Source organism: Arthrobacter cavernae (assembly GCF_017368795.1).
Classification (GTDB): domain Bacteria; phylum Actinomycetota; class Actinomycetes; order Actinomycetales; family Micrococcaceae; genus Arthrobacter; species Arthrobacter cavernae.
Window position 1 is genome coordinate 229,179 of record NZ_JAFNLL010000004.1, and the last position, 55,640, is coordinate 284,818.

At 68.0% G+C, this 55,640-nt stretch carries 54 protein-coding genes and 2 pseudogenes (1 of these 56 only partly in view); 38 read left to right on the top strand and 18 right to left on the bottom strand.

The features are described from left to right. Positions 1-37: 37 nt before the first annotated feature. Both J1902_RS02875 and nucS read right to left on the bottom strand, forming a co-directional pair. Complete coding sequence (locus tag J1902_RS02875; protein WP_207614749.1) at positions 38-1,294, bottom strand: N-acetylglucosamine-6-phosphate deacetylase; 1,257 nt, start codon at positions 1,292-1,294, stop codon at positions 38-40. Positions 1,295-1,326: 32 nt separating this feature from the next. After that, positions 1,327-2,022, bottom strand: a complete 696-nt coding sequence (nucS, locus tag J1902_RS02880) for an endonuclease NucS (RefSeq protein WP_207614750.1) — start codon at positions 2,020-2,022, stop codon at positions 1,327-1,329. Between the two features lie 49 nt (positions 2,023-2,071). On the opposite strand from nucS, the gene J1902_RS02885 reads away from it, so the two are divergent. Together J1902_RS02885 and J1902_RS02890 are read left to right on the top strand one after the other, a co-directional pair. Continuing rightward, positions 2,072-2,416 carry an Rv1322 family protein gene (locus J1902_RS02885; RefSeq protein ID WP_207614751.1) on the top strand — a complete coding sequence of 115 codons (345 nt, stop codon included), beginning with the start codon at positions 2,072-2,074 and terminating at the stop codon, positions 2,414-2,416. A gap of 18 nt (positions 2,417-2,434) precedes the next feature. After that, complete coding sequence (locus tag J1902_RS02890; protein WP_207614752.1) at positions 2,435-3,232, top strand: alpha/beta hydrolase; 798 nt, start codon at positions 2,435-2,437, stop codon at positions 3,230-3,232. A 3-nt stretch (positions 3,233-3,235) separates the two neighbouring features. Here the strand turns inward: J1902_RS02890 and J1902_RS02895 are convergent, their stop codons facing one another. Next, the gene (locus tag J1902_RS02895) at positions 3,236-4,417 is read right to left on the bottom strand and encodes an AI-2E family transporter (protein ID WP_242701547.1); all 1,182 of its coding nucleotides are present in this window, start codon (positions 4,415-4,417) and stop codon (positions 3,236-3,238) included. A 296-nt stretch (positions 4,418-4,713) separates the two neighbouring features. Here J1902_RS02895 and J1902_RS02900 point away from each other — a divergent pair, with 296 nt between their 5' ends. The 9 genes from J1902_RS02900 to J1902_RS02940 all read left to right on the top strand — a co-directional run bounded on the left by J1902_RS02900 (position 4,714) and on the right by J1902_RS02940 (position 15,502). Continuing rightward, positions 4,714-6,498 (top strand): DUF8094 domain-containing protein, encoded by a 1,785-nt coding sequence (locus J1902_RS02900; RefSeq protein ID WP_207614754.1) that lies wholly within the window; start codon positions 4,714-4,716, stop codon positions 6,496-6,498. A gap of 38 nt (positions 6,499-6,536) precedes the next feature. Continuing rightward, positions 6,537-7,532, top strand: a complete 996-nt coding sequence (locus tag J1902_RS02905) for a co-chaperone YbbN (RefSeq protein ID WP_207614755.1) — start codon at positions 6,537-6,539, stop codon at positions 7,530-7,532. Further along, complete coding sequence (locus J1902_RS02910) at positions 7,532-8,635, top strand: NADH:flavin oxidoreductase/NADH oxidase (protein ID WP_207614756.1); 1,104 nt, start codon at positions 7,532-7,534, stop codon at positions 8,633-8,635. Before J1902_RS02905 ends, J1902_RS02910 begins: the two co-directional genes overlap by 1 nt. A gap of 23 nt (positions 8,636-8,658) precedes the next feature. Continuing rightward, positions 8,659-9,462, top strand: coding sequence for an ABC transporter ATP-binding protein (locus J1902_RS02915; protein WP_207614757.1), 804 nt, complete (start codon positions 8,659-8,661; stop codon positions 9,460-9,462). Further along, positions 9,444-11,015, top strand: coding sequence for a transporter (locus tag J1902_RS02920; RefSeq protein WP_207614758.1), 1,572 nt, complete (start codon positions 9,444-9,446; stop codon positions 11,013-11,015). Before J1902_RS02915 ends, J1902_RS02920 begins: the two co-directional genes overlap by 19 nt. Positions 11,016-11,168: 153 nt before the next feature. Then, a complete protein-coding gene (nagB, locus tag J1902_RS02925; RefSeq protein ID WP_207614884.1) occupies positions 11,169-11,951 on the top strand; it encodes a glucosamine-6-phosphate deaminase in 783 nt (260 codons plus the stop codon). A gap of 22 nt (positions 11,952-11,973) precedes the next feature. Then, on the top strand, positions 11,974-12,315 hold the full coding sequence (locus tag J1902_RS02930; RefSeq protein WP_207614759.1) for a DUF3039 domain-containing protein: 342 nt from the start codon (positions 11,974-11,976) through the stop codon (positions 12,313-12,315). Next, on the top strand, positions 12,315-13,724 hold the full coding sequence (locus tag J1902_RS02935) for an MFS transporter (RefSeq protein ID WP_207614760.1): 1,410 nt from the start codon (positions 12,315-12,317) through the stop codon (positions 13,722-13,724). Before J1902_RS02930 ends, J1902_RS02935 begins: the two co-directional genes overlap by 1 nt. Further along, a complete protein-coding gene (locus J1902_RS02940; protein WP_207614761.1) occupies positions 13,721-15,502 on the top strand; it encodes a DEAD/DEAH box helicase in 1,782 nt (593 codons plus the stop codon). Before J1902_RS02935 ends, J1902_RS02940 begins: the two co-directional genes overlap by 4 nt. Here J1902_RS02940 and J1902_RS02945 read toward each other — a convergent pair. The 3 genes from J1902_RS02945 to J1902_RS02955 form a co-directional block, all read right to left on the bottom strand. Beyond that, the gene (locus tag J1902_RS02945; RefSeq protein ID WP_207614762.1) at positions 15,486-16,004 is read right to left on the bottom strand and encodes a hypothetical protein; all 519 of its coding nucleotides are present in this window, start codon (positions 16,002-16,004) and stop codon (positions 15,486-15,488) included. The genes J1902_RS02940 and J1902_RS02945 overlap by 17 nt on opposite strands. A gap of 252 nt (positions 16,005-16,256) precedes the next feature. Next, a complete protein-coding gene (locus J1902_RS02950) occupies positions 16,257-16,883 on the bottom strand; it encodes an isochorismatase family protein (protein ID WP_207614763.1) in 627 nt (208 codons plus the stop codon). Then, positions 16,883-18,211 carry a nicotinate phosphoribosyltransferase gene (locus J1902_RS02955; protein ID WP_207614764.1) on the bottom strand — a complete coding sequence of 443 codons (1,329 nt, stop codon included), beginning with the start codon at positions 18,209-18,211 and terminating at the stop codon, positions 16,883-16,885. The genes J1902_RS02950 and J1902_RS02955 overlap by 1 nt, the downstream gene beginning before the upstream one ends. A 37-nt stretch (positions 18,212-18,248) precedes the next feature. On the opposite strand from J1902_RS02955, the gene clpS reads away from it, so the two are divergent. The 6 genes from clpS (at position 18,249) to rdgB (ending at position 22,600) form a co-directional block, all read left to right on the top strand. Continuing rightward, positions 18,249-18,623 carry an ATP-dependent Clp protease adapter ClpS gene (clpS, locus tag J1902_RS02960; protein WP_207614765.1) on the top strand — a complete coding sequence of 125 codons (375 nt, stop codon included), beginning with the start codon at positions 18,249-18,251 and terminating at the stop codon, positions 18,621-18,623. Further along, positions 18,616-19,182 (top strand): DUF2017 domain-containing protein, encoded by a 567-nt coding sequence (locus J1902_RS02965; protein WP_207614766.1) that lies wholly within the window; start codon positions 18,616-18,618, stop codon positions 19,180-19,182. The genes clpS and J1902_RS02965 overlap by 8 nt, the downstream gene beginning before the upstream one ends. Before the next feature lie 93 nt (positions 19,183-19,275). Further along, the gene (gene murI, locus J1902_RS02970; RefSeq protein WP_242701515.1) at positions 19,276-20,319 is read left to right on the top strand and encodes a glutamate racemase; all 1,044 of its coding nucleotides are present in this window, start codon (positions 19,276-19,278) and stop codon (positions 20,317-20,319) included. Further along, positions 20,316-21,113: an MBL fold metallo-hydrolase gene (locus J1902_RS02975; protein ID WP_207614767.1), complete on the top strand. Its 798-nt coding sequence runs from the start codon at positions 20,316-20,318 to the stop codon at positions 21,111-21,113. Before murI ends, J1902_RS02975 begins: the two co-directional genes overlap by 4 nt. Positions 21,114-21,206: 93 nt before the next feature. Further along, positions 21,207-21,965: a ribonuclease PH gene (gene rph, locus J1902_RS02980; RefSeq protein WP_242701516.1), complete on the top strand. Its 759-nt coding sequence runs from the start codon at positions 21,207-21,209 to the stop codon at positions 21,963-21,965. Continuing rightward, positions 21,962-22,600 (top strand): RdgB/HAM1 family non-canonical purine NTP pyrophosphatase, encoded by a 639-nt coding sequence (gene rdgB / locus J1902_RS02985; RefSeq protein ID WP_207614768.1) that lies wholly within the window; start codon positions 21,962-21,964, stop codon positions 22,598-22,600. Before rph ends, rdgB begins: the two co-directional genes overlap by 4 nt. 88 nt (positions 22,601-22,688) lie before the next feature. Here rdgB and J1902_RS02990 read toward each other — a convergent pair whose 3' ends face one another. Further along, entirely contained in the window at positions 22,689-23,450 is a 762-nt protein-coding gene (locus tag J1902_RS02990) for a DedA family protein (RefSeq protein ID WP_207614769.1), read from the bottom strand. Between the two features lie 58 nt (positions 23,451-23,508). Between J1902_RS02990 and J1902_RS02995 the strand changes: the two are divergent. The 5 genes and pseudogenes from J1902_RS02995 to J1902_RS03015 form a co-directional block, all read left to right on the top strand. Then, a pseudogene (locus tag J1902_RS02995) lies at positions 23,509-23,847 on the top strand (GntR family transcriptional regulator); the annotation flags it as partial. Beyond that, positions 23,844-24,632 (top strand): annotated as a pseudogene (locus tag J1902_RS03000) (ABC transporter ATP-binding protein). The pseudogenes J1902_RS02995 and J1902_RS03000, both read left to right, overlap by 4 nt. Beyond that, on the top strand, positions 24,629-25,075 hold the full coding sequence (locus tag J1902_RS03005) for a hypothetical protein (protein WP_207614770.1): 447 nt from the start codon (positions 24,629-24,631) through the stop codon (positions 25,073-25,075). Before J1902_RS03000 ends, J1902_RS03005 begins: the two are co-directional and overlap by 4 nt. 88 nt (positions 25,076-25,163) lie before the next feature. Next, a complete protein-coding gene (locus tag J1902_RS03010; protein WP_207614771.1) occupies positions 25,164-26,180 on the top strand; it encodes a 3'-5' exonuclease in 1,017 nt (338 codons plus the stop codon). Between the two features lie 62 nt (positions 26,181-26,242). Continuing rightward, positions 26,243-26,782 carry a DUF4395 domain-containing protein gene (locus J1902_RS03015; protein WP_207614772.1) on the top strand — a complete coding sequence of 180 codons (540 nt, stop codon included), beginning with the start codon at positions 26,243-26,245 and terminating at the stop codon, positions 26,780-26,782. 12 nt (positions 26,783-26,794) lie between these two features. Here the strand turns inward: J1902_RS03015 and J1902_RS03020 are convergent, their stop codons facing one another. Further along, complete coding sequence (locus tag J1902_RS03020) at positions 26,795-27,865, bottom strand: ADP-ribosylglycohydrolase family protein (RefSeq protein ID WP_207614773.1); 1,071 nt, start codon at positions 27,863-27,865, stop codon at positions 26,795-26,797. A 151-nt stretch (positions 27,866-28,016) separates the two neighbouring features. On the opposite strand from J1902_RS03020, the gene J1902_RS03025 reads away from it, so the two are divergent. The 6 genes from J1902_RS03025 (at position 28,017) to J1902_RS03050 (ending at position 35,799) form a co-directional block, all read left to right on the top strand. Beyond that, a complete protein-coding gene (locus tag J1902_RS03025; protein WP_207614774.1) occupies positions 28,017-28,373 on the top strand; it encodes a YidH family protein in 357 nt (118 codons plus the stop codon). Continuing rightward, positions 28,370-28,720 (top strand): DUF202 domain-containing protein, encoded by a 351-nt coding sequence (locus tag J1902_RS03030; RefSeq protein WP_207614775.1) that lies wholly within the window; start codon positions 28,370-28,372, stop codon positions 28,718-28,720. Before J1902_RS03025 ends, J1902_RS03030 begins: the two co-directional genes overlap by 4 nt. Positions 28,721-28,944: 224 nt before the next feature. After that, complete coding sequence (locus J1902_RS03035) at positions 28,945-29,904, top strand: MIP/aquaporin family protein (protein WP_207614776.1); 960 nt, start codon at positions 28,945-28,947, stop codon at positions 29,902-29,904. A 70-nt stretch (positions 29,905-29,974) separates the two neighbouring features. Next, positions 29,975-31,183: an exonuclease SbcCD subunit D gene (locus J1902_RS03040; protein ID WP_207614777.1), complete on the top strand. Its 1,209-nt coding sequence runs from the start codon at positions 29,975-29,977 to the stop codon at positions 31,181-31,183. Continuing rightward, on the top strand, positions 31,180-34,260 hold the full coding sequence (locus J1902_RS03045; protein WP_207614778.1) for an AAA family ATPase: 3,081 nt from the start codon (positions 31,180-31,182) through the stop codon (positions 34,258-34,260). The genes J1902_RS03040 and J1902_RS03045 overlap by 4 nt, the downstream gene beginning before the upstream one ends. A gap of 129 nt (positions 34,261-34,389) precedes the next feature. After that, positions 34,390-35,799: an MFS transporter gene (locus J1902_RS03050; RefSeq protein ID WP_207614779.1), complete on the top strand. Its 1,410-nt coding sequence runs from the start codon at positions 34,390-34,392 to the stop codon at positions 35,797-35,799. A 79-nt stretch (positions 35,800-35,878) separates the two neighbouring features. Here the strand turns inward: J1902_RS03050 and J1902_RS03055 are convergent, their stop codons facing one another. Beyond that, entirely contained in the window at positions 35,879-36,628 is a 750-nt protein-coding gene (locus J1902_RS03055; RefSeq protein WP_207614887.1) for an IclR family transcriptional regulator, read from the bottom strand. Between the two features lie 134 nt (positions 36,629-36,762). Between J1902_RS03055 and J1902_RS03060 the strand changes: the two genes are divergently transcribed. The 3 genes from J1902_RS03060 to J1902_RS03070 all read left to right on the top strand — a co-directional run bounded on the left by J1902_RS03060 (position 36,763) and on the right by J1902_RS03070 (position 40,337). Then, positions 36,763-37,317 (top strand): flavin reductase family protein, encoded by a 555-nt coding sequence (locus tag J1902_RS03060; protein ID WP_207614780.1) that lies wholly within the window; start codon positions 36,763-36,765, stop codon positions 37,315-37,317. Positions 37,318-37,389: 72 nt separating this feature from the next. Beyond that, positions 37,390-38,844 carry a 4-hydroxyphenylacetate 3-monooxygenase, oxygenase component gene (gene hpaB, locus J1902_RS03065; RefSeq protein WP_207614781.1) on the top strand — a complete coding sequence of 485 codons (1,455 nt, stop codon included), beginning with the start codon at positions 37,390-37,392 and terminating at the stop codon, positions 38,842-38,844. A 161-nt stretch (positions 38,845-39,005) separates the two neighbouring features. Beyond that, entirely contained in the window at positions 39,006-40,337 is a 1,332-nt protein-coding gene (locus J1902_RS03070; RefSeq protein ID WP_207614782.1) for an MFS transporter, read from the top strand. 337 nt (positions 40,338-40,674) lie between these two features. Here the strand turns inward: J1902_RS03070 and J1902_RS03075 are convergent, their stop codons facing one another. Together J1902_RS03075 and J1902_RS03080 are read right to left on the bottom strand one after the other, a co-directional pair. Beyond that, entirely contained in the window at positions 40,675-41,859 is a 1,185-nt protein-coding gene (locus J1902_RS03075) for an RtcB family protein (RefSeq protein ID WP_207614783.1), read from the bottom strand. Between the two features lie 18 nt (positions 41,860-41,877). Beyond that, positions 41,878-42,534, bottom strand: coding sequence for a phosphoribosyltransferase (locus J1902_RS03080; RefSeq protein ID WP_207614784.1), 657 nt, complete (start codon positions 42,532-42,534; stop codon positions 41,878-41,880). 87 nt (positions 42,535-42,621) lie between these two features. Here J1902_RS03080 and J1902_RS03085 point away from each other — a divergent pair, with 87 nt between their 5' ends. Continuing rightward, positions 42,622-43,035, top strand: coding sequence for a winged helix DNA-binding protein (locus tag J1902_RS03085; RefSeq protein ID WP_207614785.1), 414 nt, complete (start codon positions 42,622-42,624; stop codon positions 43,033-43,035). 1 nt (position 43,036) lies between these two features. On the opposite strand, the gene J1902_RS03090 is transcribed toward J1902_RS03085, so the two are convergent. The 5 genes from J1902_RS03090 to J1902_RS03110 form a co-directional block, all read right to left on the bottom strand. After that, positions 43,037-43,861 (bottom strand): alpha/beta fold hydrolase, encoded by an 825-nt coding sequence (locus tag J1902_RS03090; RefSeq protein WP_207614786.1) that lies wholly within the window; start codon positions 43,859-43,861, stop codon positions 43,037-43,039. Positions 43,862-43,865: 4 nt separating this feature from the next. After that, positions 43,866-44,195 carry a biotin/lipoyl-containing protein gene (locus J1902_RS03095; RefSeq protein WP_207614787.1) on the bottom strand — a complete coding sequence of 110 codons (330 nt, stop codon included), beginning with the start codon at positions 44,193-44,195 and terminating at the stop codon, positions 43,866-43,868. Next, complete coding sequence (locus J1902_RS03100) at positions 44,188-45,264, bottom strand: alpha-ketoacid dehydrogenase subunit beta (protein ID WP_207614788.1); 1,077 nt, start codon at positions 45,262-45,264, stop codon at positions 44,188-44,190. Before J1902_RS03100 ends, J1902_RS03095 begins: the two co-directional genes overlap by 8 nt. Next, positions 45,257-46,306, bottom strand: a complete 1,050-nt coding sequence (locus J1902_RS03105) for a thiamine pyrophosphate-dependent enzyme (RefSeq protein WP_207614789.1) — start codon at positions 46,304-46,306, stop codon at positions 45,257-45,259. Before J1902_RS03105 ends, J1902_RS03100 begins: the two co-directional genes overlap by 8 nt. A 137-nt stretch (positions 46,307-46,443) precedes the next feature. Continuing rightward, positions 46,444-47,820: an amino acid permease gene (locus J1902_RS03110; protein ID WP_207614790.1), complete on the bottom strand. Its 1,377-nt coding sequence runs from the start codon at positions 47,818-47,820 to the stop codon at positions 46,444-46,446. A gap of 176 nt (positions 47,821-47,996) precedes the next feature. On the opposite strand from J1902_RS03110, the gene J1902_RS03115 reads away from it, so the two are divergent. From J1902_RS03115 to J1902_RS03140, 6 genes are all read left to right on the top strand, one after another. Continuing rightward, positions 47,997-48,470, top strand: a complete 474-nt coding sequence (locus J1902_RS03115; protein ID WP_207614791.1) for an Lrp/AsnC family transcriptional regulator — start codon at positions 47,997-47,999, stop codon at positions 48,468-48,470. Positions 48,471-48,558: 88 nt separating this feature from the next. After that, positions 48,559-49,278, top strand: a complete 720-nt coding sequence (locus J1902_RS03120; RefSeq protein ID WP_207614792.1) for an NUDIX hydrolase — start codon at positions 48,559-48,561, stop codon at positions 49,276-49,278. After that, entirely contained in the window at positions 49,275-50,582 is a 1,308-nt protein-coding gene (gene nadA, locus J1902_RS03125; RefSeq protein ID WP_207614793.1) for a quinolinate synthase NadA, read from the top strand. Before J1902_RS03120 ends, nadA begins: the two co-directional genes overlap by 4 nt. A gap of 68 nt (positions 50,583-50,650) precedes the next feature. Further along, complete coding sequence (gene nadB / locus J1902_RS03130) at positions 50,651-52,444, top strand: L-aspartate oxidase (protein ID WP_207614794.1); 1,794 nt, start codon at positions 50,651-50,653, stop codon at positions 52,442-52,444. Next, the gene (gene nadC / locus J1902_RS03135; RefSeq protein ID WP_207614795.1) at positions 52,437-53,309 is read left to right on the top strand and encodes a carboxylating nicotinate-nucleotide diphosphorylase; all 873 of its coding nucleotides are present in this window, start codon (positions 52,437-52,439) and stop codon (positions 53,307-53,309) included. Before nadB ends, nadC begins: the two co-directional genes overlap by 8 nt. Before the next feature lie 7 nt (positions 53,310-53,316). Further along, a complete protein-coding gene (locus J1902_RS03140) occupies positions 53,317-54,474 on the top strand; it encodes a cysteine desulfurase family protein (protein WP_207614796.1) in 1,158 nt (385 codons plus the stop codon). A 26-nt stretch (positions 54,475-54,500) separates the two neighbouring features. Here the strand turns inward: J1902_RS03140 and J1902_RS03145 are convergent, their stop codons facing one another. Both J1902_RS03145 and J1902_RS03150 read right to left on the bottom strand, forming a co-directional pair. Continuing rightward, on the bottom strand, positions 54,501-54,983 hold the full coding sequence (locus tag J1902_RS03145; RefSeq protein ID WP_207614797.1) for a GtrA family protein: 483 nt from the start codon (positions 54,981-54,983) through the stop codon (positions 54,501-54,503). A gap of 17 nt (positions 54,984-55,000) precedes the next feature. Next, positions 55,001-55,640, bottom strand: the 3' portion of a protein-coding gene (locus J1902_RS03150) for a fumarylacetoacetate hydrolase family protein (protein ID WP_207614798.1). It continues 209 nt past the right edge of the window; the window shows 640 of its 849 coding nt (coding positions 210-849); the start codon falls outside the window, past its right edge; the stop codon is at positions 55,001-55,003.

A 55,640-nucleotide genomic window follows, 5' to 3' on the forward strand; every position in this document is an offset into this window, starting at 1 on the left:
CGGGCGCAGGAGGGTGGGCACAGCAGGACGGGCTGCGTCAGGCGAGCCAGTTGCCGTTGCGCATGACGGACACCAGGCCCAGGTCCTTGTCCGCCACGACGATGTCGGCGCGCAGTCCGCGGCGGAGCCCGCCCACCTCATCGGCGAGCCCCAGCACGCCTGCAGGCACTGCCGTTGCCGAAAGCACGGCGTCGCTCATGTCCACGCCCGCGGCGACGGTGCGGCGCACCACCTCGAGCATGGTGGCCGTGCCCCCGGCAATGGAACCGGTCGCATCGAGCGTGGCCACACCATCGGTGACCGTCACGGGTGAGGGGCCCAGCATGTAGTTGCCGTCGGAGAGGCCGGCAGCGGCCATTGAGTCGGTGACCAGGAGGATGTTGGCCGCACCCACCAGCTGGAAGACGGTGGCAACGGTGCTGGGGTCCAGGTGGGTATCGTCGGCGATGAGCTCCACGAGCGCCTTCCCCTGCTGGGCAGTACGCAGGCAGGCTGCCACGGGGCCGGGGGAGCGGTGGTGCATGGGCGGCATGCCGTTGAAGAGGTGAGTGACCGTGGGCAGGGCGCTGACGCCGTCGAAGCCTGCGGATTCGAGCCCCTCGCGGGCGGCTGCCAGCGAGGCGGCGGCCGTGGCGTCGTCGCAGTCCGTATGCCCCAGCGACGGTGTGACACCGTGGGAGGTCATGAGGTCCACGAGCGCCGCGGCGCCGGGCAGCTCCGGGGCATAGGTCATGGTGGCCAGCTTGCCCGCGGCGGCCTCGACCAGTTCGTTCATGAAATCGAGGTCCGGTTCCAGCAGGAACGCCGGGTTCTGCGCCCCGCAGCGGGCGTGGGACAGGAAGGGGCCCTCGAGGTGGATGCCGGCGACGAGCCCTTCACCGGCCAGCTTCACATAGAGTTCGATGCCGCGCAGCAGATCCTCGCGCGAGGCCGTGACCATGCTGGCCAGGAACGTGGTGGTGCCGGAACGGTGCAGGAAGTCGGCGGCTGTGCGGGCAGAGGATTCCTCGCCGCCGGGGAAGTCGCCGCCGTTGCCGCCGTGGCAGTGGACATCCACCAGGCCCGGCAGGATGAACCGGTCCTGGGGAAGGTCCAGCCATGCCTCTTCCCCAAGGTCGCTGAAACCTTCGAAGTCGGCGGCGTCAAAATCTGCGGCGGGCCCGGCGAACGCGATGCGGTCGCCGTCGACCGCCACCAGACCGTCCTCGACGATCACGCCGTCGCTGACAAGGGTCCCGGTCAGGATGTGGCGGATGGGCGCAGAAAGAGATGCAGGCTGGTCAAGGGCAGTCATGACACTAATTCTAGTGTCCCGCAGCACACAGGCTAGAAGAGCCGCGACTCGCTGTCATCCACGCCCCGCATGGCGTCATAGTCCAGCGTCACGCAGTCGATGCCGCGGTCATTGGCCAGGACCTTGGCCTGCGGCTTGATCTGCTGGGCAGCGAAGATGCCGCGCACCGGTGCCAGCAGGGGGTCGCGGTTCAGGAGCTCAAGGTAGCGCGTGAGCTGCTCGACGCCGTCAATGTCGCCCCGGCGCTTGAGCTCGACCGCCACAGTGGCGCCGGCGGCATCGCGGGCCAGGATGTCCACCGGGCCGATCGCCGTGAAGTATTCACGGCGGATCAGGGAGTAGCCGGCGCCGAGGGTCTCGATCTGCTCGGCCAGAAGACGCTGCAGATCGGCTTCCACGCCGTCCTTGATAAGGCCGGGATCGGTGCCGAGATCATGGGAGGCATCGTGCAGCTGCTCATGGATGTTGATGATCAGCCGGTCATCGGTCTTGGCGGACTGCACCGTCCACTGCTCCACCACGCCTTCCTCTACCTCCGTCTCCTCGGGCGTGGTCACGCGCAGGGAGGCCGGCGGGCTCATCCAGTTCAGCGGCTTGTAGGAACCGCCGTCGGAGTGCACCAGGACGGAACCATCGGCTTTGACCAGCAGAAGCCGGGTAGCGAGGGGGAGGTGGGCCTTGAGCCGGCCAACATAATCAACAGAACAACGGGCTATGACGAGTCGCACCAGCCCAACTTTACCGTCTGGCAGTCCCGGCCTTTGGCAGAATGGAGGCATGCCCCGTTCCAACCGCCCCCGCCGCCCACTGTCAGCCACCCGGACGCCAAGGGGCGGCAGCAAGAATGCGGGGGAGGTCCCGGAGCTGGATCTTGAGCGCGCGCGGGCCGGGATCGCCCGCCGGGAGAGCGCCCCCGACGGCGACTGGATGGTCCGCAGCATCACCGCCAGGAATGCCGAGAAGCAGTACATCTGCCCCGGCTGCTCGACGCCGATCCTTCCGCGGATCGCGCATCTGGTGGTCTGGTCGGACAGCCACTTGTTCGGCGAAGCCGCCGGCTTGGCCGAACGCCGGCACTGGCACAGCAACTGCTGGACGGGCCGCACGTACCGCTACCGCTGAGCACTTAAGCTTGGAAGCATGACTTTCAATCCCGCCACCTTCGTTTTCAGCCCGCAGGATACAGCCTCCGCCATCCGGGCCGCCACGGTCCTCCCGGCGCACAGGGAAAACGTCGAGTTCACCACCGAGGACGGCAAGGTGCTCCTCGGCGAGCTCGCCGTGCCGGAGTCGGGGGAGATCACCGCCACGCTCATCACGCTCCACCCGCTGCCAACGCACGGCGGCTTCATGGATTCGCACGTCTACCGCAAGGCCTCCTACCGGCTGCCCGCACTCGCCGGCGTCGCCGTCCTGCGTTTCAACACGCGGGGCACGCACTCTCCGCGCGGCACCAGCCAGGGCCAGTTCGAGGAAGGCATCGGTGAGCGCTACGACGTCGAAGCCGCCGTCCGCTTCGCCGTCGAACGCGGACTGCCGAACCGCTGGCTGGTGGGCTGGTCCTTCGGCACCGAACTGGCGCTGATGTACGGCGCCGTGGAGCCCGTGGCGTCGGCGATCGAGGGTGCGGTCCTGCTCTCCCCGCCGCTGCACCGCGCCACGGACGTGCACCTCAAGGAATGGAGCGCCTCCGGCAAGCCGCTCACGGTCCTCGTTCCGGAGCACGACGACTACCTCCAGCCCGCAGAAGCCGCTGAACGCTTCAGCCTGGTACCGCAGGCCAGGGTCCTCGGCGTGGACGGGGCCAAGCACCTCTGGGTGGGCGAGAAGTACGCTGCCCGGGTGCTGGATGAGATCGTCGACGACGTCACTGCGGCCGGTGCCGGTCCTGCGGGTCTTCCCCGGGAATGGGCCGGAGCGGTGGCCACGGCGCACTGAACCCTAGTGCCGGTCCTGGCGGGCGATGAACACCTCTTTGATCAGCAGCATGATGGCAGCCGCCGTCGGGATCGCGATCAAGGCCCCCAGCACGCCCAGCAGGCTGCCGCCGGCAATCACTGAAATCACGGCGACGGCGCCCGGCACGGCAACGGCGCGCTGCATGATGCGCGGGGAGATGAAGTAGGCCTCGAACTGGAGGTAGGCGAAATAGCATATCGCATAGATGATGGCCGTCTGCCAGCCCAGCGTCAGGGCCACCAGGATCACGACGATCGCGGCGATCATGCCGCCCACCAAGGGGATGAAGGCCAGCAGGGCCACCACGAAGGCAAGCAGGACACTGAACGGGACGCCCAGGATGCTCATGACAATGAAGGCGAAGAGCGCGTTGAGCAGGGCGACGCAGGCCTGGCCAATGACGTAGTTGCCCACCGAGCGGGTGATTTCCTCGGACAGGGCTTCGACGCGCGGGCGGCGCGACCTCGGAGCCAGCCGGTAGGCCCACGTCTTCATGGACGGCAGGGCGGCCAGGAAGTAGAGGCTCAGGACCAGCACGATGAGAGTGCCGAAGATCCCGTTGGCCACCGTTGAACCGAAGCCCACCACGCCGCCGAAAATGCCTCCCATGGCCTCGGGGTTCTTGACGAACTTGTCCAGTTCCGCCGTGATGCGCTCGCGGACCCCGAACTGGCTGTCCAGGGAACGGAAGAAATCGGAATCCAGGAATCCGCGGATCCAGTCGGGTGCCTGGCGGACGATCTCCGAGACCTGTTCCACGATGGTGGGGATCAGGGTGGCGAAGAATCCGGCGACGCCGAGCACAAGGGCGGAGACGGCGATGAGGATGCCGGCAGCCCGGGGCAGTTTGCGGCCCTCCAGCCAGCGCACCACGGGGTCCAGCCCCAGGGCGATGAACAGTGCCGCCACGATCCAGAGCAGCAGCTGTGCCGTGTTGATGCCGATGTAGTACAGCAGCAGCGCGGCACCTACGCCGGCCGTTCCCAGGAAGCCCACGTACAAGGGGTGCTGGGCCGAGATCTTCGGCCCGGGGGAGCCAAAGCGCTCCGCAAGGTCCGCGTCCTGGCCGGGCTCTGGCTTTTCCTCTTCGGGAGGCATCTCGAAGCGGACGCGGGTCCTGGCCCCGGGGATCGGCTGCCGCAGTTTGCGTGCGACGGAGGCCAGGCGTGCCTGGACGCCGTCGCCCCTGGTCCCGGAGCCTTCCGTGGACGCCGGCCCGTCAGCCGTGCCGGGCTGTTCGGCGGGGCTCGGGTGCTTGTGCTCGTTCACGGGAATCTGCTGCCTTTTCGCTCCGCGGCCATGCCCTCGGCAGGCCGGATTTCATGATCATCGCCACAGTACCAGCAGCCCCGAACGGCGCTTCCGCAGCGCCCTGGCGCGGCCTGGAATGCCCTTGCGCGCACGCCCGGATCAGGCTCCTTCGTAACAAAACGGTTACCCTAGAACTTCAACGACCGCTGATGATAGGTATTCCTGTGCGATTGAAGACTGCAGCCACACTGGCGCTGCTGGGCCTCCTGGCGCTGCTGGCCGGAATCGGCCAGCTGACCTTCTGGGCCCCCGCCGAGACCGTGACCGTTTCGACTCCCGGCGACATGAAAGCTGCCCCGCTGACCGTAATCGACGAGAAGCTGATTGCCCTTCACGACGGTCCGATGAAGGTCAGCATCAAGGGCGAAGGGAACTTCCTGGTGGCCACGGGCCGCCCGGACGACGTCGACGCCTGGGTTGGCAAGACCGCCCACAATACCGTGACGGGCGTGACCGAGGACCAGACGTCCCTCCAGGTCGCCGCCTCCGAAGGCGAGGCCACCGCGCCGGCCCCGGCAGGTTCGGATCTGTGGGTCACCGTGGAGAACGGCAGCGGCGAGCTGGACTACACCTGGAACCCGCCGGCCGGCGGCGACTGGTCACTGCTGCTGGCCAGCGACGGCACCAAGGCCGCGCCGTCGTCGATCTCCATGACGTTCCCCAACAAGGCGACCATGCCGTGGGCCCTGCCGCTCATCGTGCTGGGCATGCTCGTCATCCTGGCGGGCCTGGCGTTCCCGTTCCTTGCCCGGCTCATCAACGAGCGGCGGGGCAAGGGCAAGGGCCCGGACAATGAAACGCCCGACGGCGGAACCCCGCCCAACTGGTTCGGGCCGGAAAGTGCCGGGACGGCCGCCGAGGAAGGGCCCGGGAGCCGCCGCGGCCGGGCCGCAGGATCCAACGGACAGGCGCTGCGCGTATCCCTCGCCGCCGGTCTGGCAGCCGTGCTTGTTGCCGGCTCCGCCGCAGGCGCACAGGCCACCACGACGCCCGCGCCGAGCCCCGGCACGGCTCAGGCCAGTTCCTTGGCCGCTGCCGAGGAAGCGCCCGCCGTGCCCGTGCTGCTGGACGCCCAGCTCAAGCGGGTCCTGGAGCAGGTAGCCAGCGCAGTCGCCGCGGGAGACGCTGCCCGCGATGCTGCCAAGCTGGCGCCGCGCGTGGACCAGATGGAACTGCAGGTCCGCACCCAGAACTACAAGATCCGTTCGTCGGTATCCGCCTACGAGGCCCGCATGCCCGTCCAAGCGGGCAAGCTGCTCAGCAGCGTGGTCACCACCCAGCGGAGCTGGCCGCGCACCGTGCTGGCCGTGACCCAGGGTGAGGGCAATGTGGTTCCCCAGGTCCTGACGCTCACCCAGGCCTCGCCGCGGGAGAACTACAAGCTCACCGCCAGCGCCCCGCTGCAGCCCGGGACCACCTTCCCGTCCATTCCCCTCGACGGCACCGCTTCCGTTGACCCCGCAGGCAAGGACGGGCTGGCGTACAGCGGAACCGAGGCCCTCGCGGCCCTCGCGGACCGCCTGACGAACGCAGAGTCCGCTTTCAAGGACAAACTGGTCGAAACTGGCTCCTCGCCGTACATCGCAGGCGCCCTGGCCTACCAGGCGGACACGATCACGGCCGGGACCAGCGCAACCTTCAAGGTCACGCACACGCCGGTGCCGGCGTTGACGTCCGTCCTGCGGACCTCCGACGGCGGTGCCCTGGTGATCGGGCGGCTCGACTTTGCGCTTGACGGCACCCCGAAGGCCTCCGGCGACAAACTGTTGCTGGACGATGACTCCGCAGTGTTCGCGGGCGGCAAGGAAACCACCACGGGCATGGTCCTGACCTTTGCCGAGTCCGTGGCGGTCTACATCCCGCCGGCCGGTTCGACCGAACCCATGAAGCTGGTTGCCGCCACGCGCGGCCTGGTGGGTGCCAGCTTCAAGTAGGACATGAAGCTGCCCTGGCAGCGGCTAGAGTTGACCGTATGAGTTCGCCCGGATCCCGTCCCGTCACTCCAGCCGCTGCCAGCCAGCTCAACCTGCGCGGCGCCGTCGACCTCTCGTCGCTGAGGCGCCCGGCGCCCGCCCCACCGGCACCGTCCGCCGCGCCGGTGCCTGCGAGAAACGGCAGTGCCCCCACCGAACCCCCGGCTGCCCGCTCGCCGCTCCGCGTCGATGCCGGCGAAGAGAACTTCCAGGACCTCGTGCAGCTTTCTGCCCAGGTTCCGGTGGTCTTTGTCCTGTACTCGCACTATGCGCCGGAATCGCCGGCACTGCTGGCCACCATGGAGCAGATTGTCGAGGGCTTTGCCGGCAGGCTGGTGCTCGCCGCGGCCGACGTCGACGCCTTCCCCCAGCTGGCCCAAGCCTTCCAGGTCCAGGCAGTCCCCACCGCCGTCGCCGTCCTCAAGGGGCAGCCGGTTCCGCTTTTCCAGGGTGCCGCCGAGGAGGAGCAGGTGCGTCCGCTCCTCGATGAACTCCTCAAGGTTGCCGAAGCCAACGGTGTGACCGGAAGCATCGGCGGAGCCGGTGCGCAGGCCCCTGCCGAGGCGCCCCCGCTCGCGCCGCTTCACCAAGCCGCCTTCGACGCCATCGAGGCCGGCGACTATGCCGCAGCCGCCACCGCCTTCCGGCAGGCACTCGCCGAGTCGCCCGCCGACGCCGAGGCCAAGGCCGGGCTGGCCCAGGTGGAACTCATGGGCCGTCTCGAACGGCTCTCCGCCCCCGAGGCCGAGGCGCTGCGCCAGCTGGCAGCCCAGGAACCCGACAATCCCGAAGCGCAGCTTGGCGTGGCCGATCTGGACATCTCAGGCGGGCATATCGAAGACGCCTTCAACCGGATCATCACGTACATTGGCCGCAACTTCGGCGCCGAGCGGGAAACCGCCCGAGTCCGCCTGCTGGAGCTCTTCGACGTCGTGGGCACCTCCGATGAACGGGTTGCCAAGGCGCGCCAAGGGCTCGCCCGGGTCCTGTTCTAGTGGCCCCATCCGCACTCTTCACGCCGCTCCAGCTGCGTTCGCTCACCCTTCCGCACCGCGGCTGGGTCTCGCCCATGTGCCAGTACAGCTGCCATCCCGAAACCGGCGAGGGCGTGCCGAACGACTGGCACCTGATGCATCTGGGCTCCTTTGCCACCGGCGGTGCCGCGCTGATCCTCACCGAGGCCGCCGCCGTGAACCCTGCCGGGCGGATCAGCCCCCTCGACGCCGGGCTGTACTCGGACGCGCAGGCGGTGGCCTGGGAACGGATGGTGCACTTCGTCCACCGGCACAGTGCCGTGGACGGCAAGATCGGCGTCCAGCTGGCACATGCGGGCCGGAAGGCCTCCACCTACTGGCCGTTCTCCGGGACGTCCGGTTCCGTTGGGGCGTCCGACGGCGGCTGGACCACCGTGGGACCGTCCACTGAAGCTTTCGACGGCTACGCGGTTCCCGAGGCCATGGGCGAGGAAGACATCCAGGGCGTCATCGCCGACTTCGCCGCAGCCGCCACGCGGGCCGTGGACGCGGGCTTCGACACCGTGGAAATCCACGGCGCGCACGGCTACCTCCTGCACCAGTTCCAAAGCCCGCTGATCAACACCCGCACGGACGCCTGGGGCGGCAATGAAGAGGGCCGGAACCGGCTCATGCTTGCCGTGGTGGACGCCGTCCGAGCCGTCATTCCGGACTCCATGCCCCTGCTGCTGCGCATCTCGGCCTCCGACTGGGCCGACGGCGGCGTGGACATCGACGCCTCGGTGCGGCTTGCCCGGACCGCGGCCGAACACGGCGTGGACCTGGTGGATGTCTCGAGCGGGGGAGCCGTGGCGCACCAGGAGATCAAGCTCGGCCCCGGATACCAGGCCGGGTTTGCCGAGCAGATCAAGCGGGAAGCCGGGGTGCCCACCGGGGCCGTGGGGCTGCTGACGTCGCCCGGGCAGGCCGAGGCGATCGTGTCCCAAGGCCGGGCCGACGCCGTCTTCATGGCACGCGCCGCCCTGCGCGACCCGCACTGGTGGCTCCGGGCAGCCCACGAGCTGGGCCACGGGATCGAGTGGGTTCCCCAGTACCAGCGGGCGATTCCCCGGCACGGATTCTAGGCCCCGAGGCTAGGCTTGGAGCCATGACTGACGCGAGCAGCGATCCCGCTTCCGTTCCTTCGCCCGGACAGCCCGCGCCGGCTCTTTCGATCCGGGGCCTGGCCAAGCGCTTCGGCGGGAAGATCGCAGTCGACGGCATCAGCCTGGACGTCCCGGCCGGTTCCTTTTACGGCATGGTGGGCCCCAACGGTGCGGGCAAGACAACCACCCTCTCAATGGCGACGGGGCTCCTGCGCCCGGACTTCGGCACGGCACTGGTCCACGGCACCGATGTCTGGTCCGAGCCGCTGGAAGCCAAGAAGCTCATGGGCGTGCTGCCCGACGGCGTGCGCCTCTTCGACCGGCTGACGGGCGAACAGCTGGTCAGCTATGCGGGACTGCTGCGCGGCATGGACCGCGGGACCGTCCGCTCCCGCGTGCCCGAGCTGCTGGCCGCACTTGACCTTGGAGCCGACGCCGGCACGCTCGTGGTGGACTATTCCGCGGGCATGACCAAGAAGATCGCGCTGGCGTCGGCCCTCATCCACGCGCCCCGCCTGCTGGTCCTGGATGAGCCGTTCGAATCCGTGGATCCCGTCTCGGCCACGAACATCCGCGGCATCCTGGACAGCTACGTGGCCTCCGGCGGAACGGTGATCGTTTCCAGCCACGTCATGGACCTGGTGCAGCGTATGTGCAGCCACGTGGCTGTGGTTGCCGCCGGCCGGGTACTGGCGGCCGGGCCGGTGGACGAGGTGCGCAACGGCTCCACGCTGGAGGACCGCTTTGTGGATCTGGTCGGTGGCGGACGCCGGACAGAGGGGCTGGAATGGTTGCGCACCTTCTGAGCCTGAAATGGCGCCTGCTGCTCAATGGCTTCAAACGAAGCCCCGGACAGCTCATCGGCATGGCCATCGGCGGCCTGTACGCGGCGGGCACCGTGCTCACCCTGCTTGTGGGCCTGGTGGCGCTCCGCTGGGCCGACGCCGAAATCGCCCAGACCGTGGTGGTCCTGGGCGGTGCGCTGGCCATGCTCGGCTGGCTGGTGGTGCCGTTTCTGGTCTCTGCGGCCGACATGACGCTGGACCCGGCGCGCTTCACCACCTCGGCCATACCGGCGCCCCAGTTGCTGGCTGGCTTGGCCTTGGCCGGTTTCATTGGCTTGCCGGGCCTGTCCACGGCGCTGGTCTCGCTGGCAACGGTGGCAAGCTGGTGGCGCAGTGTCCCGGCGGTTGCCGGGGCGTTGCTCGGCGCCGCACTGGGGGCCTTGAGCTGTGTGGTGTTGTCCAAGGTGGTTACAACTGCCACGGCAAGCCTGGCGTCCTCCCGCCGCTACAAGGACGTCAGCAGCCTGGTCATTTTCGTGCCGCTGGTGCTCATGGGGCCGGTCGTTGCGGGGGTGGCGCAGGGACTGGCCGGTTCCTCGGACTACCTGCCGGGACTGGCCAAGGTCATTTCCTGGACTCCGCTGGGGGCCGCGTGGTCCCTGGGCGGTGATCTTGAAGCAGGGGACGCCGGCGCTGCCGGGCTCAAGTTCCTGGTCGCCGTGGCAACCCTGGCAGGGCTGTTCCTCTGCTGGCACCTCCTGCTGCAGCGCGCGCTGGTGACGCCACCGTACGCGGGCGGAACCTCCCGCAAGGGCGGCAGGCTCGGCCTGTTTGCCCTGCTGCCGGCGACGCCGACCGGTGCCGTGGCCGCCCGCTCACTCAGCTACTGGTTCCGGGACCCCCGCTATGCCGGTTCGCTGGTGGTGGTCCCGCTGCTGCCCGTCATCTTCCTGTTCTCCAGCGCGCAGTCCGGCAGTTACGTGATGCTGTCCGTCCTGGCGCCCATGACCGCGTTCCTGCTGGCATGGTCCATTTCGGCCGACACATCCTACGACAACACGGCATTCGCCCTGCACCTGGCCGCGGGCGTCCGGGGCATCCACGACCGACTGGGCCGCGCCCTGGCCTGCCTGGCGATCTCCTTGCCGGTGGTGCTCCTGTTCGTGATCGGGCCGTTCTTCATCACGGGGGACTGGGCGTGGCTGCCCAACATCATGGGTCTCTCCCTCGGCATGCTCTTCACGGGGCTCGGCCTGTCCTCGGTGGTTTCGGCCAGGTACACCGTGGCCGTGCCGCTGCCAGGCGACAGCCCCTTCAAGAAGCCCCCGGGCAACGTGGCCCAGACCCTGGCCGTGCAGTTCGGCGGGATGGGTGTCCTGCTCCTGCTGGTCGCGCCGGAGCTTGGCCTGACGATCGCGCAGGCGCTGACCGGCAACCCGGTGCCGGGGTGGATCAACCTCGTGGTGGGGCCGGTCCTGGGCCTTGTACTGTTTGCTGTGGGCGTGCGGCTGGGCGGGAAATGGCTGGACGCCCGAGGTCCTGAACTCTTTGCCCAGCTGACCGTGAACCGTTGACGGCGACGGCGGGACCTCCCGCCGTCGGGCGCCCTCGCAGGCGCCGCACCCAGCCTCTTGTTCAATTGTGTTCAACAATGGAGAAGTTGTGGGACATGGGATAACCTCTTATCAGATCCTGAACGTAATTTTCGACACAGAAAGGCCGTGACGATGGAAGTTGTCATCCTGCCAGGCAGCAAGCAGATCGGCGCCCTTGCCGCGGACGCCATCGAGGCACTGCTGCGCCGCAAGCCCAACGCAATCCTGGGCCTGGCGACGGGCTCCTCGCCGCTGCCCATCTACGACGAACTCGCCCGCCGCCATGAGCAGAAGGGCCTGGACTTCAGCCAGGCGCACGGCTTCGCCCTGGACGAGTACGTCGGCCTCGAGCCCGGCCACCCGGAGTCCTACCGGGAAGTCATCCGGCGCGAGTTCACCAACCGCGTGAACATCAAGCCGGAAAACGTCCACGGCCCGGATGGTGCGGCCCAGGACATCCTGGCCTCATGCCAGGCCTACGAGGACGCCATGAAGGCCCTGGGCGGGGTGGACCTGCAGATCCTCGGCGTCGGCACCGACGGCCACATCGGCTTCAACGAGCCCGGCTCCTCCCTGGCCTCGCGTACGCGCATCAAGACCCTGATCGAGCAGACCCGCAAGGACAACGCCCGCTTCTTCAAGAGCATCGACGACGTCCCGCACCATGTGATCACACAGGGTCTGGGCACCATCATGGATGCCCGGCACGTGGTGCTGGTCGCCACGGGCGCGCAGAAGGCCCAGGCCGTCCGCGACTTCGTGGAGGGTCCCGTGTCCGCCATCTGCGCCGCGTCCGTGCTCCAGCTCCACCCGCACGCGACCATCCTGATCGACGAGGCCGCGGCTTCCTCGCTCAAGCTGGCCGACTACTACCGGCACACCTACGACAACAAGCCGGAGTGGCAGGGCCTCTGACGGCCAGGCTCCAGCGGCTAAGATGGATGCCATGACTACGCTGCCTCCGGATCCATTCGAAAACGACCCCATGCGCGAGCTTTCCGGAGCCGGCACTTCCACTGCCACCATCGAGCGCGAGGAAGTGCGCCAGGAAGTGGAGCCCGGCGACCGTGAGCGCTTCTCGCACTACGTCCGCAAGGAAAAGATCATGGAGTCGGCCATGACCGGCGAACCCGTGATTGCCCTGTGCGGCAAGGTGTGGACGCCGGGCCGCGATCCTCAGAAGTTCCCCGTGTGCCCTGAGTGCAAGGAAATCTACGACGGCCTGCGCCCCGGAAACGACGGCGGAGACAAGGGCAGCGGCTCGGGCAACTCCAAGTAGTGGGCGGGGGCGCGCTTTCTCCTGCCCTCCGGCCCCTGACCATCGGCATCCTTGCCCTGGTCAGCTGCGTCGCCTTCGAAGCCATGGCCGTGGCGACGGCCATGCCCCTTGTGGCGCGCGAACTTGATGGTGAATCCGCCTACGGGCTGGCCTTCTCGCTGTTCCTGACCGCGTCGCTGGTGGCGACCGTGGCTGCCGGGGCGTGGTGTGACCTCAAAGGTCCCCGGCCGGCGCTGCTTGCTGGCCTGGCCCTGATCTGCGGGGGCCTGCTGGTCTCCGGCTTCGCCACGGCGTTTGCCGTCATGGCCCTGGGACGTGCCGTCTCCGGCCTCGGCGGGGGGCTGCTGATCGTGGCACTCTACGTGATCATCGGCGAGGCCTATCCTGCCCGGCTCCAGGCCGTGGTTTTCGGCTGGATGGCCGCGGCCTGGGTGCTGCCGTCCCTGATCGGCCCGCTGCTGGCCGGCTACCTGGCCGAAAGCGTCGGCTGGCGCTGGGTGTTCCTGGGTGTCATGCCGGTCATTGCCCTGTCCCTGGCCCTGGTCTGGCCGCGGATCAGCTCCCTCGGCGCTCCGCAGCACGCGAGCATGGATGCCGCGACGGGCCGGCGCCGCAGCCTGCTGGGTGCGGTGCTTGCTGCCGGTGTCTTTGTGGTCCAGTGGGCCGTCCACGCCCTGGCCGAGGGCCTGGAGTGGCACCTGCCCGTGGCCATTGGGGCCGGCGTGGTGGCCGTGGCCCTGACCGTGCCCAGGCTCCTGCCCGCCGGTACCGTGGTGCTCAAGCGCGGACTGCCCAGCGTCATGGTCACCCGTGCCCTGCTGGCCCTGGCCTTCTTCGGTGCCGAGGCCTTCATCCCGCTCATGCTGGTCACCGCCCACGGCCTGGATGCCGCGGTGGCCGGGCTGGCCCTGACCGGCGGCGCGCTGGGCTGGTCGGTGGGCTCATTCCTGCAGAGCCGGGTTAAGATTGAACGGCACCGGATCCTGGTATTCGGCGCAGCGGTGGGAGGCCTATCCATTGGCGCCCTTTCCCTCCTGTCTGGCCAGGGCAGCCCCTTGTGGCTTGTCATGCTGGCCTGGACGATGACCGGAACGGTCTTGGGGGCCGCTTTTTCAACGACGTCGGTCCTGGTGCTGAACCATTCGGCCCCGGACGAACGCGGCCGTAACTCGGCCTCACTGCAGTTGGCGGACCAGCTCGGCGCAGTCATGGGAACTGCCGGAGCCGGTGCGCTGTTTGCCGCTCTTCGCGATCCGGCGCATCCGGAACAGATTGGTGTTTTTGTGGCTATTTGGGTTTCGCTGGCAGCAGCGGCCTTGTTCGGCATCGTGGCGGCCGCCCGCAGCGGCGTACCTTCGGGCTTGCCCGGTGCACGGATTGTCGAATCCAGGCAGGGGGAGTCTGCATGACCGAAACACTCTTTGGCGGGCCGTCGCTTCCTCCGGCGTACCCGGAACGCGCTGCGTGGGGCACCGCCCCGAAGCTCCGCGCCTGGCAGCAGGAGGCGCTGGATCTCTACCTGCGGACCAGCCCACGTGACTTCCTCGCGGTCGCCACCCCCGGCGCCGGCAAGACCACGTTCGCCCTGCGCATCGCCACCACCCTGCTGGACAGCGGCGCGGTGAACCGCGTGACGATCGTGGCGCCCACCGACCACCTCAAGCGCCAGTGGGCAGATGCGGCCGCGAAGGTCGGCATCGCCATCGACCCCAACTTCAAGAACTCCGACGGCCAGCACGGCCGCGGCTTTGTGGGCGTCGCCGTGACGTACGCCCAGGTGGCCAGCAAGCCCATGCTGCACCGGGCCAAGACCGAAGCCGCCCGTACCTTGGTCATCCTCGACGAAATCCACCACGGCGGCGAGGCCCTGTCCTGGGGCGACGGACTGCGCGAGGCCTTCGACCCGGCGGCCCGCCGCCTCTCGCTGACCGGTACGCCGTTCCGCTCGGACACCTCGCCCATCCCGTTCGTGGAGTATGCCGAGGACCGCGACGGCATCCGCCGCTCCAAGGCCGACTACACGTACGGCTATGGCAACGCCCTCCGCGACCACGTGGTCCGGCCCGTGATGTTCATGGCGTACTCCGGCCAGATGCGCTGGCGCACCAGCGCCGGTGATGAGATGGCGGCCTCCCTGGGCGAAGCCGCTGTCACCAAGGACATCACCTCGCAGGCCTGGCGTACGGCCCTGAACCCGGGCGGCGAATGGATCCCGGCGGTCCTGGCGGCGGCCGACAAGCGGCTCAGCGAGGTCCGCCGCTCGGTGCCCGATGCCGGCGGCCTGGTGATCGCCACGGACCACGAGGACGCCCGCGCCTACGCCGGGCAGCTGAAGAAGATCACCGGGCAGTCGCCCACGGTCATCCTCTCGGACGACTCGAAGGCCTCCCACAAGATCGAGGAGTTCACCGCCAGCGAGAAACGCTGGATGGTGGCCGTCCGCATGGTGTCCGAAGGCGTGGACGTTCCGCGCCTGTCCGTGGGCGTGTACGCCACGTCCACGTCCACGCCGCTGTTCTTCGCCCAGGCCGTGGGACGCTTTGTGCGTGCCCGCAAGCGCGGCGAGACGGCCTCGGTGTTCCTGCCGTCGGTGCCGCCGCTGATGGCACTGGCCAACTCCATGGAGGCCGAGCGGGACCACGCCCTGGACCGTCCGGGGAAGGAAGACGCCGACGGCCTCTTCAACCCGGAAGACAGCCTCATGGCCGAAGCCAACCGCGAGGACAAGGCCTCCGACGAGCTCACCAAGGGCAAGTTCGAGGCCCTCGACTCACAGGCGTCCTTCGACAGGGTGCTGTTCGACGGCGGCGAGTTCGGCACCGGCGCGGACATCGGTTCCGAGGAGGAACTGGACTTCCTCGGCATCCCCGGCCTGCTCGACGCCGAACAGGTGGGCACGCTGCTGCGCCAGCGCCAGCACGAGCAGCAGTCGCGCAAGAAGCGCCAGTCGCCGCTCGCGGCGGCCGCGGCGCCGCCGCCCGTTCCGGATCACCGGATGCTGACGGATCTGCGCAACGAGCTCGCCAAGAACGTGGCCGCCTGGTCGGCCCGGACGGGCACACCGCACGGCGTCATCCACACCAAGCTCCGCGAAGTGTGCGGCGGCCCTGCCGTGGCGCAGGCCAGCGAAGTGCAGCTGCAGACGCGCCTGCGCAAGCTCCAGGACTGGTTCATCGGCCGGAAGTAATGCCGTAGCCGTAGTACCCGGGGGCAGGGGTTGCCGGAGCCCCGCCGAAGTCCACGGTCTTGAGCATGTCGTCGAAGGACGAGAGGAAGGCCTGGTCGGGGAAGGCATTGTCAAAGCGTGCCCAAGCCAGGAGCGGCTTGCCGTTGACCTTCATGGCCGCCAGCCTGAGCGTGAGGTCGGGCTGCAGGCCGAAACACTCCTCGGTCCGGTCCACGCCCTTAGCCGGGCAGCCGAGGGCGCCGTCCATGGGAGCCGGGGTTGTTGCCGTCATGATGACGGCCTCGACCCCGTCCATCCGCAGGCTTGACTGATCCGTGTACACGCCACCATGGTCGGCGAGTCCGCGGATGTATCCTACGAAGTCCTCGGGCGGCGGCACGGGCGCGGAACTGCCGGGAGGATAGACCTCAACGGGCACCAGGAACCGGATTCGATTGTTTCGGTTGTCCCGGGACGTCCACGTCAGGATTCCCGGTGTGTCCAGCTCAGGAACAGCGCCCAAGACGGGATCCACTCTCACTGTGAGCGGAACCGAGAAATTCTTAGAGGTATAGTCGTGCGGTCCGGCGGATGTTGCCGTACCGCCTGGCGGAGTGGAAGTTCCTGTTCCGGTAGGCGGCGCGGAGCAGGCCGACACGGCCAGAACCACGGCCGCGGCGGCACATCCGAGAATGGTTGTTTGCTTGCGCATCGTTACCCTCCCGACCCAGCCTGTTCAGTATGGCACTGCCGGCGGGCGATTGGGAGGGCACGGTCAGTCCCGTTCGACCTCGACGCCGTTCTCTTCCATCTCGGCGTACGCGGCCTCGAGGTCGTCCGCGATTCCGGCGGTAAGCTCGCCGAGGACCGTCACGGAGTAGCCCGCCTGGACCGCATCCAGGGCCGTGGCCATCACGCAGTAGTCCGCGGCGATGCCCACCACCACAACCTCTTCCACGCCGTGGCTCTGCAGCCAGTCGTCCAGGCCGATGGCGTCCTCGTCCAGGGTCTCGACCGCGGCAGCACCGGCCTTGAGGTCACCGCTGGGCACCTCGTCCTCGGGGGCAAGCACGCCTTCGAAGCCGGAGTAGGCCGCGGTGAACTGGCCCTTCCGGAAGTAGGCCTGGATGTATTCGGTATCCAATCCGGGGTGAAGTTCGGCGCCCTTCGTTCCGGCCTTGCAGTGCTGCGGCCAGGAGTCCACCATGTCCGGTTCCTCCGAGAAGTGGTCTCCCGGCTCGATGTGCCAGTCCTGGGTGGCCACGATGTGGTCGAAGTGCTGGTGGTTGGCGTCCACGTATTCGGTGATGGCGGAGGCAACGGCCGCGCCGCCTGCAACGGCCAGCGAGCCGCCCTCGCAGAAATCGTTCTGGACATCGACAATGATCAGGGCCCGGGACATCAGTCCTCCTCGTACACGGTGGGGATTGCAGGCTCGCCGCGCTGCAAGCGGTTGACCACTGCGGGCAGCTCGGCCATGGTGGCTGCGTGCCGTTCCTGGGCGCGGACCACACCTTCGTGGCCGGTCCAGCCGGGGAGGACTTCGCCGTTCTTGATGAACTGCTGCAGCAAGGAGCGGTCGTTGCCGTCGTCCTCCGGGCGGTGCCCGATGCCCACGATTTCCTGGGCGGCAGTGCCGCGTTCATTGAGCCGGCGCAGGGCGTACTTGCGGCCGCCCATGCTGGCCTTGTTCTTGGCTGTCTTCGCCACCGAGACGAACTCGCCGGCGTCGTTGGTGCGGCTGACCAGCTTGTAGACCATGCTGGCGGTGGGTGCGCCGGAACCCGTGACGAGGGACGTGCCCACGCCGTAGGCGTCCACGGGGGCGGCCTGCAGGGCGGCGATCGCGAATTCGTCCAGATCGGACGTGACCACAATGCGCGTGTTGACGTTTCCGAGTTCGTCGAGCAACTGGCGCACCCACTGGGCCTGCGCGATCAGGTCGCCGGAGTCCAGGCGTACGGCGCCGAGTTTATCCCCTGCGAGTTCGACGGCGGTCCGCACGGCGGTCTCGACGTCGTAGGTGTCCACGAGCAGCGTGGTTCCCGGGCCGAAGGCGGCGATCTGGGCCTCGAAGGCCTCGCGTTCAGTGTCGTGCAGGAGTGTGAAGGAATGGGCAGCCGTGCCCACCGTTTTGATGCCGTAGCGGTGCCCGGCCTCGAGGTTTGACGTGCTGGCAAAACCGCCAATCACGGCGGCCCGCGCGGCCGCCGTCGCGGATTCCTCCTGGGTGCGGCGCGAGCCCATCTCGATGCACGGCCGGCTGCCGGCCGCCGTCGTCATGCGCGAGGCAGCGGAGGCAATGGCGCTGTCGTGGTTGAGCACGGAGAGGATGTAGGTCTCCAGGATGCAGGCCTCGGCGAAGGTGGATTCCACGATCAGGATGGGGGAATAGGGGAAGTAGGCCTCGCCTTCGGCGTAGCCCCAGATGTCGCCGCTGAACCGGTAGTTGGCCAGGTAGTCAAGGGTCTCCCGGTTAACCACGGCGTTGCGCTCCAGGAACTCCAGCTCGGAGTCGCCGAAGCGGAAGTCGGCGATCCCCTCCAGGAGCCGGCCCGTTCCTCCCACTACGCCGTAGCGGCGTCCGTCCGGGAGCCTGCGCGCGAAGGCCTCGAACACCGAGCGGCGATGCGCGGCGCCCGAATGCAGGGCGGCCTGGAGCATGGTTAGCTCGTAGTGGTCGGTGAACAAGGAGGTGCGGGGATGCTCCCACGTGGTGGATCTACTCACGAATTCACTCTAGTGCGAGCGGCCATAGAATGGACAGATGACCCCAAGCGTTGCGTTCGGCACTGCCATCGGCACTGATACAGATGAGCGGACGGAGACTGCCCAGCAGGCGTCCACCGATGTCCTGACAGCTCCGGACATCCCCTGGAACCTGGTGATCTGGAACGATCCCGTCAACCTCATGAGCTATGTGAGTTTCGTGTTCCAGAGCTACTTCGGCTACTCGGAGGCCAAGGCCAACAAGCTCATGATGGAGGTCCACAAAAAGGGCCGCTCCATCGTGGCGCACGGCAGCAAGGAACAGGTGGAACAGCACGCGGTGGCCATGCATGGCTTTGGGCTGTGGGCCACCGTGGAGAAAGCCGCCAGCGGCAACGACGCCCCCGGAAAGGACGGCAGCACGCGTGGCTAAGGCATTCAAATACGGGTTCAAGGGCATCACCGGATACCTCGAACACGCAGAGCGGGAGCTCCTGCGTGGCCTCCTGAACGACGTCATCTCCATGCTCGAGACGGAGTCGCGCGAGGACGAGGACCCGCTGGCGGCGCTGATCGGGCTGGACATGGATGTCCAGGAACCAAGCGACCGCGCCCTGCTGCGGCTCCTGCCGAACGCCATGAAGGACGACGACGCCGGGTCCCTGGAGTTCCGCCAGCTCACCGAACGCTCCGTCCGGGAAAGCAAGATCGGCGCCCTGCGCGCCACGGCCCTGGGCCTGGACAAGGATGAGCTCCTGTTGTCGGCGGAGGACGCCCGCCGCTGGTCCATGGCCCTCAACGATGTGCGCCTGGTGCTGGCCGAGCGGCTGGACATCCGCGACGAAGCCGACGCCGACCATATCCACAGCATGCAGGACTGGTCCCAGGCCGAGGACGTGGAGAGCTACCTGGCCCTCGTCTACAACTTCACCACCTGGCTGCAGGAGTCGCTGGTGCAGTCCATGCTGGCCGCACTGGAGCGCAAATCCTGAAGCGCAAGCACCCCGGCATGTGACAAAACAGACATGAGGCGGGGGCCACAGGTGATGGCTGCAACAGGGGCAAAGCCTTATTCTCGAATAATCATGAGTTCAGCATCGGGCAAGGCGAGCGCCGCATCGGCGGCAATGGAATCCCCAGACAACACCACGGCCGCAGGCCAGCTGGGCTCCCGCCCGATCGGCATCTTCGATTCCGGTGTGGGCGGCCTGACCGTGGCCAGGTCCATCATCGACCAATTGCCCAACGAATCCATCCTCTACGTTGGCGACACCGCCAACGGCCCCTACGGCCCGCTCCCCATCGCCGAGGTCCGTGCCAGCGCCCTTGGCGTTATGGATGAACTGGTGGACTCCGGCGTGAAGCTGCTGACCATCGCCTGCAACTCGGCCTCCGCCGCCGTCCTCCGGGACGCCCGCGAACGCTACACCGCCCGCTACGGCATCCCCGTCATCGAGGTCATCCAGCCCGCGGTCCGCCGCGCGGTGTCCGCCACCCGCAGCGGCCGGATCGGTGTCATCGGCACCTCGGCCACGGTCGGCTCGCGGGCCTACGAGGACACCTTCGCCGCCGCCCCGGACCTTGCCATCACCTCCGTGGCCTGCCCGGAGTTCGTCAGCTTCGTCGAAGCCGGGATCACCACCGGGCCCGAGCTCCTGGCCGCCGCCAACAGCTACCTGGAGCCGCTCAAGGCCGCCGGCGTGGACACGGTGGTGCTCGGCTGCACGCACTACCCGCTGCTGACCGGCGTCATTTCCTTCGTCATGGGGGAGTCCGTCACCCTCGTCTCCAGCGCCGAGGAAACCGCAAAGGATGTCTACCGGGCCCTGGCCACCCACGGCATCCAGCGGTCCGAAGCCAGTGCACCGAGGCACGACTTCGTGGCCACCGGGGACGCCGGAGAGTTCGAGACACTCGCCCGCCGCTTCCTGGGCCCGGAGGTATTGTCCGTCCAGCACGTGGACCATGTGGCTGCGCAGTACCCCACGGGCAGCCTCGCCCGGATCACCCCTGAAATGCTCGAGGCGGCCCGCGCCGGTTCCGGGCACAGCCGCCGTTCCAACTTCGTGGAGTCCACCGCGGGCCTCAACGCCGCGGGCCTCAATGCGGTGTCCGGGCGTGGCCTGTGAAACTGACCATTGTGGGCTGTACGGGATCATTCCCCGGCCCTGGCTCGCCGGCGTCGTGCTACCTGGTGACGGCCCACGACGGCGAACGCCAGTGGAAGATCGTCATGGATCTGGGCAGCGGAGCCCTCGGCGCGATCCAGCGCTACACGGACCTGGAGGACATCGACGCGATCTTCCTGACCCACCTGCACCCGGACCACTGCATGGACCTGTGCGGACTGCACGTTGCCGTGCGCTGGAAGCCGGGCGGCTGGGGCCGTGGCCGCATTCCCGTCTGGGGACCGGCAGCGACGGCGGACCGCATGGCCACCGCCTATGGCCTGGAGCTTGACCCGGGCATGCATGAGGAATTCGACTTCACGAACTGGACCGAACGCGAACCAGTCACGGTGGGTCCCTTCACCGTGACCCCGTTCGCCGCCAACCACCCGGTGGAGGAGGCCTACGCCCTGCGGGTGGAAGCCACCGAGCCGGGCAAGGACGGCGTCCCCGTGACCCGCGTGCTGACTTACTCGGGAGACACCGATTCCTGCCAGGGCCTGGAGGATGCCGCCAAGGACGCGGACCTGTTCCTGTGCGAGGCGGCCTTCGAGGAAGGCCGGGACGACGAGATCAAGGACGTGCACCTCACCGGCAAGCGTGCCGCCGAGGCCGCCACGAATGCTGGCGCCAAGCGGCTGCTGCTGACCCACATCCCGGTCTGGACCTCCCAGACGAAGGTCATGGCCGACGCCAGGCCGGCGTTCGCCGGTGACGTGGCGGTTGCCGTGGCCGGCGTGCACTACACCGTCTAACCACACGCTGTAGCCGCGCCGGCGGCAGGCGCGCGTACCGCACGGCCGGGCCTCCGGCGTCGGGCGCCCGTGCCGGGTGACTAAGCTTGTCGTATGACTTCTGAAGCAACAACCGCCCCCGTCATCCGCGCCGATGGCCGCGCCCCCGACCAACTCCGCCCCATCAGCATCACGCGCGGCTGGTCCAAGCAGGCCGAGGGCTCGGCGCTCATCGAATTCGGCAACACCCGGGTGCTGTGCACGGCGTCGCTGACCGAGGGCGTGCCGCGCTGGCTCAAGGGCGAAGGCCGCGGCTGGGTCACCGCCGAATACGCCATGCTGCCGCGGGCCACGAACACCCGCTCCGACCGGGAGTCCGTCAAGGGAAGGATCGGCGGCCGCACGCACGAGATCTCCCGGCTGATCGGCCGCTCGCTGCGCTCCATCATCGACACCAAGGCCCTGGGCGAGAACACCATTGTGCTGGACTGCGATGTGCTCCAGGCCGACGGCGGCACCCGGACCGCCGCGATCACCGGCGCCTACGTGGCGCTCGCCGAGGCCATCCGCTTCGCCCGCGAAAACAAGATGATCGCCAAGAACGCCCAGCCGCTCATCGACACGATCGCGGCCGTGTCCGTCGGCATCATCGACGGCGTCCCCATGCTGGACCTGCCCTACGTGGAAGACGTCCGCGCCGAAACCGACATGAACGTGGTGGTGACCGGCTCCGGCAAGTTCGTCGAGGTCCAGGGCACTGCCGAGGGCGCCCCGTTCGACCGGGACGAGCTCAACGCCCTGCTCGACCTTGCCCTGCTCGGCACCACCCAGCTGTCCGCCATCCAGCGCGAGACCCTGGCCGAAGCCCCGTGAGCGAGGCGACTGCGGCCCCCCGGCTCGTCCTGGCGACGCATAACAAGGGCAAGCTGAAGGAGCTCCGTGAGCTCCTGCGCGGCCAGGTTCCGGGGCTCGACGTCGACACCCAGGTGGTGGACGCCGCCGCGGCAGGTGCCCCCGACGTCGCGGAGACCGGGGTGACCTTCGCCGAGAACTCTCTGCTGAAGGCGCGCGCCGTGGCCGAGGCCACGGGGCTGGTGGCCATCGCCGACGATTCCGGGCTCTCCGTGGACGTCCTGGGCGGTGCCCCGGGCATCTTCTCGGCCCGCTGGTCCGGGACGCACGGCGACGACGCCGCCAACCTCAACCTCCTGCTGGCCCAGCTTTCCGACGTGCCGGACTCGCACCGAGGTGCCGCATTCGTGTGCGCCGCGGCCCTGGCAGTGCCGGAGGCCGCGGGGGCCCGCGAAGTGGTCGAATACGGCCAGCTCGAAGGGACGCTGTTGCGCGAACCCCGCGGGGCCGGTGGTTTCGGCTACGACCCGGTCCTGCAGCCTCTGGGCATGGACCGCAGCTGCGCCGAACTGAGCTCCGAAGAGAAGAACGCGATCAGCCACCGCGGCAAGGCCTTCCGTGCCTTGCTCCCGGCGATCGTGGCGGCGCTGCAGTAGCCGGTTCCGGAGGAAAGAGTCTCAAACAAGAAAGGCACCCCGCGTGGGGTGCCTTTCTGCTGTACGGGGCCTTGGTTTGTCGAGGACCTCAGTGCTCTCTGTGCTTGCTGGACTCGTGCTCCTCGATGAACTCCTCCACGGGGTCCGTGCCCAGGGCGGCGGCCTTGCGCTTGGCGAAGAAGCCGCGGGCAACCTCGATGACCACAGGGATCACCGAGAGCAGCACGATCACGATGAAGATGATGTCGATGTTGTCGCCGACCCATGCGAACTGGCCGAGCCATGCGCCGAGCAGGGTGACGCCGCCGCCCCAGAGGACGGCGCCGATGACGTTGAAGATGAAGAACTTGCGCTTGTCCATCTGGGCCACGCCCACGATCACGGGGACGAAGGTGCGGATGATCGGCACAAAGCGGGCCAGGATCAGGGCCTTGCCGCCGTGCTTTTCGAAGAAGGCGTGCGCGCTTTCAACGTTCTCGCGCTTGAACAGCTTGGAATCGGGCTTGTTGAAGATGGCAGGCCCGGCCTTGGATCCGATCAGGTAGCCGGTCTGGTTGCCGATGATGGCCGCGACGATGATCATCGCGCACATGGCCCAGAGGTTGAACTGAATGGCCCCTGTGGAAACCAGCAGACCGGCGGTGAAGAGCATGGAGTCGCCGGGCAGGAAGAACCCGACCAGGAGGCCGGTTTCGGCAAAGACGATGGCGCAGACGAGTACAACCACCCAGGGCCCAAGCGGGGAGTCGCGGAGGAATACATCAGGGTTCAGCCAGTCAGGCAGGAACGAGGCCATGTGCGGCTGCACCGGTCCCGCGCCCCCGATGGTGGATACGGCAAAGTCGCTCATCGCAGAAAAGATCACTGATCAAGCCTACTTGACGGCCGGCGTCGGGGGCTCTTGACAGGACGGCGTCCTTGCCGAGGAAGCCCAGGTGCCGTCCACCAACGAGTTTGCCGCCTTCCACCGGATCAATCCGGCCACGGCAGCCAAAGGCGTGAACCTCCTGGTCGACGGGGGAATTCTTTACAAACGGAGGGGAATCGGCATGTTCGTGGCCACTGGAGCGCGGGCCGCGTTGATCGCGAGGCGCACCGAGGAATTCTATGAGCAATACGTCAGGCCGCTAACGGCTGAAGCCCGCAAACTGGGCATCACCACTGAGCAGCTGAACACCATGATCCACCGCGGCACCGGACTGGCCGTGGATCCGGAACCGAACAAGGAAAGGAGCGCGGCACTGTGAACAGCACCGTCGTGGAAGCACGGAATCTCAGCAAGCGCTACAAAGATGTGCTGGCCCTGGACGACGTCAGCCTGAGCATCACGGCCAACAGGATTTACGGACTGCTGGGACGCAACGGCGCCGGCAAGACCACGCTGATGTCAATCCTCACCGCGCAGGCGTTCGCCAGTTCGGGGGAGGCCGCCGTGTTCGGGACCAGCCCGTACGAGAACGACGCCGTACTGTCCCGGCTGTGCTTCATCCGGGAATAGCTCTCGGCGGTCGGGGTGATCATCGGCCTCGCCTCGCGCGCGGAGTTGACGTTCTTCGATGAGCCATACCTGGGGCTCGACGCCGTGGCGCGGCAATTGTTCTACGACCACCTCGTGGCGGACTACGCCCTGCATCCGCGCACCGTGATCCTGTCCTCGCACCTGATCGACGAGGTGTCCAAGCTCCTGGAGCATGTAGTGGTCATCGACCGGGGCCGGATTATCACGGATGCCGATGCGGACACCATCCGGGGATCCGCTGTCACGGTATCCGGCTCGGCCGACAAGGTGGACTGCTTCCTGGCCGGTCGCAGGATCCTGCACCGCGAAACGCTCGGGAGCCTCGCCTCGGTCACCGTGGAAGAGGCACTTACTGCCCGGGAGCGCGCAGAGGCAATGGAGCTGGGCCTTGAACTGACCCCCGTATCGCTGCAGCAGTTGGTGGTCCGCAAGACCATGGCAAAGACCGGTGAGCAGGTGCCGCGGGATGTTGAGCCCTTCGACGCCGACAATGCGATGGAGGCAAGGCGATGAGCAGGGTTGTTGCAGTGGCCCGCATGCAGTTGATCAACAAATGGGCCTACGTAGGAAATCCCCTCCTGATCCTGGGCGCCGCGTTCCTGCTGTCCCTCGCGATATTTGCGCTGGTCCCCGTCGATGAAGCCAAATACGGGGGTGGCAGCCAGGCGCCGCTGTGGTATTTCGTGTTCCTTGGAATCCAGAGCATGACGCTGGTCTTTCCCTTTTCGCAGGGGCTGAGCATCAGCCGGCGCGCCTTCGGCGTGCTGGTATCCACCCTGGGCACTGTGGCCATCCTTATCGGCATCGCGGCACTGTCCACCCTGTACCTGTGGTGGGGGAGCATCGGAGGTTGGTTTGCGCAGCAGACGCCACTCAGTATCAGTGCTTGGACCGCCCTGCTGTGTGTCGCGCTCGCCGCCGGATCCTACCTGACCCTTCGCAGGGCAACGCCCTGATGTAGCGTTCGCCACAAACAAGGCCGAAGGGGCCGTCCCGCCGCGATTCCCGGCAAGGGGCGGCCCTTGCCAGCTGTAATCTTGTGCAGTGGCATTGGACTTTACGGCGATCGACTTTGAAACAGCCAACGGATTCCGGGGGTCCCCGTGCTCCGTCGGACTGAGCAAGGTCCGCGGCGGGGTGGTGGTGGAAGAGGCCTCCTGGCTCATGCGGCCGCCGGAGAACCACGACCACTTCGAGTTCCACAACACCCGCATCCACGGCATCCGTGCCGAAGACGTTGCCGGCGCCCCGCGGTTCGGCGAGCTCTTCCCCGAGATCGGCGCGTTCATCGGCGGCGACGTCCTGGCAGCCCACAACGCCGCCTTCGACCTCGGCGTGATCCGCTCGGGCCTGGAAGTGTCAGGCCTCGCCGGCCCGGCCTACGAATACGTCTGCACCGTCATGCTGGCCAGGCGCTGCTATTCGTTGGTATCCAACTCGCTGCCGTACGCGGCCGAGGAAGCCGGCGTCCCCTTGCTCAACCACCACGACGCCGCCGAGGACGCCCGCGCCTGCGCCGGGATCCTGATCGATATTGCCCGCCGCAACAACGCCAACAGCGTCGCCGAGCTCTACCTGTCGCTGGGGCTGTCCCTGCCCAGGCAGCAGGCCTTCGATCCCCGGGACGGACTCTCCAAACCCACCCTTGCCGCGCTCGCAGGACGCGGCGGGGGAGCCCCGGCCGGCAGCCCGTTCGAACGGAGCTTGGAAGACCGCGCGGTGCGCCGCTCGGCGTGGCCCGAAGAAGGCCCCAACCCGCTGCCGAATCCGGTGGCCGAGCCCGGGCACCCGCTCTTCGGGCAGACGGTCGTGTTCACCGGTGACCTCGCGATGGCCCGGGCCGAGGCCAAGGTCCGTGCCGCCGAGATGGGCGCCAGCCCCGAAAGCCGGGTGACGGCCCGCACCACGGTGCTGGTGGTGGGCGATGGCTTCGTGGCGGGGGACTTGCGCGCCGGACGCCTTACCGGGAAGGCCCGCCGGGTCCTGGAACTCCACGGCCGCGGCCAGCAGATCGAAGTCGTGTCCGAGGGCGAGTTCCTGCAAATGGTGGGCGGCAGCTGAGCCGGCGGTCATACGGAGCAACAATGCTTCTCTGCGGAGCCCGGCGCTCCTAGCCTTGATCCATGCGCAACACTGAACAGGCCAAAGCCGCTGTTTCCGCCACCCCGGGCGGCGGCGTCGACTGGCGTGCGGTCTTTGCGTTCCCGAACCCCGTCAACGAGTACGCCGCCCGGATCACCGCAGGCCTCGTGGTCCTGCTGGCCGTGGCGACGCTGCTGAGCGGTTTCGGCTGGGGCCTGGTGCTCATCGCGGCCGGCTTCTGGCTGCGCGTGCTCTTCGGCCCCCGGATTTCACCGCTGGCCCTGCTCTCCGTCAAGGTCCTCGCGCCGCGCATCGGCCATGCCCGCCTGGTGGCGGGCCCGCCCAAGCGCTTCGCGCAGGGGATCGGCGCCGCACTGACGACGGCCGCCGTCGTGCTTTACTTCACCGGCTTCGCGCCGGCGGCCTGGATCCTGCTGGGTCTGCTGATCGTTGCGGCGTCGCTGGAAGCGTTCGTCGGTTTCTGCCTTGGCTGCGTGATTTTCGGCTTCCTGCAGCAACGCGGGTTGATTCCCGAGGACATCTGCGAGGCCTGCAACAACATCACGCTCCGCCAGTCCTGAGCGCCGGCCCTCCTAGCCCGTGGTCACGGCGAGCAGCCGCTCTGCCATCCCGCGGATCACCTCGGGGCCTTCGAGTGCCTGCAGCCAGTCGGCTGGCAGTGCCTCCTCGCCGTACAGGGCGCCGAGGATGTTCCCCGCGATCGACGCGGTGGAATCGCTGTCCCCGCTGTGGTTCACGGCGACGCCGATGGCCTTCCGGAAATGCTCGGCCGGGCTCGCGCCCTCGGTTGAGAGCACCGCATAGAGCCCGACGGCGAGTGCTTCCTCTGCCACCCAGCCGTCGCCGAGTGCCGCGGTGAGTTCCTCGGGGGCCAGCACAGTGCCGGCAGCGCTGAGGGCCAGCGCGGCCTCCAGCCGTTCCGGCAGCTCGGGCGCCTTCGTGGGCACTCCGGACACATAGGAGAGGGCCTCGGACGCGGCCTCGCGGACCCCGCTGCCGGCAATGACGTGGTGGATCAGCAGGCTGAAGGCCGCGGCGCTGAGCCTGGCGGAGGGGTGCCCGTGCGTCAGGGACGCGGCATCGGAGCTGAGTTTGTAGACGGCTTCGCGGGAAATGTGCGGGATCAGGCCGAACGGAGCCGAGCGCATCACGGTGCCGCAGCCCTTGGACTCCGGATTCACGGGGCGGCCCACGGTCCCCATGGTCCCGCCGGACAGGCCGCTGAGGCAGCCGTTGCCGGGGGCCCGGCGGTGGCGCAGCACGTCCTGGGCATCGATCCAGCGCGGTTGCGGGACGGGCGCCGAAACTGGGACCGGAACGTCCTGCGTGGCAAGCCAACGGAGATAGGCCAGCCACAGGCAGGCGAGTTCATCGGCGGCCACGCCGTCGTTGGCCCACTCGAGCGCTTCCACCAGGCCGTCAACTGTGTACAGCGTCATCTGGGTGTCGTCCGAAAAGTGGCTGCCGCCGTCGAGCTGTCCGAAGGAGGTGAGCCCTGCGGCGCCGAAGCGTTCGCGGATGGCGTCGATCCCGTCGAACTCGACGGCGTAACCGAGGGAATCGCCCAGGGCGCCGCCCAGCAGACAGCCGTGGACGCGGGATTCGAAGGACGGCGGGGCGGACGGGAACGCTTCAACACTCATGCTTGTAATTTACCGTGGACGCCACGCAGGCGTTGACCCGCCGCTGCTAAGGTGGGGAGGCTGCCGCAGGGGCGGCCATGGCTCGATTGTCCAGTGTTGAGTGCCCTCATCAACGGTGATCGTTGCTGACCCGAAAGCCTGGAGGCAAAACGTGCGGGAACCGGCATGGCGTAAGACGGGGAGTACCCCGGACTACAGATTCTCCCTTGCGAACGAACGCACCTTCCTGGCCTGGATCCGCACCTCGCTGGCGCTGCTGGCCGGTGCCGTCGCCATCGACCAGCTGGCGCCCAACATCGCGCCGGAGCCCGTCCGGGTGACCCTGTGTGTCGCCCTGGCGGTGGTCGGGGCGGGGCTTGCCGCGCTCTCATACCGGCGCTGGGGCCAGATGGAAGCCGCAATGCGCAACGACCAGGCACTGCCGTTTTCCCGGGTCATGCTGTTCATGACGATCGTGGTGGCGGTGGCGGCGTTTGCCTTCGCCGTGCTGATCCTGGTGGCCCGTTGAGCCTTGAGGTCCGCGATCCGGGGCTCCAGCCCGAGCGCACCACGCTCGCGTGGCGCCGGACCCTCATTTCACTGCTGGTGGTGGACCTCTTCATCTGGCGTAGCTGGCTGGGCTCCGATGCGGATCCGGGGCAGACGCCCACTGGCATTCCCGGGCTGGACTACCAGGGCCTCTGCGCACTGATGGCCGCCGCAGCCACCGTCGTCCTGGGCTGCGTGGTGTGGGTTCGCTCACGCCAACTTCATCAGGGCAACGAAGCGCCCTCCAATGCCCTGGTCCTGGTCAGCACGCTCTCCGTGATCGGGCTTGGTGCCTCGGCAGTCGCAGCCATCGCGCTGGGCGGCTAAGCTCGGACTCAGGACTAAGCCCGGACTCAGGACTCAGCCCGGACTCAGGAACTTCCAGACTCAGGAACTGTCCAGACTCGGGTGGCAGGATACTGCAGGGCCTTCGCCCCGCCCGCCGCCGACGTCGGACACCCGCGAGCCGCACGCCGTGCCTTGCCGCGGAGCCTGCGCCGCCCGCACCATCACGACACCCCGCACCTCACGACACAAAGGATTCATCCGCCATGACCTCTCCTGTGCCAGTCTCTGCCGTACGCGGCCCGGGGCTCGTTGCCCGGCTGTCCGCCGAAGCTCTTGGGACGCTGTTCCTGGTGCTTGTTGCGATCGGCGTGCCGATGTTCACCCTTCCGCAGTCCAACCCGCTGCCGGCGTCCCTGGCCGCCGGGTTTGCCGTCACGGCTGGCATGCTTGCCTTCGGCTACATCTCCGGGGGACACTTCAACCCCGCGGTCACGCTGGGCAACCTCATCGCCGGACGCATCCGCCCGCTTGCCGCCGCCGCATACGTTGGTGCGCAGCTCGTGGGCGCGGTCCTGGGCGCCTTGCTGCTCTTCGGCGTGCTGCGCACCCTTCCGGGCATCCCGGACAGCCGCGCCGCCTTCGACACGGTTGCCGCAGGCTTCGGTGAACACTCCACGGTCCAGGCACCCATGGCCGGGGTCCTGCTCGTCGAGGTTGTGGGCGCCGCCCTGCTCGTGGCCGTTTTCCTGGGCACCACCACCGGCCGGAAGGCGTCCCTGGCAATGGCCCCGTTCGCCGTCGGGCTGACCCTGGCCGTGCTGCTGCAGTTCGGCCAGTCGATCGGCAATGCGCCGTTCAACCCCGCCCGCGCCACCGCGCACGCTCTGTTCAGCTCCGCCTGGGCCGTCGAGGGCCTGTGGCTCTTCTGGGTGGCACCGCTCGTGGGCGCCGCCCTTGCCGGCCTGGTGTACCGCGGCTTCGCCGATGCGGCCTCCGTGGTTCCTGCTGCTGCCGCCGGAGCGGCCGACGGCGCAGACGCCGATGACTTTGACGACGACGAAACCGACGACGACGAAACCGACGCCGACAACGCCGCCGCTGAGGCGGCCGGCGAGGCCACGACCGCACCGTCTGCCACGCCGGTGGCGCCTGCCGCTCCGGCAGCTCTTGCCGAGCCGGTGGTGGACGAAGCCCGCGATTTCTTCGACGGCAAGAAGGACTGATTCTGCTGCGGCACCGGCAGTATGGGCCTGTCGGCCATGTATTGTCGGTGTCCGCCGCTAACGTGACAACATGCGGTTACTCCATACCTCGGACTGGCACCTTGGCCGGTCGTTCCACGGCGTTGGCATGCTTGATGCCCAGCGGGACTTTGTCGACCAACTCGTGGCCTGTGTGCAGGAACGCTCCGTCGACGTCGTCCTGATTGCCGGAGACGTCTACGACCGCGCCCTGCCCGGGCTGGACGTTGTGAAGCTCCTTGACGACGCCCTGGTCCGCATCACCGCTGCCGGCGCCAAGGTGGTCCTGACCAGCGGGAACCACGATTCCGCGGTCCGCCTTGGTTTTGCATCCCGCCTGCTGGAGCGCGGTGGCGTCCACTTGCGCACGCGCGTGCAGGATCTCGATGTCCCCGTACTGCTGCCCCTCGACGGCGAGGACGGCGACGGCCAGAAGGCTGGCAGCGGGAGCGAGGCATCTGCCGCCGTTCTGGCGGTCTACGGCATCCCATATCTGGAACCCCGGCTCGTGGCCGAGGAACTCGGTGTGGACACGGCCAGCCATTTCGAGGTCACCAAGGCCGCCGTCGGGCGGATCCGCGAGGACATCCGGATGCGCAGCGCGGACGCAGCCATCCACTCGGTGGTGCTGGCGCACACCTTTGCCAGCGGCGGCATCACGTCGGACAGTGAGCGGGATCTGAGCATCGGCGGGCTGGGGGCGGTGCCGCTGGACCTCTTTACGGACTTTGGGTACACCGCGCTCGGCCACCTGCACGGGCGCCAGGAGCTGGCTCCCAACGTCCGGTACTCGGGCTCCCCGCTCGCCTACTCCTTTTCCGAAGCGGCGCACCGGAAGGGCGCCTGGCTGCTTGAGGTGGACGCGTCAGGGGTCGGCGCCGTGGAGGAGATCCTCTGGGAAGCGCCCAAAGCGCTTGCGGTACTCTGCGGAAAACTCGCCGGGCTGCTGGACGCCGAGGAGCACGCGTGGGCCGAGTCCGCATACTGCCAGGTCACCCTCACCGATTCCCAGCGGCCTGCACAGGCCATGGAGCAGCTCCGTGCCCGGTTCCCGGACACCCTCGTCCTCGCCTTCGACCCGGAAGGCGCCCAGGCCCGCAGCAAGAAGAGCTACAGCTCCCGGCTGTCGGAAGCCGTGGACGACCTCGGTGTCTGCTGCGGATTCCTGGACCACGTCCGGGGCCGTAGCGCCGGGGAAACCGAGGAAGCTGCACTGCGCGAGGCCCTCGAAGCCGCGCGCCTGGAAGGAGCGGAACTGTGAGAATCCACCGCCTCGAAATCGAAGCATTCGGCCCCTTCTCCGGTGTGCAGGAGATCGACTTCGACCAGCTCGGTGCCCAGGGCCTGTTCCTCTTGAACGGGGCAACCGGCGCCGGCAAGACCAGCATTCTGGACGCCATCTGCTTCGCGCTCTACGGTTCCGTCCCCGGGGCACGGCAGGACGGCAAGCGCCTCCGCAGCGACCACGCCGCTCCCGCCGCCGAACCCCGTGTGGTGTGCGAATTCTCGGCCCGCGGCCGCCGCTTCGAGGTCACCCGTTCCCCGGCTTGGGAGCGACCCACCGCCAGAGGCAAGAATGGCTTCACCACGCAGCAGGCCAAGACGCTGCTGCGGGAACGGGTGGGCGGCGCCTGGATCGACAAGTCGTCACGCAATGACGAAGCCGGCGCCGAGCTCAGTGACGTCCTAGGCATGGACCGTGAGCAGTTCACCAGGGTGGTCATGCTGCCCCAGGGCGACTTCGCCGCGTTCCTGCGCTCCAAGGCAGGGGAACGGCTGGACCTGCTCCAAAAGCTCTTCGGCACCCAGCGCTTCGAAGCCATCGAGCAGCAGCTTTCCCGCCAGGCAACGGCCGCACGGTCCACAGTGGACGGCAACAACGCCGGCCTCGGGCTGCTGCTGGACCGGGCCAAGACCGAGTACGCCCAGTTGGGTTTGGCCCTCCCACTTCCCGCCGCAGGACACGACGCAGCTGGAGCATCAGATACCGCAGCAACGGAAGCGGCGCACGCCGCGGCCATGCCCGGCGGTTCCCCGGGACCCGAGGAACCCGAGGCCTTGCTCGAACGCCTTGAGCAGGAGGCACAGGCCGAATGGGAACGCCGGCAGGACGAAGCCCGTGCCGCCGAATCCAGCAGACTCCAGCTTGCCGACATCCTCCACTGTGCCCAGGAAAGGGCCCAGCGGCATTCACGCCTTGCCACGGCCACGCTCCGCCGTGAGTCGCTGGAAGCCGGTGCCGCCTCCGCAGAAGAGGAGCGGGACAGGCTCGGCCGTCACAGGAGGGCCGCCGTCCTCGGCGGCCACCTCGACGCTGTCGACGCCGCAGCGCAGGCTGTGGAGGCTTCCTCAAGCCGCGCCGCCGGGGCACTGACCCGGCTTGAGGAGGCCTCGCTCGACGCCGGCCAGCCTGCCGCTGCCCTGGAAGCCGCCACTGCAGCCTGCGCTGTCCTGCTCGCGCGGGTCCCTGAGGAGCAGAAGCTGGAGGACATCGCGGGGCAACTGCTGAAGCTCAGGAAAGAGTCTGCGGATCGGCAGGCAGCCTCCGAAGAAGCAGGGGCAAGGCTCGCGGGGCTGCGCGATGACGAATCGGCTTTGCTGGCGGCCATGGAGCCGCTCGACTCCGTGGCCGCGACGTTGGCAGAACAGGAGCGCGGGCTTGCCGCGGCCGAAGCGCTGGTGGACGCCATCGCCAAGCATGAATCCGCGGTTTCAGTCCTCGGTGAAGCCACGGAGCAGCACGGACTGGCCAAGGCGGAGTCCCTCGATCTGCGCCAGGCATGGCTGGATCTGCGCGAGTCCCGGCTCAGCAACGCTGCCGCCGAACTGGCTGCGGAGCTGGAGGGGGGCCAGGACTGCCCGGTCTGTGGAAGCGCCGAACACCCCTCGCCTGCCCAAGGCGCCAGATCTGCTCTCGCCATCGCCCAGGAAGAGGAGTCTGCACGCAGCCGCTTCGAGGAAAGCGAACGGAAGCTTGACCGCCTGGCAGCGGAACTGTCCGCGGCCGCGCAGACGGTCGCCGGACTCGCAGTCCAGGGCGGTGCCGCGGACGCGCAGGCCGCCGAGGCAGCTGCCGCGGACGCTCTTTCCTCGCTGGAAACCGCCCGGGCGGCCGCAGGCACCCTGGCGAAGCTCCGACAGGAACACCTGCTGCTGCAGGACGCCGTCGCCCGCTTGGAACAGGAACAGCTGCATGCCCGGACCGACGCCGTCCGCTCGGCAGCAGACGCGACGTCCTTGCACAAGCAGCACGCCGAGCTGGAAGACACCCTTGCTGGACTGCGGGAAGGGTTCCCGTCCCTGCGGGAGCGGATCGAGTCGCTCTCCACGCAACGCCAACTGCTGCAGGCCGCGGTGGGCGCGGCTTCGCAGCTGGAACGCGCCGTTGAGACCCTGGATGATGCCGAAAAGGCGTTGCAGAAAGCCCTTCCTGCGGCCGGCTTCGACTCCGCGGACGCGGCCCGCGCCGAGCTGCTGGCCCCCATGGACGTGCTGCTCCTTGAAGACGCCGTGGAAGCGTTCACCGCCGAGCGTGCACGGGTAGACGAGTTGTTCGCGGGGGAGGACCTCGTTCTGGCCGCCAAGGAACTCCGCGTCGGCGACCTCGCGCTGTCCGCCGCCGAACTCTCCGATCTGCAGAAGGCAGCCGAGGCCGGGGAAGCAACAACCCGTGCGCTCGAGCTGTCCGCGGGGCTGGCAGGGAAATCGGTGGCCGCCCTGCGCCGGATCCGCGTCGAATACCTGGATCTCTCGGCCGCCGGACGCGGACCGCGCGAACATGCGAGGCTGCTGGGCGAGCTGGCCGACACCGCCAGGGGCTTCGGCGACAACAGCTACCGCATGAGCCTGAACAGCTATGTCCTGGCGGCGCGGTTGGAGCAGGTTGCTTTGGCCGCCTCCGAGCGTCTCGTGGCCATGAGCGATGGACGGTACACCCTGCAGCACAGTGATGCGAAGGCTGCCCGTGGCGCCAAGTCCGGGCTGGGCCTGGAAGTCGTGGACGAGTGGACGGGGCAGCGCAGGGACACCTCCACACTGTCTGGCGGCGAATCCTTCATGGCCTCCCTGTCGCTCGCCCTGGGCCTGGCCGACGTAGTGCAGCAGGAAGCCGGCGGCGTGGACATCGAAACCCTCTTCGTCGACGAAGGCTTCGGCAGTCTTGACGAGCAGGCGCTGGAGCAGGTCATGGATGCCTTGGAGAGCCTCCGCGACGGCGGCAGGGTGGTAGGGCTCGTCAGCCACGTCTCCGAGATGAAGCAGCGCATCGGCAGCCAGCTGCAGGTCATCAAGGGGCGCAACGGATCCACGGTGCGCATCGCCAAAACCGCGCTGGGCTAAGGGCCGGGACCGCCGTCCCCGGGACCTTCGCGACCGTCCGGTAACCCCATCCGGTAGAATCATGGGGTTACACCGGGTTTCGCGCATCGGGAGGAGGGACGATGCGCAGACTTTAGCGAACCCGGACTCATGAACAGCTCTCTGGCTCCACAGAATCCCGCGGCAGATGCCGCCACCCTGCCGCCCTCGGAACCACCCGCTGGGCCCGCCACGGCCACGCCCGCCCCCGCTGCGCACGGCAACGCAGGCCGCCAGCCCTCCCGTCTTCCGGGCCGCCTCGCCAGGCTTCCCGAACTCGCAGGCCCCGGCTTCCTGCCCCTTGGCCTCTTCGCCCGGCTGCCGCTCGCGATGCTCACCGTCGGCACCCTGACCCTGGTCACGTCCGTCAGTAACTCCTACGCCATCGGCGGCATGGCTGCCGGCGCCGTGGGCATCGGCTCCGCCCTGGGTGCCCCCGTCCTGGGCGGCCTGGCAGACCGCGCCGGCCAGCGCATGGTCCTGCTCGTCGCCGCCGTCGTCAACGCCCTGGCCGTGGCCGGACTTCTTGCCGCGGCCTACCTGACCCCCGGCTTTGGCTCCGTGGCTGACGCCGCAGCAGTCCTTGTGGCCGCCTTCCTGGCCGGCGCCAGCTGCCCGCAGGTGGGCCCCATGGCACGCGTGCGCTGGATGGCCCTCACCACCAGGAACCTGTCCGGCGGCCGAAACAGCGTGGCCGCCAACCGCGCGGACCTGGACACCGCCCTGTCCTACGAAGGCACCGCCGATGAGATCACGTTCGTGCTGGGCCCGGCCCTGGTCGGCGCCCTCGCCAGCCTCGTCGCGCCATGGCTCCCACTGGCCATCGCCGCCCTCCTGACCATCACCTTGGTTCCCGCCTTCGCCGTCCACCCCACCCAGCTTGCCGTGGTTCCGGCGCCCCGCGGCCAGGCCGCCGCCGTCGGCGGCCCCTCCGGGAAGGCCGCACGCCGCGCCGGCTGGCTCATCGTGGCTGTGCCGGTCCTCGCCATGGTGTGCATGGGGACGTTCTTCGGATCCGCGCAGAACGCGTTGAACGCGTATGCTGCCGAGTTCGCCACCGCGGAAATCGCGGGACTGCTGTACGCGGTGATGGGCCTGAGCTCCGCGGTTGCGGCCCTCTCCGTGGCGTTCTGGCCGCAGCGTTTCGGCCTCGCAGCGCGCTGGATCGTGGCCGCGGCAGCCATGGCCGCCTTCTCCCTGCTGACGGTGCTGCCCGCGGGCATCTGGCCGATGGTCCTGGTGCTGCTGCTGCTGGGCATCCCGGTGGGGCCGGTCATGGTGACCGTCTTCAGCATCGGTGGTGTGGTGGCGCCCGCGGGTCGGATGGCAACGGTCATGACGGCCCTGGCCAGCGGCATCGTGGCAGGCACGGCCCTTGGTGCCTATCTGGCAGGCCTGCTGGCCGAGACCCGGGGACCGGCCGCCGCGTTCGCGGTTTCCATGGCCGCGTCCGCAGCTCTTTTGTTGCTCGGCGGGATCGCCGCACTCGTGCTGCGGCGCAGCAGACACTCCACGCACTGACGCATGGTTCCGCACTGACGCCTGGTTCCGCACTGACGCCGCGGCCGGGCTCGGACTCCGGTGGCGGACTCAGCGGGACCTACGCCAGCTGGCTCTCGATCCTGGCGGCGCTCTCCGCCAGGGCCCCGCCGACGGCGGCCTGGTCCTGTTCGCGGCGGATGTAGACGACGGCGATCGCCGCCGGCCGCCCGCCCGGAACGTGGATGGGGGCCGCAAGGGAGGACAGGCCGGCAATGACCTCGTCATGGCTGGCCGCGTAGCCCAGGGCGCGCGCATCGGCGGCCTCTGGCCGGTACGGCAGGCCCGGGGCGAGCATGCCCCACTCTGCCTCGCTCATGGTGGACTGGATCGCGATCCCCGGGGCGCCCACGTTCACGGGGTGACGGGTTCCGGGGTGCTGGGCCAGGGTCGCCGCCGAGTGGCGTGGTTCCACGGTCACCAGGGTGACGCAGTCCTGGTGGTCCCAGACGGCCACGAAGGCGGTCATGTTCAGGGTGTTGGCGAGCTGGGTGAGCTCCGGCAGTGCTGCGGTCTGCAGATTGCGGGAGACGCCGCGGGCAAGCACCGCCAGTCCGGGGCCCGGCTGTACGCGGCCGGCGTCGTCGCGGACCAGCAGGGAATGGTCTTCCAGGGTGCGCAGGATCCGGTAGGCCACGGAGCGGTGGACGCCCAGGGCGGCGGCAAGCTCGGCAATCGTCAGCGGGCGTTCGGCCGCCGCGAGGATCTCGAGGGCCTGGATTCCGCGGGAGAGCGTCTGCGACGGCGAGACGGGCGCCGGGGTGTCCTGCAGGCCCGCGTCCTGCAGATTCTTCGCGGCGCTGGGAGACATCATGCGCTCCATCCTATGTTGGCAACTTCGGCCGCCTGGACGCGGCGAGTCTTGTGCTGTCCATCACAAGCGGCTATGGTTCTGTATGAGAACTGATTGTTCAACTATAGAACAGTCGTCAACGAGGATCAACGATGATAGCCAAGTCCAGCCCGCCTCCGGAACCCGGCAGCACCAGCCGGATCGGCAGGCCGCGGGCCCACCACTTCCGCGGCAGCCTGGGCCGTTTCGCCACCGGCGTGGCCATCGTGACCTTCGACGGCCCTGCATCCGCTGAAGGCCTTGGCAAGCGCCGCGGCATCACCGTCAACTCCTTCACGTCCGTGTCCATGGAGCCGCCCCTGGTGCTGGTCAGCATCGCCCGCGCCACCAAGGCCCATGACGAACTCAATGGCCGCCCCTTCACCGTGAACATCCTGGGCGCCGAGCAGCAGCAGTTGGCCATGCACTTCGCCGGCCGGCCCGGCCCCGAGCCGCACTGGGTGGAAGGCGGCACCGCGCCCCGCCTGTCCAGCGTCCTGGCCTATTTCGAGTGCATGCCCTGGGCCGCCTACGACGGCGGGGACCACACCCTCTATGTGGGCGAAGTGGTCGACTTCAACTACCGCTCCGGTGACGCGCTCGCCTTTGCCAACAGCGCCTTCACCACCATCCCGGAGAGCCAGCTCGGCATGGAGGAACTCCTGTAGCCACCTGCGGCGCCAGGCCGGGCGCCGCTGCCACGCAATGCGGTTTCAGTACAACCATCATTGGAGAGAACCATGGGAATCCGGACCGGACAGCAGTACCTGGACAAGCTCAACTCGATGACCCCGCACGTCCTGATCGACGGGGAAATGGTCACCGAGAAGATCGCCGATCACCCGTCCTTCAGGAACGTGGCCCGCACGTACGCCAAGCTCTTCGACATGCAGCACGATCCGCGGTACGCGGACGCCCTCACGTATGAATCCCCGACGACGGGTGACCGGGTCAGTGCCTCGTTCCTGGTGCCGCGCACCGCGGAAGACCTGAAGCACCGGCATGCGGCCATCCGCACCTGGGCCGAGTATTCCAATGGCTTCCTCGGCCGCACCGGCGACTACATGAACGGTGCGCTCACGGCCCTGTCCGCGGCGGAGAAGTGGTTCGCGCAGGCCGATCCGATGTTCGGGGAGAACATCCGCAGGTACTACGAGCACTGCCGCGAAAATGACCTCCTCGCCACGCACACCCTGATCCCGCCGCAGGCCAACCGCTCCGTCTCCGGCTCCGAGCAGCTCGGCGGCCAGCTCTCGGCCCGCGTGGTGGAGGAGCGTGAGGACGGCATTGTGGTCCAGGGTGCCCGCATGCTCGCCACCATCGCGCCGATCGCCGACGAACTCCTCGTCTTCCCCTCCACCCTGCTGCGCTCCACGCCGGAGGATGCCCCCTATTCCTATGCCTTCGCGGTCCCCAACGACGCCCCCGGCATGCGGTACCTCTGCCGGACCTCCCTGTACCAGGGCGGAAGCGTCCACGACGAACCCCTTGCGAGCCGCTTCGAGGAGATGGACGCCGTCGTTATTTTCGACAAGGTATTTGTCCCCAATGAACGCATCTTCATGCTCGGCCACCCGGAACTCTGCAACGCCTTCTACTCGGAAACCGGCGCCGCCGCGCTCATGACCCACCAGGTGGTCACCCGGACCATCGCCAAGAGCGAGTTCTTCCTGGGGCTGGCCTCGGAAGTTGCTGCGGCCATCGGCATCGACGGCTTCCAGCACATCCAGGAAGACCTCGCCGAGCTGATCGAGACGGTGGAGATCGGCAAGGCTCTCATGGTGGCCGCGGAGGCCCAGGCCGCACCGAGCGCGGACGGTGTGCTGCTGCCGCACTGGCCCACGCTAAATGCCGCCCGCAACTGGTATCCCAAGGTTGCCCAGCGTTTTCCGGCGATCATCCGCAAGTTCTCGGCCTCCGGCCTCATGGCACTGCCCGGCGAAGCAGACGTGGCCAGCGGAGCCCTGCCGGACATCGAGCTCTACCTGCAGGCCAAGACGCTCACCGGCCCCGAGCGGGTGCGGCTCTTCAAGCTCGCCTTCGACGCTTCGATCTCCGGCTTCGCCGGGCGCCAGTCTCTGTACGAGTACTTCTTCTTCGGGGATCCCGTGCGCATGGCCGGGGCGCTCGTGAACAGCTACGACCGCGAACCGGTTCGCGCCAGGGTTCGCGAATTCCTCGAACGCAAGGATTGATGCTGCGCCGGCTGGCACGAAGTCGGTGTGGCCTGCGTCCCTTCGTCATGTTGTGGCTGATGTCACAATCATGTAGTAACATTTTCTAACTGACCGTTCTGTCGGTAATGCCTGGCATTCCGGAAGCCCGGTCACCATCCGTTCCCACCCATGGAGTTTCAATGACCGCAACTTCCTCCGTCGATTCCGCGGCAGGTCCCAGCAGCAAGCGCGAAGAACGCAAGGTCCTCGCCGGCACGCTGGTGGGAACCACCATCGAGTGGTATGACTTCTTCGTCTTCGCCCAGCTGACCGCCACGCTGCTCTCACCGCTGTTCCTCACCCCGCTTGAGAAGTCGAACCCGGCCCTGGCACAGATCCTGTCCTTCGCCACGATCGGCATCAGCTTCCTGTTCCGCCCGCTCGGAGCGTTCGTCGCCGGCCATCTCGGCGACCGGCTGGGCCGCAAGGCGGTCCTCGTCATGACTCTCGTGATGATGGGTGCGGCCACCGCGCTGATCGGCATGCTGCCCACCTACGATGCCATTGGCCTCTGGGCCCCGGTCGCGCTGATCCTCCTCCGCGTGGCGCAGGGCTTCTCCGCCGGCGGCGAATGGGGCGGCGCGGCGCTGATGGCGGTGGAGCATGCTCCCAAGTCCAAGCGTGGACTGTTCGGTGCGTACCCGCAGATCGGCGTCCCCATCGGCATGATCCTGGCGACCGGTCTGCTCTACTTCCTGACGTCCGGGATGTCCAAGGCAGACTTCACCGCATGGGGCTGGCGCGTGCCGTTCCTACTCTCGGTGGTGCTGATCGTGGTGGGCTACCTGATCCGCCGCGCGGTGGGCGAAAGCCCGGTCTTCAAGGAGATCTCGCAGCGCAAGGCCGAAAGCAAGGCGCCGCTGCAGGAGCTCTTCCGCAAGAACAGCAAGGAGGTCATCCTTGCGGCACTGATTTTCATCGCGAACAATGCGGCGGGCTACCTGCTGATCGCGTTCTTCATCTCCTATGCCACCAAGGCGCTCAAGATGCCAACACCGCAGGTTCTGCTGGCCACCACGATTGCCTCGTTCGGCTGGCTCATCTTCACCATGCTTGGCGGCTGGCTCTCCGACAAGATCGGCCGCGTCAAGACATTCCTGATCGGCTACGGCCTGGTGTTCGGCTGGATGATCCCGATGTTCGCCCTGATCGATTCCAAGGACATCCTCCTGTACGGAACGGCACTGTTCGTCCTGACGGTGGGGCTTGGCCTTTCCTACGGCCCGATGTCGGCCATGTACGCCGAGATGTTCCCGGCCCAGGTGCGCTACTCCGGAATCTCGATCGGCTATGCACTGGGCGCGATCCTGGGCGGCGCCTTCGCTCCCCTGATCGCGCAGGCGCTGCTGGACACCACCAAGTGGTCCGGATCCGTGGGCATCTACATCATGGTGCTCTGCGTCATCTCCGCGGTGGGTGTGGTCCTGGCGAAGGAAACCCGCGGCCGTCCCCTCGGCTTCAGCGCCCACTAGGCTCCTCGGGCCAGAACAGAGCGGGCACGAACTTCCTGGTCCGTGCCCGCTCTTGTCATGCACCCTGGCGCGCTGAAACGGCACAGCGGCGGCGGCTTCCGTTGCACCGGCAGCATGGGTGGTCCTCAGTGAGGAAAGACACTATTGGAGAACCGGTCCCCATGAGTGAATACCCGGACCCCGGCCCACAGGATCCTGCTGCCGCGCCAACAGAGCTTGCTGCGGCAATTAACAGCATGCTGTTGGTGGACCATCACGTGCACAGCGTCCAGGGGTTTTGACCCGCCGGGTCTGATTGCAGAGGTCGGGGCCTTCCGGGATCCGGAGACCGCCGGGCCTATCCCTTGACGCAAAGCACGGTGCGGAGGTGCTGCACGGGTTCCACCAAGTCCTTCTGGGCTTCCATCACCGAGCGCAGGTCTTTGTAGGCGGCCGGGATTTCGTCCACGATCCCCTGGTCCTTGCGGGATTCGACGCCGGCGGTCTGCGCCACCAGGTCCTTGACCGTGTAGGCCCTGAGGGCGGCGTGGCGGGACAGGCGCCGCCCGGCGCCGTGGGCGGCCGACTGGAACGATGCGTCATTGCCGCGGCCGCGGACCACGTAGGATCCGGCGCCCATGGAGCCGGGGATCAGGGCCAGGTCTCCCTTGCCGGCGCGGATGGCGCCCTTGCGCGTGACCAGCATGGTCTCACCGTCGATGACTTCCTCGGCCACGTAATTGTGGTGGACGTTGATCTCCTGGCCGTACCTGACGTGCGCCTTCTGGAAGTGCCGGGAGACCCGTTCCTTGAACAGGGCCATCATGACCGCACGGGACCGGGAGGCATACTCCTGGGCCCACCACAGGTCGTGGCGGTAGGCGTCCATCTGCGGTGTGCCCTCCAGGAACACGGCGAGGTCGCGGTCCGCAAGCCCTTGGTTGTGCGGGAGGGCACGGGCGTCCAGGATATGGTGGTCCGCCAGTTCCTTGCCGATGTTCCGGGAGCCGGAGTGCAGGGTCAGCCACACATGTCCGGCCTCGTCCACGCAGAGCTCGATGAAGTGGTTGCCGCCTCCCAGGGTGCCAAGTTGGACGCGGGCGCGGGACTCGAGCCGCTGGACCCCGCCGTGCAGCTCACTGAAGCCGGACCAGAAGCGCGCCCAGCCCTGGTCCAGGCCCAGGCGCTTCACGTCCACCGGCCTGTCGTGGGAGTTGGGCCCGACCGGGATGGCGGCCTCGATGGCCAGCCGCAAACCGTGCAGGTTGGACAAGTCGGATGCGGTCAGGGACGTCTTCACAGCGTTCACGCCGCAGCCGATGTCCACGCCGACGGCGGCCGGGGCAACAGCATGGCGCATGGCAATGACGGAGCCGACCACGGCCCCCTTGCCGACATGGACGTCGGGCATGACACGGACACCGTAGACCCACTCCAGGGACGCAATGTTGCGCACCTGCTGCAGGGCCGCCGGCTCGATCTCGCTCTCAATCTCCCACAGATAAACCGGGTGTTTCGTGCCGCGCATTTCCACGGGAAACATGATTTCTCCTTCCCATTCCTAGGACGCCGGGTGCTCCAGCATCCGCACGGCTTCGCTGTCCGTCAACTGTTCGAAGTGTTCGTAGAAGGAACCCACGGCCCGGAACTTGCCGGGCGTGTGCAGGCACATGACGAAGTCGCAGACCCGCGCCAGCGAGGCGTAGGCCTCCAGGGATGCCACGGGTACCGCCACCACCACGGTGCGTGCGCCGGCTGCCCGGACGGCCTCCACCGCTGCGCGCATCGTGGCTCCGGTGGCCAGTCCGTCGTCCACCAGGACCACTGTCTTGCCGCGGAGTTCGTGCCGGATGCCAGGGTAGCTCCCGGCGCGGCGCAGGAGTTCCCCGCGTTCGTGCGCTTCCACGGCGTCCAGAGCGGCCTGGCTGATTCCGAGGCGCAGGATGCGCTCGGCAAGGGGCCGGTTGACCAGGCGGACCACCCGGCCGTTGGCCCAGGCCAGTGCACCGAACGCGGTTTCCTCGCGCCCCGGGATACCGAGTTTGCGGACCAGAAGGGCCCCGAAAGGCAGGTAAAGTTCCTCGGCGGCTGCCGCGGCCAGGGGGACTCCGCCACGGGCCAGGCCCAGCAGGATCGTGTCCGGGCGCTCGCGGAACTGGGGGAGCCCTGCCGCAAGGCGCCGACCGGCCTCTGCACGGTCCCTGAAACGCATGCCCATCTGCCCCACTCCCACGTAGTCCGGCGCTATGCCAAGACTACCGTTCCATGCTTGCCGTGTGCTGCCCGCACTGGAACGATTGGCACTGTGAACAAGCCCATGGGTTACTGGCTTAAGCGCCTGGACGCTGCCCTTGAGTCCCAGCTGGACAACACCCTGGCCCGGCTCAAGCTCAGCAGGCACCAGTGGCAGACACTCAATGTCCTGGCCGAGAACCCTGTCAGCCCGGAACTCCTGGACGAAGTTCTGCGGCCCTTCTGGGGCAGCGATACCCGTCTGCGGGAGCGGGAGCTCGCCGCACTGGTCGGCCGGGGGCTGATTGTGGTGGCGGATGGCCGGATTGCCCTGAGCGGGCTGGGCAGGGCCAAGCACACGGAAGCGCACCGCTTGGTGGAGGAAGCCCGTCGGGACCTGTCGGCGGGGATCGGCCTGGACGAGTATGCCATTGCGCTCAGCGTGCTCGAACGCATGAGCCACAACGCCGAACGGCTGGCCCGCTAGCTCAGACGCCCAGGAACGCCACCGCGGCATCCTTGAACGCCCGGCTGGTGACCACGTTGGTGTGGTTGCGCCCGGGCACCAGGAGCTGCTCGGCGAGCCCGCCCACCCGGCCGGCGAGGGCGGCGAGTTCGGGCAGGGACACAGCGCGTTCGTCCTTGTCCCCGGCCACAAGCAGCACCGGCATGTGCGGCGCGGCCTCGGCGGGATCGAACGGCTCGCCCTTGATGGCTTCGATGAGGGACAGCAGCGCAAACAGGTCGTTGCCGGGGACCAGCTGGGCCATCTTCAGCAGCCCCGCCGTCGACTCGTCCTCGATGGGTGTGCCGTCGGCCAAGTGCTTCTGCGCGGCCACGAGGTCGAACGCCGCAAGCGGGTCGGCATTGCTGGGCCCGCCCAGGACCATCCGGTGCACCAGCTCGGACTGCGTGGCGCCGAATTCCCAGGCAAGGCGCGAGCCCAGCGAGTATCCGATCACGTCAAGGCCCGTGGACGGGTCGCCGTCGCGCAGCGGGCGGGCACCGGAGTCGATCACGATCTGCAGCAGATCCGCCCGGATGCGGCTGGGGGAGTAGGAGTCCAGGTCCTCCGGGGAACCGCTCTGGCCGTGGCCGGGAAGGTCAACGGTGATGACGCGGCGGCCGGCCTCCTGGAGCCTGGCGATCCAGCCGGCGTCGGCCCAGTTCAGTTTGCTGGAGGAGGAGAAACCGTGGATCAGCAGGACGGGGCGCAGCCCGGCGTCGGTGGCGGGTTCGTGGACCTCAACGAACAATCCCGGGTCGGTGCCCTCGACGGTGTGGTGGAGTTCCACTGTATGCCTGCCGGTCATGGTGTCAGTCCTCATCAAGTACGGCGCTCAGGCGGACCCGGCGCTTGGGTGCGTCATCCTTCGGAACAGTGCCCACGATGCCGGCGGTGTTGTCCGGAACCTCAAACACAATCAGCGGCTCGCCGACGTTGATCGTGTCACCGGGCGCCCCGTGAATACGCACCACTTTACCTGCCTGCGGGCTGGGCAGTTCGAGGGCCGACTTGCTGGTTTCGAGCTCCACGAGCGGCTGGTTGCGCTCCACCTGGTCGCCCGGCGACACGAGCCAGTCCAGCACGGTTGCCTCGATGAGGCCTTCGCCGAGATCGGGCAGGGGGAAAGAGATTTCAGCCACGGCGGTACTCCAGTACGCGTTGGATCCCAAAAAGGATGCGGTCGATGTTCGGAAGGTATTCGTCCTCCAGGTCGCCGGAGGGGTAGGGCACGTCGAAGCCGGTCACGCGCTCCACGGGGGCCTTGAGGGTGTCGAAGCAGCCCTGCGTGATGAGTTGGGCGACTTCGGCGCCGAGGCCGGAGGTCAGGGGGGCTTCATGGACGACGACGGCGCGCCGCGTCTTTCCCACGGACGCCACCAGTGCGGGGGCGTCGATCGGCTTGAGCCAGCGCAGGTCCAGGACCTCGACGTCGATCCCGTCTTCCGCTGCGAGCTCGGCCACCTGCAGGCAGCGGGCAACCATGGCGCCCCACGCCACGAGCGTTACGTGGCGGCCCTCCCGGACCACCCGCGCCCCGGTGAGTCCCGCCCACGGTGCCGCACCCGCATAGGCTGTGCCGGCGTCGGGAGTTTCCGAAGCAAAGGTGACCGGCCCCTTCTGCCAGTAGCGCGATTTTGGTTCCATGAAAATGACCGGATCCGGGCGGGAGGCGGCGTACGTGAGCAGGTGGTAGGCGTCATGCGGGTCCGACGGCGAGACCACCTTGAGCCCGGGAACGTGCGCGAAGAGCGCTTCGAGGCTTTCGCCGTGGTGCTCGGGGGCGCGGATGCCGCCGAAGCTGGGAACCCGCAGCGTGATCGGCATGGGCAGGGTGCCGCGGCTGCGGTAGTTCATCCGCGCAATCTGGCACACGATCTGGTTGATGGCCGGGTAGGCGAAGCCGTCGAACTGGACCTCCGGGATGGGGTGGAAGCCGGCCATGGCCAGGCCCACGGACATGCCCAGGATGCCGGATTCGGCCAGCGGGGTATCGAATACCCGGCCTTCGCCGTGCTTCGCCTGCAGGCCGTCCGTGATGCGGAAGACACCGCCCAGCCGGCCGCAGTCCTCGCCGAAGACCACCGTCCTGGGGTTGGCGGCAAGGATTTCGTCAAGGGCCCGGTTGAGGGCCTGCTGCATGGACAGCTGCTGTACGGGTGCTTCGCCTGCCGCTGTCGTTTCGCGGGTGGCGGTGATGGTCTCAGACATGTTCGGACTCCTCGCGCCACGCGGCGGCCTGGGATTCAAGGGCGGGGGTGGTTTCCTGGAAGACGAGATCGAACATCTCGGAGCCGGGCCGGGGGCCAAGGGCCTCAATGCCGGCGCGGATGGCTTCCTCTTCGGCCGTGGCGGCCTCGTGGGCTGCCGCGATGAATGCTTCATCCGCGACGCCGTCGGCCAGCAGGCGCTTGCGGAAACGCTCCAACGGGTCTTCGCCGGCGTCGATCCGCTCGTCATCCAGCGTGCGGTACCGGCCGGGGTCATCGGCGGTGGAATGCGGGCCGCGGCGGTACGTCATTGCTTCGATCACCACGGGGCCCTTGCCCGAGCGGGCGTGGGCGAAGGCGTTGCGGGTGGCCTCGAACACGGCCACCACATCGTTGCCGTCAACCTGGACCGCTGGGATGCCATAGCCGGCGGCGCGGGTTGCCACGGAACCGCCAGCCACCTGGCGCTCGGTGGGCACGGAGATCGCCCAGCCGTTGTTCTGGATGAAGAACACCACGGGCGCCTTCATGACGGCGGCGAAGTTCATGGCCTCGTGGACATCCCCCTGTGAGGACGCGCCGTCGCCGAAGTACGTCAGCGCCACGCCGAGGTGGCCGGCTGGCAGCCCCGCCAGCGTCTGGCCATGTGCCCAGCCGACGGCGTGGAGCACCGAGCCGGCCACCACGGCCTGGATGGGGGCGAAGCGGGATTCCAGCGGCTTGTACAGGCCGCCGTGCCAGGTGGCCTTGTGCGTGGACATGTAGCCCACCATGTCCACGCCCATGGCCCGGGCAACGCCCATTTCGCGGTATGTGGGGAACACGAAGTCCCGGGCCTTGTCCACGGCGTAGCCGCTGCCAACCTGGGCGGCTTCCTGGCCGAGCTCGGGGGCGTAGCCGGGGATGATTCCCTGGCGCTGCCAGGCAACGGCGGAGGTGTCCAGATGGCGTACGGCCGCCATCAGGGAGTACAGCTCGCGCAGCTCGTCCTGCGTGAGTGGCGCCGCGTCGTCGACGGCTGCAAGGGTGGGCTTGGTATCCATGGCTGTGACCCTAGTCACTGGATTTGGGTGTGCGCAACAAGCGCATCAAAAGCAGCGCACTTTGTGCAATTTGGGCACAAGAAAGCGTCCCTCACGGTACAAATTGTGAGGGACGCTTTCGATGTGGTGAACAAACGCTATTGCGCCGCCCTGGCCGCCTTCACCTTGGCGTTGATGAAGCAGCCGGCTGCGATGAGGAGGATCAGCAGGAACGTGCCGATCAGCTGCCCGGCGCTCTCGGCGTTGGAGAAGCCGACCACGAAGATCAGGCCCAGCAGGGCCAGCCCGAAGACGGTCAGGTGCGGGAAGCCCTTCATGCGCAGCGGCAGCTCGGTGCCCTCGCGGTCGGCGCGGCGGCGCAGGATCAGCTGCGACACCAGCGCCGTGCCCCAGACCACCAGGCAGGTGGAGCCCACCAGGTTGAGCAGGGCCGGCAGCACGCGGTCCGGGAAGAGGAGCTCCAGGACGGTGGCGATGAAGCCGAAGGCAACCGAAACGCCGACGGCGGCGGCCGGTACCTTGGCGCCGCTCAGCCGGGACAGGAAGCCGGGGGCTTCGCCGCGCTCGGACAGCGAGAAGATCATCCGGGAGGCGCCGTACAGGTTGGCGTTCAACGCTGAGAGCAGGGCGACGACGGCCACCAGGGTGATAGCGGCGCCCGCACCCGGGATGTTGGCAAGGTCAAGCACGCCGGCGAATGGCGACTTCAGGCCCTCGGAGCCCACGGGGAGCGCTGCGGCGATAACGAAGACGGAGCCGATGTAGAAGACCAGGATGCGCCAGACGACCGTGCGGATCGCCTTGCCGACGCTGTGGGCGGGATCCTCAGTTTCGGCAGCGGCAACGCTGACAATCTCGGTGCCGCCGAAGGCGAAGATCACCACAAACAGGGCCGCTGCGATGCCGCCAAGGCCGGAGGGGGCGAAGTTGCCGAAGCTGGCCAAGCCCGGGGAGGTCACGCCGGGGAGCCATCCGAACAGTAGGGCCGCGCCGATGGCCAGGAAGATCACGATGGCGGCGACCTTGAGAATGGCGAACCAGAACTCGAATTCGCCGAAGTTCCGCACGCCCACGAGGTTGATGCCGGTGAACACCACCATGAAGACCAAGGCCAGTACCCAAACGGGGACTACCGGCCAGACGGAGAACAGCAGGCCTGCGGCGCCGAGGGCTTCGGCCGCGATGACGACGACCAGTTGGACCCACCAGAGCCAACCGATGGTGGACCCTGCGGTCTTGCCCATGGCCTTTTCGGCGTAGACGGAGAATGCGCCGCTGTTGGGGTTGGCGGCAGCCATCTCGCCGAGGGCCCACATGACCAGAATGATCAGGGTGCCGGCGACGAGGTAGGAGATCAGGACGGCCGGGCCGGCAGCCTGGACGCCTGCTCCCGAACCGAGAAAGAGGCCCGCGCCGATGGCGCTGCCCAGTCCCATCATGGTGAGCTGGCGTGGCTTGAGTGAGTGACCGAGGCCTGTTGACGGCGCGGGAGCCGCGATGGACGTCGTTGTCATGCGTGTCTACCTTCTATGGATTACATGGTGGGGATGACCGTGCCGGCCTCATGGGCTGAGCAGGTGCGGCAAGACGACACTGCCAATGTCGTGGAATAATTCTCGCAGTTTGTAAGATACATCACTTTCAGCGGATGCGATGTGATGTGTGTTGATCCCCGGCGACAGGAACTTTGATGATAGTCGATGCACTTGATGCAAAAATTGTACGTTTCTTCACCGATTCTCCGCGAGCCTCGGTCCTTGAAGCTTCCAGGGTACTGAAGGTGGCAAGGGCCACCATCCAGTCAAGGCTGGACCGCATGATCGAATCCGGAGTCATTGGATCCTGGGTCCCGCAGCCGGACCCGGCGAACTTCGGATTCCCCGTGGTGGCATTCTGTTCGGTGACCATCACCCAGGAGATCGGCCACGACGCCGTGATCCAAGGCCTGAGCGCGATTCCGGAAATCATTGAAATCCATACCGTCACCGGCAACTCCGACCTCATGGTCCGGATCGCGGCGCGGTCCAACCCGGACATGCAGCGTGTCCTCGACGCGATGATCGCCACCAAGTCCGTGCTGCGGTGCTCCTCGGTGATCGTGCTGAACAGCCATATCCAGGGCCGCACCTTGCCGTTACTGGAAGCCGCCGCCGCGTCCGTGTGACGCAGGGCATTTTGCCTTGCGCGCGCCCGGCCGTATCATTAGTTCCAGTCAAAATGACTATAACTAGCGAAGCGGGGTGAATGCGGGGGTGAACACCGTGAATGCAGGCTCGGCCAATGTTGCAGAACGCAGGCTCGCGCCGCCGTCGTTGGCTATTTCCACGGTGATCTTCGCCCTGCGGCCGAGCGAAAGCTCCGGCCGGCCCACCCTGTGGCTGCCGCTCGTGCAGCGCATCCGCGAGCCCTTCCGGGGCATGTGGGCCCTCCCCGGCGGCCCCTTACGGCACGACGAATCCCTCCAGGACGCGGCCTCGCGGAACCTGCGCGAAACCACGTCCCTTGCCCCGGAATACCTCGAGCAGCTTTACGCCTTCGGCGGCCTGCACCGCTCGCCGAGCCAGCGCGTGGTCTCCATCGTCTACTGGGCCCTGGTCCGGCCCACCGAGGCCGCCCTCGCCGAGGAATCCGAGAACGTCCAATGGTTCCGCGCTGACCGCCTCGGCGAGCTGGCCTTCGACCACAACGCCATCGTGGACTACGCCCTCTGGCGGCTGCGCAACAAGATGGCCTACGGCTCCATCGCCTACCACCTGCTGGGGGAGTTCTTCACCCTCGCCCAGGTCCGCGAAGTGTATGAGGCCGTGCTGGACCGCCAGCTGGACCCGGCCAACTTCCGCCGCCAGATCAAAGCCACACCGGAAATCGAAGAAACCGGTGAATACCTGCAGGGCGGAAAACACCGTCCGCCACGCCTCTACCGCTTCACCGGCACGCCCGGCCTCGGGCCAGACAACAGGAGTACACCATGAGCAGCGTCAACACTGCCGTCCAGCTGATCACGCGGGAAGAATCCGAAAAGGGCCTCTCCGCCGCCGGAGCCACGTGCAGCCCTGCCCTGGCCAAGGGTCCGTGGGAATACGACCTCGCCGAATCCCTGGCCGGTACCCCGGCCTACGGCCCCGGTGCCTCCAGCAGTGACGTCGCGCCCAAGGCGACGCCGCGCCAGGGCCAGCTGCCCGAACAATACAAGCTCGCCAGCGACGACGAGCTCGACGTGCGCATCCGTGCCGCCAAGGAAAAGCTCGGCGACCGCGCCGTCATCCTGGGCCACTTCTACCAGCGCGACGAAGTCATCCAGTACGCCGACTTCGTGGGCGACTCCTTCCAGTTGGCCAACGCCGCCCTCACCAAGCCCGACGCCGAAGCCATCATCTTCTGCGGCGTGCACTTCATGGCCGAGACCGCTGACATCCTCTCCACCCCGGAACAGGCCGTGATCCTGCCCAACCTCGCCGCCGGCTGCTCCATGGCGGACATGGCAGACGAAGACTCCGTGGAGGAGTGCTGGGAGCAGCTCGAGGAGATCTTCGGCACCGAGCCCGACGCCGACGGCCGCGTCCCCGTCATCCCGGTCACCTACATGAACTCCTCCGCCGCGCTGAAGGCTTTCTGCGGCCGCAACGGCGGCATTGTCTGCACCTCCTCCAACGCCAAGGTGGTTCTGGAATGGGCCTTCGAACGGGGCCAGCGCGTCCTGTTCTTCCCGGACCAGCACCTGGGCCGCAACACCGCCAAGGCCATGGGCGTGCCGCTGGAGCAGATGCCCATGTGGAACCCGCGCAAGGAACTGGGCGGCAACGACGAACAGGCCCTGCTCGATTCCCGCGTCATCCTGTGGCACGGCTTCTGCTCGGTCCACAAGCGCTTCAACGTGGGCCAGATCGAAAAGGCGCGCGCCGAGTTCCCCGGCGTCAACGTGATCGTCCACCCGGAGTGCCCCATGGAGGTGGTGGACGCCGCCGATTCCGCCGGTTCCACCGACTTCATCAAGAAGGCCATCGCCGCGGCCACCGAGCCCACCACCTTCGCGATCGGCACCGAGGTCAACATGGTGAACCGCCTGGCCGCCGAATACCCGCAGCACACCATCTTCTGCCTGGACCCGGTCATCTGCCCGTGCTCCACGATGTACCGCATCCACCCCGGCTACCTCGCCTGGGTCCTGGAAGAGCTCGTGGAAGGGCACATCGTCAACCGCATCACCGTTGACGACTCCGTGCAGGACAACGCCAAGATTGCGCTCGAGCGCATGCTGGCCTCCCGCCCGCTGTAACGCATCCACCTGTAACGCCCGCACCTGCCGGACCCGGCCCTTCAGACCACCGCCGAAATGAGCCTCACATGACCACAGAGAGCCTTGCGGACAGCCCGCAGCGCACGCGGCTGATCGTCGTCGGGAGCGGCATCGCGGGACTGTACTCCGCGCTGCTGGCGGCCGAAGCCGGCGCGGAGGTGGTGCTGCTGAGCAAGGGCGCCCTCACGGACAGCAATACCTACTACGCCCAAGGCGGCATCTCCGCCGTCCTGGACGAGCCCGCGGCCGGGGACACCGTGGCCGCGCACATCGCGGACACCCTCAAGGCCGGGGCCGGGCACTGCAACGAGGACGCTGTCCGCGTGCTCTGCACGGAGGCGCGCCTGGACATTGCCGGGCTGGAGCGCTTCGGCGTGCGATTCGACCTGGACGACGACGGCGATCCCTCGCTGGGGCTCGAAGCCGCGCATTCCGCGCCGCGGATCCTGCACGCCGGCGGCGATGCAACCGGCGCCGGCGTGGCCCGGGCACTCATCCGGACCGTCTTGGATGCCCAGGCCGCGGGGAGGATCCAGGTGATCGGGGACGCCCAGGTGACCGCCCTGCAGCAGGACGAAGGCCGGGTGGTGGGCGTTGACTTCCTTCGCGACGGCCGCGTCCACGGCCTGCAGGGCGACGCCGTGCTGCTCGCCACCGGGGGAGCGGGACAGCTGTTCGCGCAGACCACCAACCCCGCCGTGGCCACCGCCGACGGGCTGGCGCTCGCCTGGCGGGCCGGAGCCGCGGTGGCGGACCTTGAGTTCTTCCAGTTCCACCCCACCTGCATGGTGCCGCCGGCCGCTGCCCTCGAGGCCGACCCGCTGCTCATCTCCGAAGCCGTCCGCGGCGAAGGCGCCGTCCTGCTCGACGCCAACGGCGAGCGCTTCATGCCCGACTACCACCCCGACGCCGAACTCGCCCCGCGCGACGTCGTCTCCCGCAGCATCGCCCTGCACCTCGCCACGCTGGGCGACCCCAACGGCCACGTGTTCCTCGACGCCATGGCGGTGGAGGACCGGCACGGCCAGGGCTTCCTCGAGAAGCGTTTCCCCACCATCAGCGAACGCACCCGCCAGGCCGGCGTCGACTGGACCCGGGAACTCGTTCCCGTGGCGCCCGCGGCGCACTACTGGATGGGTGGTGTGGTGACGGACCTCCACGGCCGGACCTCGGTGCCTGGGCTGCTGGCTGCCGGCGAGGTTGCTTGCACCGGGGTGCAGGGGGCTAACCGGCTGGCCAGCAACTCCTTGCTCGAAGGGTTGGTGTTCGGGCGGCGGGCCGTTGCTGCATTCCTGGAGGGCAGTCCCACAGGTCCCTCGGCGCCTGCGCTCCCGCCTCGCACCGGCGATCGCCTCGCAAGCTCGGCGGCCGGTTCGGGCGCTCACGCGACAACGGCGCTTTCGGGACCTCTGGAACTGCCGGACGTATTCGACGGCGCCCCCGCGCCCATTGCTTGGCAGTTTGAGACTGTTCCGTCGCCTGGGCCTCGGGAAATGTCCTTTGCTGAGCCGGAGCCGTTTTCTCGGGGAGCTCTTCGGCGGTTGATGACGGCGAAGGCCGGAGTGCTCCGTGATGGGGGGTTGTTGCGGGAGGCCGCGGGCGATCTTGGGTCTTGGGCCGCCGTCGAGCTTCCCGAAAGCGTCCCGTTCTCCGCGGACCCACGGGAGCATCAGGACGCCAATCTCCTTCTGGCCGCGCAACTGCTGGTTCACGCCGCCCAGGAACGCCGCGCGTCCCTCGGCGCGCACTACCGCAGCGACAACCGGCCCCAGGCCGCCGCCGTCGACGATTTTGACAAGCGTTACATCATGAGCCGGAAAGCGAGCCTCGTCAATGACTAGCCTGACCCTCCCCGCAGCACCCGTCCGGGACATCCTGGAGCGTGCCTTCGCGGAGGACGCACCCAGCGGAGACATCACCTCCCAGCTGCTGATCCCGGCCGGGGCCCGGGCCACCGCCGTGCTCAACGCCCGGGTGCCCGGCGTGTTCAGCGGCGGTACCGTGTTCCGCGACGCCATGAAGCTCGCGGACCCGGACACCGAGGTGGTACTGCTGCTCGCGGACGGTGAAGCGTTCGACGCCGGAACGCACCTCGCGCGCGTCACCGGCAGCGCCCGCTCAGTGCTGCTGGCCGAACGCGTAGGCTTGAACTTGGTACAGCGCATGAGCGCCATCGCCACCAAGACGGCGGAATTCGTCCGGCTCGTCGAAGGCACCAAGGCCCGCATCACCGATACCCGCAAGACCACCCCCGGCCTGCGGGTGCTGGAACGCTACGCCGTGCGCTGCGGCGGCGGAGCCAACCACCGCTACAGCCTCTCCGACGCCGTGCTGGCCAAGGACAACCACTTGGCCGTCATGACCGGCGGTGATCCCGCAAAGCTGACCGAACTGCTCGCCGCTGCGAAGGCCCAGCTGGGGCACACCACCCACTTCGAGGTGGAGGTGGACAGCGCCGAGCAGATCGAGCCTGTCCTCGCCGCCGGCGTGGACACCATCATGCTGGACAACTTCACCCTCGCCGAGCTCCGTGCCGGCGTCAAGCAGGTGGACGGACGCGCCATCGTGGAAGCCAGCGGGAACGTCAACCTCGGCACCGTGGCGGACATCGCCGCCGCGGGCGTGGACGTCATCTCGGTCGGCGGCCTTACCCACAGCGTGGCCGCGCTCGACCTGGGCCTCGACGTCGAACTGAGGGCCGGCTGACACGGCCATGATCTTCCTCGATGCCGCCGCCACCACGCCGGTCCGCCGCGAAGTCCTCGAGGCCATGTGGCCCTACCTGAGCGGCGAATTCGGCAACCCCTCCAGCCACCACACCCTGGGGGAGGCGGCGGCCTCCGCGCTCGCCGGGGCCCGTGCGGCCGTGGCCAAGGTCTTGGGCTGCCGCCCGGGCGAGGTCACCTTCACCTCCGGCGGCACGGAGGCGGACAACCTGGCCCTCAAGGGCGTCGCCCTGGCCCGGCAGTCCGCGGACCCGGCGCTCAACCGTGTGGTGATCAGCGCCGTCGAGCATCCCGCAGTGGAGGAATCGGCGCGGTATCTGGAACGGATCCATGGCTTTGCTGTGGACGTGCTTCCCGTGGGCGCCGACGGGCGGGTTTCCGTGGAGGCCCTGCGGGCCATGCTGCGGCCGGAGACCGCGCTGGTGAGCATCATGTACGCCAACAACGAGGTGGGCACCGTGCAGCCCGTGGCCGAACTGGCCGCCGTGGCCGCTGAACACGGCGTGCCGTTCCACACGGACGCGGTGCAGGCCGCCGGCTGGATGCCGCTCGATGTCAAGGCCCTCGGAGTCGATGCCCTGAGCATCTCGGGTCACAAGCTCGGCGCGCCCAAGGGATCGGGCGTGCTGTACGTCCGCGGCCGGGTCCGGGTGGAGCCGCTGGTGCACGGCGGCGGGCAGGAGCGCGGCCGACGATCGGGAACCGAAAACGTTGCCGGTGCCGTGGCACTCGCCACCGCGCTGACGCTCGCCCACGCCGAACGGCCGGAACTCGCCGCCCGCGTGGCCGGACTCCGCGAACGCTTCATCGCCAGCGTCCTGGACACGGTTCCCGGCGCCCTGCTCACCGGACACCGCACGGAGCGGCTGCCGTCGGTTGCCTCCTTCTGTTTCCCCGGCACCAGCGGCGAATCCGTGCTGCTGGAGCTCGAACGGCTCGGCGTGGTCTGCTCCAGCGGATCGGCGTGTGCCGCGGGCTCGGATGCGCCGTCGCACGTGCTTCTGGCGCTGGGCCTGGAGGCGGAGGTGGCGCAGACGGCCGTGCGCTTCAGCTTCAACTCGACGGTGACCGCAGACGAACTGGAGCAGGCCGTGGCAGCCGTGCAGACCGCCGTCGGGGCCGTGCAGGGGCTCGGCACGCGCTGACCAGTCGCTTGGGGGCAGCCGACGGCTCAGACGTGCCGGGCGCGCCGGAAGATCCAGTGCCGCAGCAGCGTGAACCGCACCGCCGTCGCAAGGAAGCCGGACAACGTGGTGGTCCAGAGCTCCTCCGTAACGGTGGCTTCGGGCCGGAGCCAGTGCAGGATCCCCAGGCTGCCGCCCGTGATGACCAAGGCAATCGCAATCACGATCAGGCCATTGAGGTGGTCGCGCATCCGTTTCCGGCTGCCCGTGATCTTGAAGGTCAGCCGGCGGTTCAGGGCGGTGTTCATAACCGAGGTGATGATCAGCGCGGCCGCGTTGGCGAGCTGCGGATCAATCCACTGGCGGAGCAGGGCGTACAGGGCCAAGGACGTTGCGGTGCAGATGAGGCCGACGCCGGTGAAGCGCAGCAGCTGCCGCACGGCCGGATAGCGGAGGATGCCGCTGCGGCGTTTGCGTGGGGCTTTACCGGGAGACTCCAGCAGCTGTGTGGTCTCCGCGGCCGTCTCCATGGCTTAAGCCTGACATATCAGGCGGGGGTTTCCTCCCAGGAGGCGGCCTTGACCGGGTTGCTGAGTTCGCCGATGCCCTCAACCCGGCACACCACGGTGTCTCCGGGCTGGATGCGGGCGCACTCGGCGGGGAAGCCGGTGAGCACCAGATCGCCGGGCTGCAGGGTCATGAAGGAGCTCAGGTAGACCAGGATTTCGTCCACTTTCCAGCCGAGGTCGGCGCTGCTGGCGGCCTTCAGTTCCGTGCCGTTGTGGACGATGCCGATCGTCAACTCCGAATCGTCGAGTTCCGTGACGATCCACGGTCCCGCCGGGGTGAAGGTGTCCTGGCTCTTGGCGCTGATCCACAGCTCGTCCGATTTCTGCAGATCGCGCGCTGAGACGTCGTTGCCGATGGTGAAGCCCAGGATGGCGCTGCGGGCGGTCTCCAGCGTGAGGCCGCGGACAGCACGGCCGACGATGACGGTCAGTTCAGCTTCCGGGTCCACGTAGCCCACCGTGGAGCTCAGCTCGATGGCCTCGCCCGGGCCGATCACGCTGGATGCTGCCTTGTGGAACGCCTGCGCCGGGAGATCGCGCCCGGGCTGCCCGGTGTTGTGGGCCATGCCGAAGACGTTCACCGGGACCGACGGCGCCAGGAACGTGAACGAGTCCTGG

Excerpts from the sequence above, each read along its gene's own strand:
- J1902_RS02875 (WP_207614749.1), bottom strand. The coding sequence starts at position 1,294 with ATGACTGCCCTTGACCAGCCTGCATCTCTTTCTGCGCCCATCCGCCAC.
- J1902_RS02885 (WP_207614751.1), top strand. The coding sequence starts at position 2,072 with ATGCCCCGTTCCAACCGCCCCCGCCGCCCACTGTCAGCCACCCGGACG.
- J1902_RS02890 (WP_207614752.1), top strand. The coding sequence starts at position 2,435 with ATGACTTTCAATCCCGCCACCTTCGTTTTCAGCCCGCAGGATACAGCC.
- J1902_RS02900 (WP_207614754.1), top strand. The coding sequence starts at position 4,714 with ATGATAGGTATTCCTGTGCGATTGAAGACTGCAGCCACACTGGCGCTG.
- J1902_RS02905 (WP_207614755.1), top strand. The coding sequence starts at position 6,537 with ATGAGTTCGCCCGGATCCCGTCCCGTCACTCCAGCCGCTGCCAGCCAG.
- J1902_RS02915 (WP_207614757.1), top strand. The coding sequence starts at position 8,659 with ATGACTGACGCGAGCAGCGATCCCGCTTCCGTTCCTTCGCCCGGACAG.
- J1902_RS02920 (WP_207614758.1), top strand. The coding sequence starts at position 9,444 with ATGGTTGCGCACCTTCTGAGCCTGAAATGGCGCCTGCTGCTCAATGGC.
- nagB (WP_207614884.1), top strand. The coding sequence starts at position 11,169 with ATGGAAGTTGTCATCCTGCCAGGCAGCAAGCAGATCGGCGCCCTTGCC.
- J1902_RS02930 (WP_207614759.1), top strand. The coding sequence starts at position 11,974 with ATGGATGCCATGACTACGCTGCCTCCGGATCCATTCGAAAACGACCCC.
- J1902_RS02940 (WP_207614761.1), top strand. The coding sequence starts at position 13,721 with ATGACCGAAACACTCTTTGGCGGGCCGTCGCTTCCTCCGGCGTACCCG.
- J1902_RS02950 (WP_207614763.1), bottom strand. The coding sequence starts at position 16,883 with ATGTCCCGGGCCCTGATCATTGTCGATGTCCAGAACGATTTCTGCGAG.
- clpS (WP_207614765.1), top strand. The coding sequence starts at position 18,249 with ATGACCCCAAGCGTTGCGTTCGGCACTGCCATCGGCACTGATACAGAT.
- murI (WP_242701515.1), top strand. The coding sequence starts at position 19,276 with ATGAGTTCAGCATCGGGCAAGGCGAGCGCCGCATCGGCGGCAATGGAA.
- rph (WP_242701516.1), top strand. The coding sequence starts at position 21,207 with ATGACTTCTGAAGCAACAACCGCCCCCGTCATCCGCGCCGATGGCCGC.
- J1902_RS02990 (WP_207614769.1), bottom strand. The coding sequence starts at position 23,450 with ATGAGCGACTTTGCCGTATCCACCATCGGGGGCGCGGGACCGGTGCAG.
- J1902_RS03005 (WP_207614770.1), top strand. The coding sequence starts at position 24,629 with ATGAGCAGGGTTGTTGCAGTGGCCCGCATGCAGTTGATCAACAAATGG.
- J1902_RS03015 (WP_207614772.1), top strand. The coding sequence starts at position 26,243 with ATGCGCAACACTGAACAGGCCAAAGCCGCTGTTTCCGCCACCCCGGGC.
- J1902_RS03020 (WP_207614773.1), bottom strand. The coding sequence starts at position 27,865 with ATGAGTGTTGAAGCGTTCCCGTCCGCCCCGCCGTCCTTCGAATCCCGC.
- J1902_RS03035 (WP_207614776.1), top strand. The coding sequence starts at position 28,945 with ATGACCTCTCCTGTGCCAGTCTCTGCCGTACGCGGCCCGGGGCTCGTT.
- J1902_RS03040 (WP_207614777.1), top strand. The coding sequence starts at position 29,975 with ATGCGGTTACTCCATACCTCGGACTGGCACCTTGGCCGGTCGTTCCAC.
- J1902_RS03050 (WP_207614779.1), top strand. The coding sequence starts at position 34,390 with ATGAACAGCTCTCTGGCTCCACAGAATCCCGCGGCAGATGCCGCCACC.
- J1902_RS03055 (WP_207614887.1), bottom strand. The coding sequence starts at position 36,628 with ATGTCTCCCAGCGCCGCGAAGAATCTGCAGGACGCGGGCCTGCAGGAC.
- J1902_RS03060 (WP_207614780.1), top strand. The coding sequence starts at position 36,763 with ATGATAGCCAAGTCCAGCCCGCCTCCGGAACCCGGCAGCACCAGCCGG.
- hpaB (WP_207614781.1), top strand. The coding sequence starts at position 37,390 with ATGGGAATCCGGACCGGACAGCAGTACCTGGACAAGCTCAACTCGATG.
- J1902_RS03070 (WP_207614782.1), top strand. The coding sequence starts at position 39,006 with ATGACCGCAACTTCCTCCGTCGATTCCGCGGCAGGTCCCAGCAGCAAG.
- J1902_RS03075 (WP_207614783.1), bottom strand. The coding sequence starts at position 41,859 with ATGTTTCCCGTGGAAATGCGCGGCACGAAACACCCGGTTTATCTGTGG.
- J1902_RS03080 (WP_207614784.1), bottom strand. The coding sequence starts at position 42,534 with ATGGGCATGCGTTTCAGGGACCGTGCAGAGGCCGGTCGGCGCCTTGCG.
- J1902_RS03090 (WP_207614786.1), bottom strand. The coding sequence starts at position 43,861 with ATGACCGGCAGGCATACAGTGGAACTCCACCACACCGTCGAGGGCACC.
- J1902_RS03100 (WP_207614788.1), bottom strand. The coding sequence starts at position 45,264 with ATGTCTGAGACCATCACCGCCACCCGCGAAACGACAGCGGCAGGCGAA.
- J1902_RS03105 (WP_207614789.1), bottom strand. The coding sequence starts at position 46,306 with ATGGATACCAAGCCCACCCTTGCAGCCGTCGACGACGCGGCGCCACTC.
- J1902_RS03110 (WP_207614790.1), bottom strand. The coding sequence starts at position 47,820 with ATGACAACGACGTCCATCGCGGCTCCCGCGCCGTCAACAGGCCTCGGT.
- J1902_RS03115 (WP_207614791.1), top strand. The coding sequence starts at position 47,997 with ATGATAGTCGATGCACTTGATGCAAAAATTGTACGTTTCTTCACCGAT.
- nadA (WP_207614793.1), top strand. The coding sequence starts at position 49,275 with ATGAGCAGCGTCAACACTGCCGTCCAGCTGATCACGCGGGAAGAATCC.
- nadB (WP_207614794.1), top strand. The coding sequence starts at position 50,651 with ATGACCACAGAGAGCCTTGCGGACAGCCCGCAGCGCACGCGGCTGATC.
- nadC (WP_207614795.1), top strand. The coding sequence starts at position 52,437 with ATGACTAGCCTGACCCTCCCCGCAGCACCCGTCCGGGACATCCTGGAG.
- J1902_RS03140 (WP_207614796.1), top strand. The coding sequence starts at position 53,317 with ATGATCTTCCTCGATGCCGCCGCCACCACGCCGGTCCGCCGCGAAGTC.
- J1902_RS03145 (WP_207614797.1), bottom strand. The coding sequence starts at position 54,983 with ATGGAGACGGCCGCGGAGACCACACAGCTGCTGGAGTCTCCCGGTAAA.